The 57,531-nt window shown below is 71.4% G+C and carries 52 protein-coding genes (1 of these 52 only partly in view); 24 read left to right on the top strand and 28 right to left on the bottom strand.

Features of this window, described 5'->3' with window-relative positions; all coding sequences use genetic code 11:
• From GWK15_RS22345 to GWK15_RS22260, 18 genes are all read left to right on the top strand, one after another.
• Positions 1-1,002, top strand: partial view of an ABC transporter ATP-binding protein gene (locus GWK15_RS22345; RefSeq protein ID WP_168043616.1) — the 3' portion only. It extends 39 nt beyond the left edge of the window; 1,002 of the gene's 1,041 nt are visible here — the last part of the coding sequence; the start codon falls outside the window, past its left edge; its stop codon occupies positions 1,000-1,002.
• Positions 1,003-1,255: 253 nt separating this feature from the next.
• Positions 1,256-2,038, top strand: a complete 783-nt coding sequence (locus GWK15_RS22340) for an IclR family transcriptional regulator (protein ID WP_168043615.1) — start codon at positions 1,256-1,258, stop codon at positions 2,036-2,038.
• A 17-nt stretch (positions 2,039-2,055) separates the two neighbouring features.
• Entirely contained in the window at positions 2,056-5,979 is a 3,924-nt protein-coding gene (locus GWK15_RS22335) for a hydantoinase B/oxoprolinase family protein (RefSeq protein WP_168043614.1), read from the top strand.
• Entirely contained in the window at positions 5,976-7,568 is a 1,593-nt protein-coding gene (locus tag GWK15_RS22330; RefSeq protein WP_209442360.1) for an ABC transporter substrate-binding protein, read from the top strand. Before GWK15_RS22335 ends, GWK15_RS22330 begins: the two co-directional genes overlap by 4 nt.
• Entirely contained in the window at positions 7,569-8,576 is a 1,008-nt protein-coding gene (locus GWK15_RS22325; RefSeq protein ID WP_168043613.1) for an ABC transporter permease subunit, read from the top strand.
• A complete protein-coding gene (locus tag GWK15_RS22320) occupies positions 8,576-9,466 on the top strand; it encodes an ABC transporter permease (protein ID WP_168043612.1) in 891 nt (296 codons plus the stop codon). The genes GWK15_RS22325 and GWK15_RS22320 overlap by 1 nt, the downstream gene beginning before the upstream one ends.
• Positions 9,463-10,449 carry an ABC transporter ATP-binding protein gene (locus GWK15_RS22315; protein WP_168043611.1) on the top strand — a complete coding sequence of 329 codons (987 nt, stop codon included), beginning with the start codon at positions 9,463-9,465 and terminating at the stop codon, positions 10,447-10,449. Before GWK15_RS22320 ends, GWK15_RS22315 begins: the two co-directional genes overlap by 4 nt.
• Positions 10,446-11,417: an ABC transporter ATP-binding protein gene (locus GWK15_RS22310; protein ID WP_168043610.1), complete on the top strand. Its 972-nt coding sequence runs from the start codon at positions 10,446-10,448 to the stop codon at positions 11,415-11,417. Before GWK15_RS22315 ends, GWK15_RS22310 begins: the two co-directional genes overlap by 4 nt.
• The gene (locus tag GWK15_RS22305; RefSeq protein ID WP_209442359.1) at positions 11,414-12,073 is read left to right on the top strand and encodes an AroM family protein; all 660 of its coding nucleotides are present in this window, start codon (positions 11,414-11,416) and stop codon (positions 12,071-12,073) included. The genes GWK15_RS22310 and GWK15_RS22305 overlap by 4 nt, the downstream gene beginning before the upstream one ends.
• The gene (locus tag GWK15_RS22300; RefSeq protein ID WP_168043609.1) at positions 12,073-13,158 is read left to right on the top strand and encodes a DUF917 domain-containing protein; all 1,086 of its coding nucleotides are present in this window, start codon (positions 12,073-12,075) and stop codon (positions 13,156-13,158) included. The genes GWK15_RS22305 and GWK15_RS22300 overlap by 1 nt, the downstream gene beginning before the upstream one ends.
• Positions 13,155-14,699: a hydantoinase/oxoprolinase N-terminal domain-containing protein gene (locus GWK15_RS22295; protein ID WP_168043608.1), complete on the top strand. Its 1,545-nt coding sequence runs from the start codon at positions 13,155-13,157 to the stop codon at positions 14,697-14,699. Before GWK15_RS22300 ends, GWK15_RS22295 begins: the two co-directional genes overlap by 4 nt.
• A gap of 84 nt (positions 14,700-14,783) precedes the next feature.
• Entirely contained in the window at positions 14,784-15,485 is a 702-nt protein-coding gene (locus GWK15_RS22290) for a VOC family protein (protein WP_245211826.1), read from the top strand.
• Positions 15,486-15,705: 220 nt separating this feature from the next.
• Positions 15,706-17,322: an ABC transporter substrate-binding protein gene (locus GWK15_RS22285; protein ID WP_168043607.1), complete on the top strand. Its 1,617-nt coding sequence runs from the start codon at positions 15,706-15,708 to the stop codon at positions 17,320-17,322.
• Positions 17,322-18,311: an ABC transporter ATP-binding protein gene (locus tag GWK15_RS22280; protein WP_168043606.1), complete on the top strand. Its 990-nt coding sequence runs from the start codon at positions 17,322-17,324 to the stop codon at positions 18,309-18,311. The genes GWK15_RS22285 and GWK15_RS22280 overlap by 1 nt, the downstream gene beginning before the upstream one ends.
• A complete protein-coding gene (locus GWK15_RS22275; protein WP_338147314.1) occupies positions 18,308-19,282 on the top strand; it encodes an ABC transporter ATP-binding protein in 975 nt (324 codons plus the stop codon). Before GWK15_RS22280 ends, GWK15_RS22275 begins: the two co-directional genes overlap by 4 nt.
• The gene (locus GWK15_RS22270) at positions 19,283-20,218 is read left to right on the top strand and encodes an ABC transporter permease (RefSeq protein ID WP_168043605.1); all 936 of its coding nucleotides are present in this window, start codon (positions 19,283-19,285) and stop codon (positions 20,216-20,218) included.
• A gap of 2 nt (positions 20,219-20,220) precedes the next feature.
• Positions 20,221-21,042: an ABC transporter permease gene (locus tag GWK15_RS22265; protein ID WP_168043604.1), complete on the top strand. Its 822-nt coding sequence runs from the start codon at positions 20,221-20,223 to the stop codon at positions 21,040-21,042.
• Between the two features lie 14 nt (positions 21,043-21,056).
• Entirely contained in the window at positions 21,057-21,797 is a 741-nt protein-coding gene (locus GWK15_RS22260; RefSeq protein WP_168043603.1) for a glycerophosphodiester phosphodiesterase family protein, read from the top strand.
• Between the two features lie 38 nt (positions 21,798-21,835).
• On the opposite strand, the gene GWK15_RS22255 is transcribed toward GWK15_RS22260, so the two are convergent.
• Together GWK15_RS22255 and GWK15_RS22250 are read right to left on the bottom strand one after the other, a co-directional pair.
• Positions 21,836-22,486, bottom strand: coding sequence for a GntR family transcriptional regulator (locus tag GWK15_RS22255; RefSeq protein ID WP_168043602.1), 651 nt, complete (start codon positions 22,484-22,486; stop codon positions 21,836-21,838).
• A complete protein-coding gene (locus tag GWK15_RS22250; protein ID WP_168043601.1) occupies positions 22,483-23,220 on the bottom strand; it encodes a GntR family transcriptional regulator in 738 nt (245 codons plus the stop codon). The genes GWK15_RS22255 and GWK15_RS22250 overlap by 4 nt, the downstream gene beginning before the upstream one ends.
• Before the next feature lie 163 nt (positions 23,221-23,383).
• On the opposite strand from GWK15_RS22250, the gene dctP reads away from it, so the two are divergent.
• Genes dctP through GWK15_RS22230 form a run of 4 tightly spaced genes read left to right on the top strand, consistent with a single transcriptional unit; the run spans position 23,384 to position 26,612 of the window.
• Positions 23,384-24,376: a TRAP transporter substrate-binding protein DctP gene (gene dctP, locus GWK15_RS22245; protein WP_168043600.1), complete on the top strand. Its 993-nt coding sequence runs from the start codon at positions 23,384-23,386 to the stop codon at positions 24,374-24,376.
• Between the two features lie 10 nt (positions 24,377-24,386).
• Positions 24,387-24,860, top strand: a complete 474-nt coding sequence (locus GWK15_RS22240; protein WP_168043599.1) for a TRAP transporter small permease — start codon at positions 24,387-24,389, stop codon at positions 24,858-24,860.
• Positions 24,857-26,158, top strand: coding sequence for a TRAP transporter large permease subunit (locus GWK15_RS22235; protein ID WP_168043598.1), 1,302 nt, complete (start codon positions 24,857-24,859; stop codon positions 26,156-26,158). The genes GWK15_RS22240 and GWK15_RS22235 overlap by 4 nt, the downstream gene beginning before the upstream one ends.
• Before the next feature lie 13 nt (positions 26,159-26,171).
• A complete protein-coding gene (locus GWK15_RS22230) occupies positions 26,172-26,612 on the top strand; it encodes a type II 3-dehydroquinate dehydratase (RefSeq protein WP_168043597.1) in 441 nt (146 codons plus the stop codon).
• 40 nt (positions 26,613-26,652) lie between these two features.
• On the opposite strand, the gene hutU is transcribed toward GWK15_RS22230, so the two are convergent.
• The 18 genes from hutU to GWK15_RS22140 all read right to left on the bottom strand — a co-directional run bounded on the left by hutU (position 26,653) and on the right by GWK15_RS22140 (position 46,924).
• Complete coding sequence (hutU, locus tag GWK15_RS22225; protein ID WP_168043596.1) at positions 26,653-28,338, bottom strand: urocanate hydratase; 1,686 nt, start codon at positions 28,336-28,338, stop codon at positions 26,653-26,655.
• A gap of 44 nt (positions 28,339-28,382) precedes the next feature.
• Positions 28,383-29,921 (bottom strand): histidine ammonia-lyase, encoded by a 1,539-nt coding sequence (hutH, locus tag GWK15_RS22220; protein ID WP_168043595.1) that lies wholly within the window; start codon positions 29,919-29,921, stop codon positions 28,383-28,385.
• The gene (gene hutI / locus GWK15_RS22215) at positions 29,911-31,104 is read right to left on the bottom strand and encodes an imidazolonepropionase (RefSeq protein ID WP_168043594.1); all 1,194 of its coding nucleotides are present in this window, start codon (positions 31,102-31,104) and stop codon (positions 29,911-29,913) included. Before hutI ends, hutH begins: the two co-directional genes overlap by 11 nt.
• 127 nt (positions 31,105-31,231) lie before the next feature.
• A complete protein-coding gene (locus GWK15_RS22210; RefSeq protein ID WP_168043593.1) occupies positions 31,232-31,921 on the bottom strand; it encodes a UTRA domain-containing protein in 690 nt (229 codons plus the stop codon).
• A 219-nt stretch (positions 31,922-32,140) separates the two neighbouring features.
• Entirely contained in the window at positions 32,141-32,752 is a 612-nt protein-coding gene (locus tag GWK15_RS22205; protein ID WP_168043592.1) for a biliverdin-producing heme oxygenase, read from the bottom strand.
• A gap of 3 nt (positions 32,753-32,755) precedes the next feature.
• Positions 32,756-34,948, bottom strand: coding sequence for a GAF domain-containing protein (locus GWK15_RS22200; protein WP_168043591.1), 2,193 nt, complete (start codon positions 34,946-34,948; stop codon positions 32,756-32,758).
• A complete protein-coding gene (gene ppsR, locus GWK15_RS22195; RefSeq protein ID WP_168043590.1) occupies positions 34,945-36,297 on the bottom strand; it encodes a transcriptional regulator PpsR in 1,353 nt (450 codons plus the stop codon). Before ppsR ends, GWK15_RS22200 begins: the two co-directional genes overlap by 4 nt.
• A 121-nt stretch (positions 36,298-36,418) precedes the next feature.
• A complete protein-coding gene (gene pufC / locus GWK15_RS22190) occupies positions 36,419-37,441 on the bottom strand; it encodes a photosynthetic reaction center cytochrome PufC (protein WP_168043589.1) in 1,023 nt (340 codons plus the stop codon).
• Positions 37,438-38,415 carry a photosynthetic reaction center subunit M gene (gene pufM, locus GWK15_RS22185; protein WP_168043588.1) on the bottom strand — a complete coding sequence of 326 codons (978 nt, stop codon included), beginning with the start codon at positions 38,413-38,415 and terminating at the stop codon, positions 37,438-37,440. The genes pufC and pufM overlap by 4 nt, the downstream gene beginning before the upstream one ends.
• Before the next feature lie 14 nt (positions 38,416-38,429).
• Positions 38,430-39,257, bottom strand: coding sequence for a photosynthetic reaction center subunit L (gene pufL / locus GWK15_RS22180; RefSeq protein WP_168043587.1), 828 nt, complete (start codon positions 39,255-39,257; stop codon positions 38,430-38,432).
• Between the two features lie 105 nt (positions 39,258-39,362).
• Positions 39,363-39,527: a light-harvesting antenna LH1, alpha subunit gene (pufA, locus tag GWK15_RS22175; protein ID WP_168043586.1), complete on the bottom strand. Its 165-nt coding sequence runs from the start codon at positions 39,525-39,527 to the stop codon at positions 39,363-39,365.
• A 14-nt stretch (positions 39,528-39,541) separates the two neighbouring features.
• Positions 39,542-39,751: a light-harvesting antenna LH1, beta subunit gene (gene pufB / locus GWK15_RS22170; RefSeq protein ID WP_168043585.1), complete on the bottom strand. Its 210-nt coding sequence runs from the start codon at positions 39,749-39,751 to the stop codon at positions 39,542-39,544.
• 163 nt (positions 39,752-39,914) lie between these two features.
• Positions 39,915-41,363, bottom strand: coding sequence for a chlorophyllide a reductase subunit Z (gene bchZ, locus GWK15_RS22165; RefSeq protein ID WP_168043584.1), 1,449 nt, complete (start codon positions 41,361-41,363; stop codon positions 39,915-39,917).
• Positions 41,364-41,365: 2 nt separating this feature from the next.
• On the bottom strand, positions 41,366-42,859 hold the full coding sequence (gene bchY / locus GWK15_RS22160) for a chlorophyllide a reductase subunit Y (protein WP_456306871.1): 1,494 nt from the start codon (positions 42,857-42,859) through the stop codon (positions 41,366-41,368).
• A 3-nt stretch (positions 42,860-42,862) separates the two neighbouring features.
• Complete coding sequence (locus GWK15_RS22155; protein ID WP_168043583.1) at positions 42,863-43,882, bottom strand: chlorophyllide a reductase iron protein subunit X; 1,020 nt, start codon at positions 43,880-43,882, stop codon at positions 42,863-42,865.
• On the bottom strand, positions 43,879-44,835 hold the full coding sequence (bchC, locus tag GWK15_RS22150) for a chlorophyll synthesis pathway protein BchC (protein WP_168043582.1): 957 nt from the start codon (positions 44,833-44,835) through the stop codon (positions 43,879-43,881). Before bchC ends, GWK15_RS22155 begins: the two co-directional genes overlap by 4 nt.
• A gap of 87 nt (positions 44,836-44,922) precedes the next feature.
• Complete coding sequence (locus tag GWK15_RS22145; protein WP_168043581.1) at positions 44,923-46,053, bottom strand: methyltransferase; 1,131 nt, start codon at positions 46,051-46,053, stop codon at positions 44,923-44,925.
• Position 46,054: 1 nt separating this feature from the next.
• The gene (locus GWK15_RS22140) at positions 46,055-46,924 is read right to left on the bottom strand and encodes a polyprenyl synthetase family protein (protein WP_168043580.1); all 870 of its coding nucleotides are present in this window, start codon (positions 46,922-46,924) and stop codon (positions 46,055-46,057) included.
• Positions 46,925-47,044: 120 nt separating this feature from the next.
• On the opposite strand from GWK15_RS22140, the gene crtD reads away from it, so the two are divergent.
• Positions 47,045-48,592 (top strand): 1-hydroxycarotenoid 3,4-desaturase CrtD, encoded by a 1,548-nt coding sequence (crtD, locus tag GWK15_RS22135; RefSeq protein ID WP_168043579.1) that lies wholly within the window; start codon positions 47,045-47,047, stop codon positions 48,590-48,592.
• 89 nt (positions 48,593-48,681) lie between these two features.
• Positions 48,682-49,431 (top strand): carotenoid 1,2-hydratase, encoded by a 750-nt coding sequence (locus GWK15_RS22130; protein WP_338147313.1) that lies wholly within the window; start codon positions 48,682-48,684, stop codon positions 49,429-49,431.
• Here GWK15_RS22130 and GWK15_RS26415 read toward each other — a convergent pair.
• The 8 genes from GWK15_RS26415 to GWK15_RS22095 form a co-directional block, all read right to left on the bottom strand.
• A complete protein-coding gene (locus tag GWK15_RS26415) occupies positions 49,420-49,545 on the bottom strand; it encodes a hypothetical protein (protein ID WP_272870081.1) in 126 nt (41 codons plus the stop codon). The two genes, GWK15_RS22130 and GWK15_RS26415, sit on opposite strands and share 12 nt — an antisense overlap.
• Positions 49,546-49,552: 7 nt before the next feature.
• The gene (locus tag GWK15_RS22125) at positions 49,553-50,554 is read right to left on the bottom strand and encodes a phytoene/squalene synthase family protein (protein WP_245211825.1); all 1,002 of its coding nucleotides are present in this window, start codon (positions 50,552-50,554) and stop codon (positions 49,553-49,555) included.
• A 1-nt stretch (position 50,555) separates the two neighbouring features.
• Positions 50,556-52,067 (bottom strand): phytoene desaturase, encoded by a 1,512-nt coding sequence (locus GWK15_RS22120; RefSeq protein WP_168043577.1) that lies wholly within the window; start codon positions 52,065-52,067, stop codon positions 50,556-50,558.
• Entirely contained in the window at positions 52,064-53,350 is a 1,287-nt protein-coding gene (locus GWK15_RS22115) for a DUF3422 family protein (protein ID WP_168043576.1), read from the bottom strand. The genes GWK15_RS22120 and GWK15_RS22115 overlap by 4 nt, the downstream gene beginning before the upstream one ends.
• On the bottom strand, positions 53,347-54,285 hold the full coding sequence (bchO, locus tag GWK15_RS22110; protein ID WP_168043575.1) for an alpha/beta fold hydrolase BchO: 939 nt from the start codon (positions 54,283-54,285) through the stop codon (positions 53,347-53,349). The genes GWK15_RS22115 and bchO overlap by 4 nt, the downstream gene beginning before the upstream one ends.
• A gap of 1 nt (position 54,286) precedes the next feature.
• Positions 54,287-56,008, bottom strand: coding sequence for a magnesium chelatase subunit D (locus GWK15_RS22105; protein ID WP_338147312.1), 1,722 nt, complete (start codon positions 56,006-56,008; stop codon positions 54,287-54,289).
• A complete protein-coding gene (gene bchI, locus GWK15_RS22100) occupies positions 56,005-57,078 on the bottom strand; it encodes a magnesium chelatase ATPase subunit I (protein WP_168043574.1) in 1,074 nt (357 codons plus the stop codon). The genes GWK15_RS22105 and bchI overlap by 4 nt, the downstream gene beginning before the upstream one ends.
• A gap of 1 nt (position 57,079) precedes the next feature.
• Positions 57,080-57,531, bottom strand: a 452-nt coding sequence (locus tag GWK15_RS22095; RefSeq protein ID WP_168043573.1) for an aminotransferase class I/II-fold pyridoxal phosphate-dependent enzyme, incomplete at its 5' end; no start/stop codon positions are given.

The raw sequence follows: 57,531 nt of genomic DNA, 5'->3' as shown, positions 1-57,531 counted from the left end.
GGCTATGGCGCCACGCGGGTGCTGGAGGATGTCTCGCTCTCCATCCGCAAGGGCGAGTTCTTCGCCTTCCTCGGCCCGTCGGGCAGCGGCAAGACCACGCTGCTGCGCCTGATCGCCGGCTTCGGGACGCCGGATCGCGGCCGCATCCTGATCGGCGGGCGCGACATGACGCGCACGCCGCCCTGGAGCCGCAATGTCGGCCTGGTGTTCCAGAACTACGCGCTGTGGCCGCACATGACGGTCGCGCAGAACGTCGCCTTCGGGCTCGAGCGTCGCCGCGTGCCGCGCGCCGAACGCGACCGGCGCGTGCGCGCCGCGCTCGACATGGTCGGGCTCGCGCATCTGATCGACCGGCGGCCGGCGCAGCTGTCGGGCGGCCAGCAGCAGCGCGTCGCCATCGCGCGCACGCTCGCCATCGAACCCGAGGTGCTGCTGCTGGATGAGCCGCTCTCGAACCTCGACGCCGCGCTGCGTGCCGGGGTGCGGCAGGAGCTGGTCGAGTTGCAGCGGCGCCTTGGCCTCACGACCATCCTGGTCACACACGACCAGGAGGAAGCGAACGCCGCGGCCGACCGCATGGCGGTGCTGGACGGCGGGCGCGTGCTGCAGATCGGCACGCCCACGGAACTCTACGACCGGCCGGCGAACCGCTTCGTCGCGGCTTTCCTCGGCACCGCCAACCTGATCGACGGCACGGTGGAGGACGGCGTTTTCCGCGCCGGCGGGATCGCCCTGCCGCTCAACGAGCCCGCGGCGCCGGGCCGCGTCACGCTGGCCCTGCGGCCGCAGGGCATCCGGCTTCATCGCGACGCCAGCGGCGGAGCACTTGCGGCGCGGGTGCTGCGGACGGAGTTCCTGGGCGGGCATGTCCGCTACACGCTCGAACTCCAGGAAGGCCAGCAACTGACGACGGAGGAAGCGCATCTGCGCGGCCGCGATCCGCTCGCCCCGGGCGGCACGGTGCGGCTCGAGATCGACCCGCGGCAGGTGTCGATCCTCTAAAGCCGGCTGTCGCCGGGGCGCTTCCCGGGGTGCCGTCGCGGCGGCTTGCCCGGCATTCTCCGCGACCGGCGGCAGGATAGGCGCGGACCGTCCTGCGCGATCTCCGGTCACACCCTGCACGACGGACGTGCAGCCCGCGCCCGGCGTGTCGATTCATCCACCAGGAAGGATCTTGCCAGGCCCGGGGCCCCCGCCTAGCGTTCCATCATCTTGCATTCAAGTTCCATAAAGTGGAACACCTCGGGATGACCGGATGACCACCCTCGCGAGCACCGCCGCGGTGCTTCGCTGCTTCTCGGCGACGCGCAGCAGCATCACCGTCACCGAGGCGGCGTCGCTGCTCGCGCTTCCGAAGAGCAACACCTCGCGCCTGCTGCGCGCCATGCGCGACGCCGGGCTGCTCGAGACGATCGGGGAGTCCAAGCGCTACCGGCCCGGCGCGCTGCTCCTCGGCCTCGGCCAGAGCTTCCGGAGCGCGTCGTCGCTCGTGAATCGCGCCGACGCCGTGGTCGCGCGTCTTGTCGCCGCGATCGGGCACACGGGCTATGTCTCGATCCGCGACGGCAATGCCGTCTCGGGCGTCACCTATCATCCGGGCAGCAACGCGCTGCATGTCGCAACCCCGGTCGGCCGGCCGCTGCCGGCCCATTCCTGCGCGACCGGACGGTCGATGCTCGCGCGCATGACCGACGACCAGGTGCGCGCGCTGTTCGCCGAACCCTGGGCGCCGGTGTCGCGCACCGCGCCGCAGGACATCGCGGAACTGCTCGACCGGCTGCGGAAGGTGCGCGCGGTCGGCTACGCGGAATCGCATGACGAGGCGAACCGCGGCGTCGGCGCCATCGCCTGCGCCGTCGGCGCGCCCGAGACGGGCGAGACCGTCAGCCTCTGCATCGCCTATCCGATCGCGACCGTCACGGCGGCGGAGCGGAAGGACATCATCCGCCGGCTGCTGGCCGGGGCGCGGGACGTCGCCGCGCTGGTGGGCGATGCGGCCTGGGCGAGCCAGGCGACCGCCCTGGCCCCCGCCGCGTGACGAGGAAGGATACGACCGTGCCCGATACCCCGCCCCGACTGGCCGGCCGCTGGCGGCTCGGCTTCGACATCGGCGGCACCTTCACCGACTTCGTCCTGCTCGACGCCGCGACGGGCGGCATCACCCTGCATAAATGCCTGACCACGCCGCAGGACCCGGCCGAGGGCGCGCTGGAGGGCATCCGCGCCATCACCGCCCAGGCCGGCATCGCGGCCGGCGACCTGTCCGAGGTGGTGCACGGCACCACCCTCGTCACCAATGCGCTGATCGAGCGGCGCGGCGCGACGACGGGGCTGCTCACGACGCGGGGTTTCCGCGACGTGCTCGAACTCGGCATCGAGCAGCGCTACGACATCTACGACCTGTTCCTGCGCTTCCCCGACCCGATCGTGCCGCGCCGCCGGCGCATCGAGATCACGGAACGCATCGCCCATGACGGCGACATCGTCGCGCCGCTGGATGCGGAAGCCGTCCGCGCCGCCGGCGCGCGCCTGGTCGCCGAGGGCTGCACCGCCATCGCGATCTGCTTCCTCCACGCCTACGCCAACCCGGCGCATGAGAAGGCCGCCGCCGCCGTGCTGCGCGCCGCCTTCCCGAGCGTCTCGGTCAGCCTCTCGAGCGAGGTCGCGCCCGAGATCCGCGAATACGAGCGCAGCGTCACCACCTGCGCGAATGCCTTCGTGCAGCCGCTGATGGACCGCTACCTGGGGCGGCTGCTGCGCGAACTGGATGCGCTCGGCTTCGCGGGCACGCTGCGGCTGATGCAGTCCGATGGCGGGCTCTGCGCGTCCGAGGTGGCGCGCGCCTTCCCGATCCGTCTGCTGGAATCCGGTCCGGCCGGCGGGGCGCTCGCCACGGTGCTGTTCGCCCGCGCCGCCGGGCTGCCCGATGCCCTAGCCTTCGACATGGGTGGCACCACCGCCAAGGCCTGCCTGATCGAGAATGGTCGCGCCGAAGTCGCGCCGATGATGGAAGCCGCGCGCGTCCATCGCTTCAAGCGTGGCTCCGGCCTGCCCATCCGCTCGCCCGTGGTGGACATGATCGAGATCGGCGCCGGCGGCGGATCGATCGCCGGCGTGGATGAGACCGGGCTGATCAAGGTCGGCCCGCATTCCGCAGGCGCCGATCCGGGCCCCGCCTGCTACGGCCGGGGCGGGGCGGAGGCGACCGTCACCGACGCCAACCTGCTGCTCGGCTACTACGATCCGGGTTTCTTCCTCGGCGGCGCAATGTCGCTCGACCTCGCGGCCAGCGAGGCCGCGATGACGCGGCTCGGCGCGCGCCTCGGCCTGTCGGGAATCGAGGCCGCCTGGGGCGTGCATGCCGTGGTCTGCGAGGCCATGGCGGGTGCCGCGCGCGTGCACCTGGTCGAGAAGGGCCGCGATCCGCGCCGCTACGCCATGGTCGCCTTCGGAGGCGCCGGGCCGGCGCATGCGGCGGACGTGGCACGCATCCTCGGCATCACGCAGGTGCTGGTGCCGCCGGCCTCGGGCGCGGCCTCGGCGCTGGGATTCCTCGCCGCGCCGCTGGCCTTCGAGCAGTCGCGCAGCCTGATCGCGCCGCTCGGCGCCGGTGCTGACTGGGTGGCCGTCAATGCGGCGCTCGCGGGGCTGGAGGCAGAAGCGCGCGACCGCCTGCGCGGCGCTGGCGTCGCCGAGGCGGCGATGCGCGTGGAGCGCTCGGCCGAGATGCGCCTGATTGGACAGTTGCACCAGATCGCGGTGCCGCTGCCCGACGGCGCGCTCGACGCCGCGCGCCTGCCCGACATCCGTGCTGCCTTCGTCGAGACCTACCAGCGGCTCTATACCCGCGTCGTCGAGGGTGCGGAGATCGAGTTGCTCTCGCTGCGCGTCCGCGTGCTGGGGCCGGAGCCGCAGATCACCGTGTCGGGTGCCGTCGCCGGCAGCGCACAGGACGGCGCGGCGCTGAAGGGCAGCCGCCCGGCCTGGTTCGACGGCGCCTTCCGCGACACGCCGGTCTACGACCGCTACCGCCTCAAGCCCGGCGACCGCATTCCCGGCCCGGCCATCATCGAGGAACGCGAGGCCACCACCATCATCGGCCCCGGCGACGCGGTCGAGATCGACGCCGTGCTCAACCTTCGGATCACCGTCGCCGCGGCGGCGAAGGGCGAGGCGCTGGTGACCCCCGGCATGGCGCTGGAAGACGCCAAGGCGCGCATCGAATCCGACCCGATCGGGCTCGAGATCATGTGGTCGCGCCTGATCTCGATCGTCGAGGAGATGTGGCAGACCGTCTGCCGCACGGCCTATTCGCTCATCATCGCCGAGGCGCAGGACTTCGCGAATGAGATCCTCGACCCGCAGGGCAATCCGCTGGCGCATTCGCCGCGCGCCATGCCGCTGTTCAACCTGACGCTGACCCGCTGCGTGAAGGCGCTGCTCGAGCATTTCCCGGCCGAGACGCTGCAGCCGGGCGACGTGCTGGTGACGAACGACCCCTGGCTCTGCGCCGGGCACCTGTTCGACATCGCCCTCGTCACGCCGGTGTTCCACAACGGCCGCGTGGTCGCGCTGATGGGCACGGTCGGCCATGTCAGCGACATCGGCGGCGTGAAGGACCCGCTGGCGGCGCGCGAGATCTACGACGAGGGCCTGCAGATCCCGCCCATGAAGCTGTATGAGGCGGGGCGACCGGATCGCTCGCTCTTCCGTCTCATGGCGCAGAACATCCGCAACAGCGACCAGGTGCTGGGCGACGTCGAATCCATGGTCACGGCCAATGCGCTCGGCGCGCAGCGGCTGGTGGCCTTCATGGAGGAATACGGGCTGCAGGACCTCGCCGCGCTCGCCGCCGTGGTGCAGGGCCGCAGCGAGGCCGCGACCCGCGCCGCCATCCGCGCCGTGCCCGACGGCGTCTATGAGAGCGAGATCGAGAACCGCCCGCTGGGCGAGGTGCTGCGCTACCGCGTCCGCGTCCACAAGAAGGGCGACAGCATCCATGTGGAACACGTGGACGCCCCACCCACCCTGCCGCGCGGCGGGCTGAACTGCACGATGAACGTGACGGCGGCGCATTCCTCCTACCCGCTGAAATGTATGCTGACGCCGAATGTACGCGGCAATGCCGGCTGCTACGCGCCGATCAGCGTCGTGGCGCCCGAGGGCTCGGCCCTGAACTGCAAACCGCCCGCATCAGTCGCCTACCGCACGCGGCTATCCTGGTTCCTCGGGCCGAACCTGTATCGCGCCATGGCGCCGGCGATCCCGGACAAGGTCCAGGCCTTCACCGGCCTGCCGAAATCCTACGGCTTCTATGGCCGCAATCATCAGGGCCGCGTCGCGTCGGATCACTTCTTCATGGGTGGCGGACAGGGCGCATCGTCCAAGGCGGACGGCAAGTCCGGGCTGCTCTTCCCGACCTCGGCGGCCAACACGCCCGTCGAATTGCTGGAAAGCCGCATGCCCGTGCTGGTGCTGGAAAAGGGCCTCGTCGCCGACACCGCCGGGCCTGGCCGCCAGCGCGGCGGGCTCGGGCAGCGCATGCGCGCGCGGCGCCTGGTCGGCGGAACGGAGCCGATCATGGTCGGCCTCTATCCCGAAGGCTGGGGTCTGAAGCCCGAAGGGCTGTTCGGCGGCCGCCCCGGCGCGCCCGGCCTGGGCCTGGTGAAGGGCCCGGACGATGCGACGCCGCGCGACGTCGGAACCGGCGAGATGGTGACGCTGCTCGACGCCCGCACCGAGATCGAAGGCCGCATCGCCGGCGGCTCGGGCTTCGGCGACCCGTGGGATCGGTCGGTCGAAGCCGTGCAGGCCGACCTCGACGATGATTACATCACGCGCGATGGCGCCGTTCGCGACTATGGTGTCGTGCTCGGGCCGGACGGGCGCATCGATCCCGTCGCCACCGCGCGGCGGCGGGCGGAACGCGGAACAGGCGCGGACAGGGACATGGCGGCAACGACCGGGGGTTCAGCATGACACAAGACATTTCCCGCCGCGGGCTGATGGCCGGCGCGGCATTGCTCACCGCCGGCATGCCCGGCATCGGCATGGCCTTCGAGCGCGACGGCAACCGCAAGGTGCTGGTCTTCTCGGGCAACCAGCAGGTGCCGGTGCTCGACCCGCATGTGCGCTACGACTGGTCCACGCGGATGATCCAGCAGTCCGTCTACGACGCGCTGCTGAAGTACGAGGGCGACCCGCCGCGGATCGTCCCCTGGCTCGCCGAGCGCTACGAGGTCTCGCCCGACGGCCTGACCTACACCTTCCACCTGGTGGGCAACGCGAAGTTCCACAACGGCGACCCGGTGGACGCCGAGGCGGTGCGCTTTTCCTTCGAGCGCGGCCTGAAGCTGAACGCGGGCATCGCGTGGATGCTCAAGGACTTCCTGAAGCCCGAGAACATCGCCGCGGTCGATGCGCGCACCGTCCGCTTCACGCTGGACCGGCCCTTCGCGCCGTTCATTTCCTACGTGCCGTGGTGGTACGTGGTGAACCCGCGCCAGGTGAGGGCGAACCAGGACGGCGACGACCTCGGCCGCAAGTGGCTGACCGAGAATGCCGCCGGCTCCGGCCCCTTCCGCCTGCGCCGCTTCGACGCCAACACGCTGATGCACCTCGATGCCGTGCCCGACTACTGGAAGGGCTGGCCAATGGCCGATGCCGACCGGCCGTCCGGCATCATCTACCGCATCATCCGCGAGGCGGCGCCCCGCAAGGCCGCGCTCCAGCGGCGCGAGGCCGACATCATCACCAACCTCACGCCCGACGACATCGAACAGCTGTCGCGCGTGCCGGGCGTGGTGGTGGAGAACCACAAGGGCTCGACCACCTTCGGCATCAAGTTCAATTGCCAGCAGGGTCCGACCGCGGACATCAACCTGCGCAAGGCGATCGCCTACGCCTTCGACTATGATTCCCTGCTCGCCATCCACAACGGCGCCGCCGTGCTGATGACGAGCCCCTTCCCCGCCTCGATGGCCGGGCACATCGACGTGCCTGGCATCCCGCGCAAGGATCTCGACAAGGCGCGCGACTTCCTGCGCCGGTCGCGCTTCCCGAATGGCGGGATCGAGCTGGAATACGTGCACGTCCAGGGGCTCGAGGATGCGCGGCGCATCGGTCTCGCGCTGCTCGACAGCCTGCGCGCGCTCGACATCCGCGTGAACATCGTCGGTCAGCCCTGGCCGACGATGACGAGCCGCGGCTCGAAGCCCGAGACATCGCCGAACATGATGTCGGTCTATGTGACGCCGGTGGGCACCGACCCCGACACGGTGGCGTACCAGTACCATCGCGCCTCCTGGGGCCTGTATTACGGCACCGCGCACTACGAGAACGCCGAGGTGTCGCGCTGGATCGACGAGGCGCGCGGCGAGACCGACAACGCCAAGCGCATGGCGCTCTATGCCCGCATCCAGACGCAGATCGTCGCCGACCAGCCGGAGCTTTTCGGCATGGTGGCGAACCGCATCTGGGCGCGGCGCGACTACGTCCAGGGCTTCACCTTCTCCCCCGTGCGCTTCACCGGGGAGATCGACCTCTACCCGCTCTGGGCCCGCGGATAGGTGCTGGGCTACCTCCTCCGGCGCATCGGCCTAGCGGGGCTGATGCTGTTTGGGCTGGTCTGCCTGACCTTCGTGATCTCCAATGTCGCGCCGTCGGATCCGGCGGCGCTGGCGGCGGGGCCGGATGCCGGTCGGTCGCAGATCGAACAGGCGCGCCGGGACTACGGTCTCGACAAGCCGCTGCCGGAGCAGTTCCTGCGCTACCTCACGGACCTCGCGCATGGGGATTTCGGCCGCTCGATCGCCACGGGGCGTTCGGTCGGCACGGATCTCGCGCGGTACTTCCCGGCGACGCTGGAACTCGTGATACTCGCCATGGCGCTCGGCGTGCTGCTCGGCGTGCCGCTCGGCGTGCTCTCGGCGCTTCGCAAGGACGGGCCGGCGGATCATGCCACGCGCATCTTCGCCGTCTCCGGCATCGCGCTGCCGCCCTTCTGGTTCGGGCTGTTGCTGCAACTGGCCTTCGCGACCTGGCTCGGCCTGCTGCCCACCAGCGGACGCCTGTCGGTCTTCACGGAACCGCCCCCGCCCATCACCGGGTTACTGCTGGTGGACTCCCTGCTGACCGGCAATTTCGGACTGTTCCGGGAGGCACTGTCCCACATCATCCTGCCGGCGATCGTCCTATCGCTGCCCTGCCTCGCCTCCATCCTGCGGGTGAACCGGTCCGAGATGGTGGAGGCGCTGCGCATGGACTACGTCACGGCCGCGCGCGCCCATGGCGTGACACCCTGGCGCATCGTCATGGTGCATGCGCTGAAGAACGCGATGCTGCCGACGCTTGCGATCATCGGCCTCCGCTGGGGCTGGATGATGTCCAGCACCGTGCTGGTCGAGACGGTCTTTGACTGGCCAGGCATCGGCCTCTACGCCGTGTCCTCCGCCATCGCGGGCGACTTCAAGCCGGTGATGGGGGTGACGCTGATCGTCGGGTTGAACTTCATGATCGCGAACCTGATCGTCGATCTCCTCTATGGCGTGCTCGACCCGCGTCTGCGCAGGGCCTGATGTCCGCTACCGCCGAGGAAACCGTCGCCGCCCCGCCGCGCCGCCGTCTGCGGCTGGCACTTTGGCTGCTCTCGCGGTCCTTCTCCTCCATGCTCGGCCTGTTCCTCGTGATCGCCATCGTGGTGCTGGCGCTGATCGGGCCCTGGATCGTGCCTTATCCCGACCATGTTGCCGGTGCGGTGAGCCTCGCGAACAAGCTGCAGCCGCCCTCGGCGGCGCATTGGCTGGGCACGGACGAGGTCGGCAACGACATCCTGACCCGCGTCATCATCGGCGCACGCATTTCGTTGCTGGTCGGCATCGGCATCACCTTCGCCGCCGCTGCGATCGGCGTGCCCCTCGGCATCCTCGCCGGCCTCGCGGGTGGGCGGCTGCGCGAAGCGATCATGCGCTTCACGGACCTGTTCCTCTCCGTGCCGGGCCTGGTGCTCGCCATCGCGTTGGTCGCCGCCCTGGGCCCGGGGATCGTGAACGCCATGATCGCGCTGATCCTGGTCTGGTGGCCCGGCTATGTTCGTCTCGCGGAGTCCAAGGCGCTGTCGATCCGCGAGGAACCCTTCATCGAGGCCGCGCGCGTCGCCGGTGCCTCCCGCGCGCGCATCCTGCGCCGCCACGTCCTACCCAACAGCCTCTCCCCGCTCATCGTGAAGATGTCGATGGACATCGGCCAGGCGATCCTGGCCGTCGCCTCGCTCGGCTTCATCGGCCTCGGCGCCAAGCCGCCGACGCCGGAATGGGGGGCGATGATCTCGATCGCGCGCGGCTATCTGCCCGACTGGTGGTGGTATGCGATGGCGCCGGGGGTCTTCATCTACCTTGCGGTGCTCGGCTTCAACCTGCTCGGCGACGGGCTGCGCGACATCCTCGATCCGCGGAGCAACCGCGGATGACCGCGCTGCTCGAGATCGCGGATTACCGCCTCGCCTTCGACACCTTCGACGGCACCGCGCAGGTGCTGGACGGCATCGACCTGACGCTCGAGGCCGGCGGCACCCTCGGCATCGTGGGCGAGACAGGCTGCGGCAAGTCGGTGCTGGCGCGCAGCCTGATGGCGCTGAACCCGATGCCGCCGGCACGTGTCGTCTCAGGGCAGATCCGCTTCCGCGGCAGCGACATCCTCGGCATGTCCGATCGCGAGATGCGCCGCCTGCGCGGCCGCGCCATCTCCATGGTGTTCCAGGACCCGGCCTCCTACCTCAATCCGCTGCTCGCCATCGGCACGCAGATGGAGGATGCGATCCGCGGCCAGGATGCCGCCGTGGGGGAGCGCCAGCGCCCCCGCGCCGCCGCCCGGGCGCGTGCGGCCGAACTGCTCGCCGCGGTCGGCCTGCCCGAGCCCGCGCGGTTGCTCGACAGCCATCCGCACCAGCTCTCGGGCGGCATGCGGCAGCGCGTGCTGATCGCCATGGCCCTCGCCGGCGACCCAGTGCTGCTGGTGGCGGATGAGCCGACCACCGCGCTCGACGTCACCGTGCAGGCGCAGGTACTCGCGCTGATTGCGCGCCTGGTCGCCGAGCGCGGGCTGGCGCTGATGCTCATCACGCACGATCTTGGGGTCGTCGCCGCCGCCTGCGCGCGCGTCGCGGTGATGTATGCCGGCACGGTGGTCGAGGAAGCGGCGACTGCCGACCTCCTGTCACGCCCGCTGCATCCCTATGCGCGCGGCCTGATCGCGGCGGTGCCCGACCTCGATCATCCGGAACGCCGGCCGCAGGGCATCGCCGGCAGCATTCCAAGCCTCATCACGCCGCCGCGGGGCTGTCGCTTCCATCCGCGCTGCCCGGTCGCGACCGAGCGTTGCCGCAGCGAGAAGCCCCTGCGCCGCGAGATCCTCCCCGGCCGCAGCATTGCCTGCCACCACGCCACGCCATGACGCAGCCGCTGCTCCGCGCCGAGGGCCTGTCCAAGACCTACGAAGGCAAGCGCGGCCTGTTCCGTGCCACGCGCGCCGTACAGGCCGTGGCCGAACTCGACCTCGCGCTCGACCATGGCGCCGCCCTCGGCATCGTGGGGGAAAGCGGCTGCGGCAAGTCCACCCTGGCGCGGCTGCTGCTACGCCTCATCCCGCTCAGCGCCGGGCGCATCACCTTCGACGAGCAGGACATCACGGCGCTGGACGAAGCCGCGATGCGCCCGCTGCGGCGGCGCATGCAGCTCATCCACCAGAATCCCTCCGCCGCCCTCGATCCGCGCCTGACGGCCGAGGATGCGGTGGCCGAGCCGCTCCGCATCCAGGGCCTCGCCACGGGGCGCGCACTGCGCGACCGCGTGGCCGCCCTGCTGACGGAGGTCGGTCTGCCGCCCGCCTTCCTGCATCGTTTCCCGCACGAGCTCTCCGGCGGGCAGAAGCAGCGCGTCTGCATCGCGCGCGCGCTCGCGCTGGAACCTGACCTGCTTGTGCTCGACGAGCCGACCTCCGCCCTCGACGTCTCGGTCCAGGCGCAGATCCTCGACGTGCTGGACGCGCTGCGGGCGCGACGCGGCCTCGCCTACCTTTTCATCAGCCACAACCTCGCCGTGGTGCGGCAGGTCTGCGAGCGCGTCGCCGTCATGTATCTCGGCCGCATCGTCGAGGAAGGCACCGCCGCCGAGGTGCTCGGCGCACCGCGCCACCCCTATACGCGGGCGCTGCTTGGCTCCGTGCCGCGGCTCGCGGCGCACGGCGTCGCGCCCGCCGCGCCGGGCGAACCGCCCAATCCGGCCTCGCCGCCGCCCGGCTGCGCCTTCCAACCGCGTTGCCCGATCGCCGTTCCCGCCTGTCGCGAGTCGATGCCGCCGCTTGCCACGCTCATGGACGGCCATCGCCTTCGCTGCCCCCGTGCCATGGAGGTCTCGCCATGACCGCGCTGCCCGTCTTCGTCATCGGCCAGGCGCCGCGCCCCGACCTCGCCGCGGAGATCGAGGCCGCCGCCCCAGGGCTGAGTATCACCATGCGGGGCGCCTTGGACGGGATGACGCGCGCCGACATCGCCGCCATCAAGCCGCGCGACGGCGCCGACACGCTCTTCACCATGCTGCCTTCGGGCGAGGGCGTCTCGATCTCCAAGGAAGCGGTGACGCAACGCATGCGCACGCTGCTGGAAACCACGCCCGGCCCGGTGCTGCTGGCCTGCACCGGCACCTTCAAGGGCCTGCCGGAGCGGCCCGGCCTGGTCCAGCCCTCCGCCGTGCTGAACGGGCTCGCCGAGGCGCTGCTGCCGCGCGGCCGCCTCGGCCTCTTCGTGCCGCTGCCCGAGCAGGCGGCGACGCTCGGCGCGTCTCGTGCGCGCGACGGCCTGACGCTGTCCGTCGTCGCGCTGCGCCCCCATTCCGACGGCACCACCCGCGCAGCCGCGATGGCGGAGATGGCGAAGCAGGAGCCGGACCTCGTGCTGCTCGACTGCATTTCCTACACGCGGCAGGACAAGGCGGCCGCCGTCGCGGCGCTGGCCTGTCCCGTCCTCCTCTCCGTCGCGGTGGCCGCACGCGCCGCCGCTTCGCTTCTGCCGGAACCCTGATGCGCGAGATCACCCTGGACGAGATCGAAGCCCTGGCCGTCGGCGCCTGGGTGCTGGGCACGGGGGGCGGCGGGTCACCCTATCTCGGCCTGCTGAACATGCGGCGCCTCTACGCCGACGGGAGGCGCGTGTCGCTGATGGACCCCGACGAGTTGGCGGATGACGACATGGTCGCCGTCGTCTCCAACATGGGCGCGCCGCTAGTGGGGCAGGAACGCCTGGTGGACAGTGCCAACATCGCCCGCGCGGTGACGCTGATGGAGGAGTATCTCGGCAAGCCCTTCCGCGCGATCATGTCGGTCGAGATCGGCGGCAACAACGGCGTACAGCCCTTCCTCGCCGCCGCGGAGCTCGACAGGCCGGTCGTCGACGCCGACGCCATGGGCCGCGCCTATCCGGAAGCGCAGATGACCTCCTTCGCGGTCGGCGACCTGAAGCCCTGGCCGCTCTCGCTTGTGGATCCCCGCGGCATCGAGGGCATCGTCGCCAAGGTCCCGACCTGGAAATGGATGGAACGCCTGTCGCGCAAGATGTGCGTCGAGGTCGGTTCCATCGCCGCCACCTGCAAGGCGCCGCGCACCGGGGCCGAGGTGAAGCGCTGGGGCATCCTGCGCACCACCACCCAGGCGATCAAGCTCGGCCAGGCGATCCGCCTGGCGCAGAAGGAACACCGTGACCCGGTGCAGGCGATCCTCGAATCCGAGAAGGGTCTGCTGCTGTTCCGCGGGAAGGTCGCCGACATCGCGCGCCGCACCACGGAAGGCTTCCTGCGTGGCACGGCGAAGCTCGACGGCCTCGATGAGTGGCGCGGCCAGGGCTTCGAGCTCGCCTTCCAGAACGAATGGGCTGTCGGCTGGCAAGATGGGGTGCCACGCGTGATGACGCCCGACCTGATCTGCGTGCTCGATACCGTCAGCGGCGAAGCGATCGGGACCGAGACGCTCCGCTACGGCCAGCGCGTCACCGTCGTTGCATTGCCCGCGCCCTCCGTCTTCCTCTCGCCGCGCGGACTCGACTTCGTGGGGCCACGCGCCTTCGGCTATGACCTCGACTTCCGATCGGTCTTCGCGGGAGCCGCGGCATGAGGCGGCGCATCGGCATCGATGTCGGCGGCACGAACACGGATGCCGTCCTGCTGGAGGACGATCGCGTCCTGCACGCGATCAAGACGCCGACCACGGCGGATGTGCTGACCGGCGTGCGGCTCGCGCTGCAGGACGTGGCGCGCGCCATGGGTCCGCAGGGCGTCCAGGCGGTGATGATCGGCACCACGCATTTCGTGAATGCGGTGGTGCAGCGGCGCGACCTCGCCCCCGTCGGGGCGCTGCGCATCGGCATGCCGGCATCGCAGTCCCTGCCGCCCTTCTGCGACTGGCCGGAGGATCTCGCGGCGCTGGTCCGCGGCCAGGTGCACATGGTCGAGGGCGGCTTCGACTATGACGGCCGGCCGATCATGCCACTGGACGAGGCCGCCGTCGCCGCCGCGGCGCGCGCGATGAAGGCCGCCGGCATCGCCTGCGTCGCGGTCAGCGGCATCTTCTCGCCGCTCGATCCGGCCATGGAGGACCGCGCCGAGGCCATCATCCGCGACGTCATGCCCGACGCCGCGATCACCCTCTCCCACGACCTCGGCCGCATCGGCCTGCTGGAACGGGAGAATGTCGGCCTGCTCAATGCCTGCCTGGCGCCGCTGGCGCGCCATACGGTGCAGGCCTTCGAGGAAGCGCTGCGCCAGGCCGGCATCGCCGCGCCGCTCTACATCACGCAGAACGACGGCACCGTCATCCGCGCGGAGCTCGCGGCGCGCTTCCCCGTGCTCTCCTTCGCCTCGGGGCCGACCAATTCCATGCGCGGCGCCGCTTTCCTGACGGGGCTCAAGGACGCGCTGGTGGTCGATGTCGGCGGCACCACCAGCGACATCGGCGCGCTCAAGGCCGGCTTCCCGCGCGAGGCGAACGCCATCGTGCAGGTGGGTGGCGTCCGCACGCTGTTCCGCATGCCGGACCTGCTGTCCATCGGCCTCGGCGGCGGATCGCATGTGGCGCAGCAGGACGGACGCATCACCATCGGCCCACGCAGCGTCGGATTCCGGTTGCCGGAGCTCGCACGGATCTTCGGCGGGCCGCAGCTCACGACCAGCGACATCGCCGTGCGCGCGGGGCTGCTCGCGCTGGGCGATGCGTCGCGCGTTGGCGATGTCACGCCCCGCTTCGCGCAGGCGGTGCTCGCCGAGGCCGCGCGGATGCTCGAGGAATCGGTCGACCGCATGAAGACCGACGCGGCCGCCGTACCGCTGCTGGCTGTGGGCGGCGGTGCCTTCCTCGTGCCCGACCGCCTGCCCGGCGTGTCCGAGGTGCTGCGGCCCGCCCACGCCGCCGTCGCGAACGCGGTCGGCGCGGCCATCGCGCAGGTGAGCGGCGAGGCTGACCAGGTCTTTCAGGGCATGACCCGCATCGAGGCGATGGCCGAGGCCGAACGCATCGCGCGCGCCCGCGCCGAGGAGGCCGGCGCGGATGGCGCGACGCTCGCGCTGGTGGACATCGAGGACCTGCCCATCGCCTACCTGCCCGGCGGCGCGATCCGGGTGCGGGCGCGCGTGGTGGGGGAGATCGCGGCCTCCGGCTGAGCGCGGATAGAGCCGGACCCGGCGGCAGCTGCGGCTGACCGCAATGTGCCTCGACGGAACACGCCGGGTCGAAGGGCCTGCAGGTTGCTGCGCTTCGACGTGCCGATGACCGCCCGGCCGGCGGTGACATCGCGGCGCGTGAAGGCCCGATGGCGGAAAGGTGATCGCGACGCCGATGCACACACCGACCGCGACCCGCGTTACCCTTCCGACCGCGGCGGGCCATCGATGCATCGGAGCGCCGCGAATCACGCGCGGTCCCGCGATCGCATAGTCCGCGCCAGGCCCGACATCGAGGACGAGGGAACGCGCATGCCAAAGAACACGATCTGTCTCTGGTTCGACCGCGATGCGGAGGAGGCGGCCCGCTTCTATGCCGCGACCTTTCCGGACAGCGCCGTCGGCGCCGTGTTTCGCGCGCCGAGCGACTACCCCTCAGGCAAGGCCGGCGACGTGCTCACGGTCGAGTTCACCGTCGCGGGCATTCCGTGCCTTGGCCTGAACGGCGGGCCGGCCTTCCGGCACAGCGAGGCCTTCTCCTTCCAGATCGCGACGGAGGACCAGGCGGAAACCGACCGTTACTGGAACGCGATCGTCGGCCATGGCGGCCAGGAGAGCGCCTGCGGATGGTGCAAGGACCGCTGGGGCATTTCCTGGCAGATCACGCCGCGCATCTTGACGGAAGCCCTGGCCGTCGGCGGCGACGAGGCGCGGCGCGCCTTCGAGGCGATGATGACCATGCGGAAGATCGACGTCGCTGCGATCGCGGCGGCCCGGCTCGGCTGACGCCGCGGGCGATCGCCCGGGACGCCGCTGTCGATCAGCAGCCCCGAATAGAAACGGGAGCGGTCGGGGAGGTGAGAGGCCCGCCGATGTCATCAAAGCTTCGGTCGACATGCCTCGGGGCGCGCGCCAAGCACCTCCGCGCCAAGGCTCCGCACGCTGCCACCTGACAGCGCGGTAGCGCTTGCATATCATCCGCCTGGGTGGAGGAAAGAACCGGGACATGGACCTGCGATTGACGCGGCGCACGGCGCTGACTGCAGCGGCGATGACCTTGCCGCGCTTCGCGATCGCCCAGGCCGACCAGCGGCCCGCGATCACCGTGGCGGTGCAGAAGCTGGCCAACAGCAACGTGCTGGAACCGCTGCGCGAGCAGTCGAATGTCGGCACCCGCGTCTCCGGCAGCTTCAGCGAAAGCCTGGTCGACATCGACTGGATCGGCGACCTCGCGCTGCGGCCGTCGCTGGCCGAATCCTGGCGGCGCATCGACCACAGCACGGTCGAATTTACCCTGCGGCAGGGCGCGCGCTTCCATGACGGCAGGCCGGTCACGGCCGAGGATGTCGTCTTCTCCTTCGGTCCGGAACGCATGTGGGGCAGCGGCGACCAGAGCCGCAACATGTTCGGCGCCGCGCCCGGCCGCAGCCAGGGCAAGGCGCCACCGCCCGAGGTGCCGGCCATCGCCCGCCGCGCCTATCCGGGCTTCGAGAAGTTCGAGATCGTCGACGCCCGCACCGTCCGCTGGGTGAACAAGACGCCGGACGTGACGCTCGAAGGCCGCCTCGCGCGCAGCATCGGCGTCATCATGTCCCAGGCCGCCTTCGACGCCGCGCCGAGCTGGCTCGACTGGGCACGCAAGCCGGTCGGCACCGGTCCTTATCGCGTCGCCGAGTTCCGCCCGGACCAGTCGCTCACCCTCGTGGCCTTCGACGACCATTGGGGCGGGCGGCCGCCGCTGCGCCAGATCCGATTCGTCGAGGTGCCGGAGGTCGCGAGCCGCATCAACATGCTGCTCTCCGGCGAAGCGGATTTCGCCTGCGACATCCCACCCGACCAGATCACGACCGTGCAGCGCAGCGCGCGGCACGAGGTGGTCGGCGGCGCGGTGATGAACCACCGCATCTCCGTCTTCGACAAGAACCAGCCGGCGCTGCGCAGCCCGCTGCTGCGGCGCGCCATGTCGCACGCCGTGGATCGCCAGTCGATCGTCGACGCGCTGTGGGACCGCCGCACCCAGGTCCCCAAGGGGCTGCAGTTCGAATTCTACGGCAACATGTTCCTCCGCGACTGGGAGGTGCCGAAATACGACCTCGCCGAAGCGCGCCGCCTGGTGCGGGAGAGCGGGTATCGCGGCGAGCCGATCCCCTACCGCCTGCTCAACAACTACTACACGGCGCAGGTCCCGACGGCGCAGATCCTGGTCGAAGGCTGGCGCCAGGTCGGCATCAACGTCGCGATCGAGATGCGCGAGAACTTCCCGCAGGTGCTGTCGAACCAGGGGCAGCGCGGCATCTGGGACTGGTCGAATTCCGCGACCTTCAACGATCCCGTCTCCTCCCTGCCCAACAACCACGGGCCGCAGGGCCAGCAATGGCAGGTCGGCGCCTGGCGCAACGACGAATTCGGCCGGCTGTCGGAGGTGCTCGACAGCTCCGTCGACCACGATGAGCGCCGCCGCGCCTTCCAGCGCATGATGGTGATCGCCGAGCGCGAGGACCCCGCCTACATCGTCCTGCACCAGACCACCAACCTGACGGCGAAGCGCAAGGACATCGCCTGGAAGCCGGCGCAGTCCTTCTTCATGGATTTCACCGCGGCGAACTGGGGTCGTCGCGGCTGATGGACGACCCCCTCGTCCGCATCAGCGGGCTGCGCGTCGCCTTCGACGGGGTCCCGGTGCTGCGGGGCGTGGACCTGGCCGTGGGTGCGGGCGAGGCGGTCGGCGTCGTCGGCGAATCCGGATGTGGGAAGTCCGTCACCTGGCTCGCCGCGCTCGGCCTGCTGCCCGGCAAGGCGCGGGTCACGGGCAGCGTGGTGCTGGACGGGCAGGAACTGCTCGGCGCGCCGATGCCGGTGCTGGACCGGGTGCGCGGCGGGCAGATCGCGATGATCTTCCAGGACCCCGCGAGCAGCCTGAACCCGGTGCACCGCATCGGCCGCCAGGTCGGCGAGGCGCTGCGCCTGCACCGCGGCATGGACGGCGCGGCGGCGCGGGCCGAGACGCGGCGGCTGCTCGACCAGGTCGGCATCCCCGATGCGGGCAACCGCATGGATGCCTATCCGCACGAACTGTCGGGCGGACAGAACCAGCGCGTGATGATCGCCATGGCGCTCGCCGGCCGGCCGCGCCTGCTGGTGGCGGATGAACCGACCACCGCGCTCGACGTGACGATCCAGGCGCAGATCCTCGACCTGCTCGCGACCCTGCGCGCCGAGACGGGCATGGCGCTGGTGCTCATCTCCCACGACCTCGGCGTGGTGGCGGAGACGTGCGACCGCGTCGCCGTGATGTATGCCGGCCTGGTGATCGAGGAAGTCTCCTCCGCGCGGCTGTTTGACGCGCCGGCGCATCCCTACACGCAGGGCCTGCTCTCGGCGCTGCCGCCACTCGATGGCTTGCCGCGCCAGCACCTGGCCGCGATCCCCGGCAGCGTGCCCGAACCGCGCGCGCTGCCGCCGGGCTGCGCCTTCGGCCCGCGCTGCCCGCGCCATGCGTCCCTGTGCGACGAACAGGTGCCGCCGCTGGTCGACGTCGCGCCTGGCCAGCGCGCCGCCTGCCGCATCCTGGGGGCCGACGTGCCGCCCGCCTTCGGATTGGCCGCGGCGTGACGGCGCTGCTCGAAGCCGAAGGCCTGGTGCGTCGCTACACGATGCGGCGCGGCCTGCTCGGCCGCCAGGTGGAGCTGCGCGCCGTCGACGGCGTCTCGCTGCGGCTCGAACGCGGGGAGACGCTCGGGCTGGTGGGCGAATCCGGCTGCGGGAAGTCGACCACCGGGCGGCTGGTGCTGGGGCTGGAGGCGCCCGACGAGGGCACCGTCCGCTTCGATGGCGCGCCCGTGCCCCCGGTCGGCTCCGCCGCCTGGCGCGCGCAGCGGGCACGGATGCAGATGGTCTTCCAGGATCCGCTCGGCGCGCTGGATCGCCGCCTGACCATCGGCACGCAGATCGCCGAGCCCTTCGAGATCCACGGCATGGCCGGCGCGCAGGACCGCGTCGCCGGCCTGCTGCGGGACGTCGGCCTGCGCGAGGATTTCGCCGCGCGCTACCCTCATGAGCTCTCCGGGGGACAGCGGCAGCGAGCGGTGCTGGCGCGTGCGCTCGCGACCGATCCGGCGCTGCTGGTCTGCGACGAGCCGATCAGCGCGCTCGATGTCTCGGTCCAGGCGCAGGTGATGAACCTGCTGATCGACCTGCAGGCGGAACGCCGGCTGACCATGCTGTTCATCAGCCACGATCTGCGCGCGGTGCGGCAGGTCAGCCACCGCGTCGCCGTCATGTATCTCGGCCGCATCGTCGAGGAAGGCGAGCCCGACGCCGTGCTGCGCGATCCCGCGCACCCCTATGCCCAGGCGCTGGTCTCGGCCATCCCGCATCCGGGGCGGACGGCGCGGCGCCAGGTCCTGCAGGGTGACCCGCCGAACCCCGCGGCGCGCCCGCCAGGCTGCGCTTTCCATCCACGCTGCCCGATGGCGGTGGGGCTGTGCCGCAGCGTTGTGCCCGAACTCAAGCCGCGCGCCTCCGACGGGCGCCGCGTCGCCTGCCATGTCGCGCAGGGCGAGGCGATGGGAGAAGCCGCCTAGATGCTGCGCTTCATCGCCGGGCGCCTGCTGCGCGCCGCGCTGACCATCGTCATGGTCGTCACCTTCGCCTTTGTGGTGTTGCGGCTGTCGGGCGACCCGGCGCTGCTGATCCTCAGCGTCGATGCCCCGCCCGAGGCGGTCGCCGCCTTCCGCGAGGCCTGGGGCCTCGATCGCCCGCTCTGGGTCCAGTACTTCAGCTACTTCGGCGCGATCCTGCAGGGCGACCTCGGGCAATCGATGCGCGACGGGCGCGACGCCATCGACCTGGTCGCCGAGCGGATCCCGGCGACACTCGCCCTCACCCTGCCGGCGCTGGCGCTGAAGGTCGGCATCGGCATCCCGGCGGGTGTCTACGCGGCGCTGCATCGCAACTCGGCGACCGACCGCGTGGTGATGGTCATGGCCGTCGCCGGCTTCGCCGTGCCGTCCTTCGTGCTGGGGCTGCTGCTGGTGCTGGTCTTCGCCGTGCAACTGGGCTGGCTCCCTTCGGGCGGGCAGGATTCCTGGCGGCACGCGATCCTGCCGGTGATCACGCTCGGCATCGGCGGCGCGGCCGTGCTGGCGCGCTTCACCCGCTCGGCAATGCTGGAAGTACTCGGCCAGCCCTATATCCGCACGGCGAGTGCCAAGGGCGTGCCCTGGCGCGCCGTGGTGCGCGGCCATGCCCTGCCCAATGCGGCGATCCCGACCGTGACGATCGTGGGCTTCATGGTCGGCAGCCTGATCGCCGGCGCTGTCGTGGTCGAAAGCGTCTTCTCCTGGCCCGGCGTCGGCCGCCTGCTGGTGGTAGCGGTGTCCAACCGCGACCTCGCCGTCGTGCAATGCGTGCTGCTGCTGGTGGCGGCGACGATGGTCACGTCGAACTTCATCGTCGACCTGCTCTACGGCGTGCTCGATCCGCGGCTGCGCACGGCGCGCGGCGGGGGGAAGGGCTGACCATGCGCATCCCGCCGCTGGTCGCGCTGGCGCTGGCATGGGTCGTGCTGATGCTCGGCATCGCCATCCTCGCCGACGCGGCCGCACCCTACTCCTATACCGCGCTCGACCTGCGGGCGCGGTTGTCGCCACCGATCGGCTTCGGCGGGACCTGGGCGCATCCGCTGGGCACGGATGAGCTCGGCCGCGACGTGCTGTCGCGCCTGGTGCATTCGATCCGCATGTCGCTGCTGATCGCCTTCGGCGCCTGCATCATCGCGGCCGTGCTCGGCACGGTGCTGGGCTTCCTCGCCGCGCATTTCCGCGGGGCCGTGGAGCACGTCGTGCTCGCCCTGGTCGACTTCCAGGCGAGCATGCCCTTCCTGGTGCTGGCGCTGTCCGTCCTCGCCTTCTTCGGCAATTCGCTGCCGCTCTTCATCTGCCTGCTCGGCCTGCACGGCTGGGAACGCTATGCGCGCATCTCCCGGGGGTTGGCCATCAGCGCCGGCGCGCAAGGCTACGCGGCCGCGGTGCGGCAGCTCGGCGCCTCGCCGCTCCGTATCTATGGCCGCCACATCCTGCCCAACATCGCGAGCACCCTGATCGTCTCCATGACGCTCGCCTTCCCCGAGATCGTGCTGCTCGAAAGCGGCCTGTCCTTCCTCGGGCTTGGCGTGCAGCCGCCGGCGACCTCGCTGGGGTCAATGGTCGGCTACGGGCGAGAGTATCTCACCCGCGCGCCCTGGGTGCTGCTCGCCCCCTCCATCACCATCGTGGTGACGACCCTCGCGGTCTCCATCCTCGGGGATTGGCTGCGCGACCGGCTCGATCCCACGCTCCGCTGAACGGAAGGACCTCCATGGCCCATCGCACCCTGATCGCCTCGCATCGCGGCGGTTCCTACCTCTGGCCCGAGAACAGCCTGATGGCCTTCCGCGAGACGGCGAAGCTCGCGGTCGACCAGGTCGAATTCGACGTCCAGCTCTCGGCCGACGACGAATGCGTCGTGATCCACGACCCGATGCTGGACCGCACCACGGATGCGCGCGGCCCCGTGCGCGGGCGGACCCTCGCGGAGTTGCGTCGCATCCGCCTGCGCGGCGCCCATGGCGAATGCATCCCGACCCTGGCCGAGGTGGTGCGCATCTATCGCGGCTCGCCGATCCTGCTACGGGTCGAGATCAAGGCCGATGCCGACCGCATCCATTATCCGGGCATCGGTCCGAAGGTGCTCGACGTGCTGGAGGCCGAAGGGATGCTCGGCCAGGCGGCCATCACCTCCTTCCAGGCGCCGATGGTCGCCGCGATCCGCGATACGAAGCGCTTCGGCGGCACGCTGATCTGGCTCTGTGCGCCGCAGGTCTGGCACGACATCGGCATGGACATGGCCTTCGCCACGGCGCGGGGCTGCGGCGCGTCCGGTATCGGCATCCATCATGCCCTGCTGGACCCGGCCGTCCTTGCCGCGGCGCGCGCCGCCGGCCTGTCGCCAGGCGCATGGGGCCTGAAGGAAGCGTCGGACATCCGGCGCGTCCTGGACCTCGGCGTCGACATCTTCACCAGCGACGACCCGGTCGCGGCGCTCGAGATGCGCGGATAGGTCGCACCCGCACGCGATCCACGGCGACGCGGACGACGTCAGACGCCGCCGCTCGCCATGGCATGCGCGACGCCGCCGCGGATATGGGCGGCGAGGACCTCCCGCGCGGCCGCGGCATCCCGCCGGATCGCCGCGTCGCAGAGCTCGCGATGCTCGCGCACCGCGATCTCCCCGCGGAAGCCGAGCGCGAGGTTCTGATAGCGCGAATAGCGATCGAAGACGCTCGCATGCGTCGCCATCAGCGTCCGCGACCCGCAGGCCGAGATCAGCGTCCGGTGGAATTCCGCATCGAAACGGCGCCAGGGTTCCAACGCCTCGGCGTCGCCGGCCGCGAGCCGATCCTGCATCTGGGACAGCTTGTGGTGCGCGGCGACGACGCTTGCCTCCCATTCGACGTCACCGGCGCGGAAGGCGTGCTCCAGCGCATGGCCTTCCAGCAGCAGGCGGAGCTCCGCCACCTCGCGGAGCTCCGTCTCGGAAAAGCCGGCGACCTCGAAGCCGCGCTGGCCTTCGGCGACGACCAGCCGCTCGGCGACCAGGCGGCTGAGGCTCTCGCGCAGGGTGCTGAGCCCGACGCCATAGGTCTCGCGCAGCCGGTCGAGCGTCAGCTTGCGCCCGGGCCCCAGCACGCCGCGCAGGATGTCGGCGCGGATGCGGCCGAAGGCGCGCTCGCTCGTCGCCTCGCTCATCGCGCGACGCCACGGGCCCGCAGGGGCGCGACGTGCTGCACCGCAGGCGCACGCGCGGCGAAGGGCGCGAGGGTACCCGCCTGCACGACATGCTCGACGCAGCCTTCGACGTGCTCGCGCAGGATGCGCTGCGCGCCCGGCGCATCGCGGGCGAGCGCGGCGTCGAGCAATGCCGCATGCTGCTGGGCCGCAATGGCCCCACGGAACACCACGGCCACCATCTGGTAGCGCAGGAAGCGGTCATAGGCGGCGGCATAGGTCTCGAGCAGCGTCTCCGACCCGCAGGCGGCGATCAGCGCCTGGTGGAATTCGCGGTCGTAGCGCTTCCACTGCGCCGCATCGGCCGGGTCGCCGGCAAGCAGCCGGCGTTCCAGCGTCGCCAGCTTGTGGTGCGCGGCGACCACGCCGCCTTCCCAGTCGAGGTCGCCCGCCGCAAAGGACGCCGACACGGCATGGCATTCGAGCAACAGGCGGAGTTCAGCGACCTCGCGGAAATCCTCGGCGGAGACGGGCGCGACGGCGAAGCCGCGCTGGCCTTCCGCCTCGACCAGGCCCTCGGAGGCGAGGCGGAACAGCGCTTCGCGCAGCGTGCCGATGGCGACGCCGTAGATCGCGCGCAGCCCGTCCAACCCAAGCTTGCGGCCCGGCGCCAGGCGGCCGAGCACGACATCGGCCCGGATGCGGCGATATGCCGCCTCCCCCGGGGTTTCCACGCTGCCGTTCGGTGGCGCCATGACGCCACTATCGACGAGGCGGCGCCGGCAACACAATAGCCGTCATTTGACGAAATCTCGGAGGATTTGCCGAATCGCTATTGATCCCCGGGAGCAGCCTCCCCTAGCGTCCGCGCTTAGCCGCGCTGCGGCCCAAGGACAAAGTCCAGGGAAGGAAACACCGATGCGATCGCACACCGGACGCCGCTCCGTCCTGACGGCCGCGGCCGCCGCGCTGGCGGCCCCCGCGCTTCCTGCGCTTGCGCAGCAGGCCCGCCGCCGCATCCGCTTCACCGCGGTCTTCTCGGACCAGGACATCCGCGCCGAGGCGATGCGCGGCTTCCAGCGCGACCTCGCCAGCGACTTCGACGTCGAACTGCACCTGAATGCCACGCTGTTCCGCCAGGGCACGGAGCTGGTCGCGATCCAGCGCGGCAATGTCGAGATGGCGAACCTCGCGCCGCAGGACTTCTCGCGGCAGATCCCGGCCTGGTCAGTGATGGCCTCGGCCTACCTGTTCCGCGACGTCGACCACATGAACAAGGTCTTCGCCAGCCCGGTCGGCGAGGACTTCAAGAAGATGGTGCGCGACCAGCTGAACGTGCAGATCCTCGGGCCGCTCTATTTCGGCACGCGGCACGTGAACCTGAAGCCGCGGCGGCGCATCGCGACGCCGGCGGACATGGCGGGCATCAAGCTGCGCATGCCGCCCGGCGAGACCTGGCAGTTCCTGGGCGAGGCGCTCGGCGCCAACCCGACCCCGGTCGCCTTCGCCGAGCTCTACACCGCGCTGCAGACCGGCACGGTGGACGGGCAGGACAATCCGCTGCCGACCAGCCGCACCATGCGCTTCAACGAGGTGACGACGCAGTTCGTCCTCACCAGCCACCTCGTCGCCTATGACCTGCTGTCGATCTCGTCGCGCACCTGGGACGCGCTGACGCCCGCGCAGCGGAGCGCCGTGCAGGCGGCCGCCGACAAGGCAATCGCGGAGAGCACGCGCCGCCACCTGGCGCAGGAACAGGAATGCGTCGACTTCTTCAAGTCGCAGGGCCTCGAGGTCTATGTGCCGAACCTCGATGCCTTCCGGGCCGAGGCGCAGCGTCGCTACCTCGCCTCCAGCCAGTCGCAAAGCTGGCCGGCGGGCATCCTCGACCGCATCAACGCTATCCGCTGATCCCGGCGCGATGACCGGTTGGCTCGGCCGCCGCGCGGAGGACGTGCTCTCCGCGCTGCTGGTGGCGATGTTCGTCGCCTTCATGCTGCAGATCGTGACGCGCTACGTGCTGAACGCGCCGCTGAGCTGGACGGCCGAGCTGTCGACCCTGTGCTGGGTCTGGGGAATCCTGTGGGGCGCCGGCCTCGTGCTGCGCGACGAGGAGGAGATCCGCTTCGACGTTCTGTACGGCCTGCTGCCGCACCGCCTGCGCCGCATCGCGGACGGCATCGCGAGCGCCGCCGTGGTCACGGTCTTCACCTGGTCGCTGCCGGCGATGGTGGACTACGTCACCTTCATGAAGGTCGAGAAGTCGGCCTATCTCGGCATCCGCTTCGACATCCTCTACTCCGTCTACCTGATCTTCGCGGTGGCGATGATCGTCCGTCACGCCGCGATCGTCTGGCGGTCGGTGACGGGCCGCAGGCTGGGTCGCATCGCGTGAGCCTGCACGACCCCTTCACCCTGGCGATGATCGCCCTGCTGGGGCTTTCCGTGCTCGGCCTGCCGATCGGCCTCGCGATGATCACCGCGACCATCGTCTATCTCGGCACCTCCGGGCAGGACATGTCGGTCGCGGCGGAACAGGTGCTGAACGGGCTGAACGGCAGCTACGTGCTGCTGGCCGTGCCGCTGTTCATCTTCTCGGCCGGGCTGATGAATGCCGGCAGCCTGACGGACCGGCTGCTGCGTTTCTGCAACCTGCTCGTCGGGCGCTTCCGCGGCGGGCTCGGCCACGTGAACGTGGTGCAGAGCGTCATCTTCGCCGGCATGTCGGGATCGGCGATCGCCGACGCCGCGGGCAGCGGCAAGGTGCAGATCGACATGATGACCAAGGGCGGTGCCTATCCCGCGAGCTACGCGGCGGCGCTCACCGCGGTCACCGCCGTCATCGGCCCGATCATCCCGCCATCCATCCCGATGGTGCTCTACGCTCTCGTGGCGGATGCCTCGATCGGCTACCTGTTCCTCGGCGGCGTGATACCCGGCCTGCTGATGGCGGCCGCGCAGATGGGCATCAACAGCTGGATGGCCCATCGCCACGACTTCCCGATCGCCGAGCGCGTGCCGGTGCGCGAGTTCCCCCGCCTGACGCTCGAGGCGCTGCCGGCCCTGATGATGCCGGTGATCCTGCTGGGCGGGATCTATGGCGGCGTGATGACGCCGACCGAGGCCGCGGCCGTCGCCGCCGCCTATGCCTGGCTGATCGCCGCGGTCTTCTACCGCAGCATCACCCTAGCGCAGACCTGGGCGGCGGTGCGCGAGAGCGCGCGGTCCACCGCCGCGATCGGCATGCTGATCGCCGGTGCGCTGGCGCTGAACTACGTCATCACCAGCGAGAACGTGCCCAACACGGTGCGCGGCATCCTCGCCGGATGGGAGATGTCGCCCTGGCAGTTCCTGCTCGTGGTGAACCTGATCTTGCTGGTGCTCGGCTGCCTGATGGAAGGCAGCACCATCCTGCTGGTGGTCGTGCCGGTGCTGGTACCAACGGCCCAGGCGCTGGGCATCGACATGGTGCATTTCGGCGTCGTCGTGGTCGTGAACATCATGATCGGCCTCATCACGCCGCCTTACGGCCTGCTGCTGTTCATCTGCGCGAAGCTGTCCGGCCAGCCGCTGACGGCGGTGGTGCGCGACACCCTGCCCTTCCTCGTCGCGATGGTCGCGGCGCTGATGCTGATCACCTATGTCCCCGAGCTCGTGCTCTGGCTGCCGCGCCAGCTCGGCTACCAGGGTTGAGGAGACCTTCGCGATGCCGCGCTCCATCCATGTGCTGAACGGGCCCAACCTCAACCGGCTCGGCAAGCGGGAGCCGGAGATCTACGGCCGCACGACCCTCGCCGAGATCGAGGCGATGTGCCGCGCGGAGGCCGGCGAGCATCCCCTGGTGTTCCGCCAGACCAACTGGGAAGGGCAGCTCGTCGACTGGATCCACGAGGCGATCGACGACGAGGCCGGCGGCATCGTGATCAACCCCGCCGGGCTGACCTTCCGCTCCATCCCCGTCCTCGACGCGCTGAAGATGTTCAAGGGCATCATCATCGAGCTGCACCTGTCGAACATCCACCGGCGGGAGGCGATCTACCACCATTCGCTGATCTCATCGGTCGCGACGGCGGTCATCGCGGGGCTGGGCGCGCGGGGCTACGTCGTCTCGACACGGTGCGTGCGGGAGATGCTGGCAGACGCCTGAGCGGCCGGCCAGGCGATTGGCGCGGCATGGCGCGCACCGCTCAGTTCCCCAGGATTCCCGGCAACCGCAGCCCGTGGTCCTTCGCGCACTGGATGGCGATGTCGTAGCCCGCATCCGCATGCCGCCAGACACCCGAGGCCGGGTCGTTCCACAGCACGCGTTCCAGCCGCTTCGCCGCTTCGGGCGTGCCGTCGGCGAGGATGACGACGCCGGCATGCTGGCTGAAGCCCATGCCCACGCCGCCGCCATGGTGCAGCGACACCCAGGTCGCACCGGACGCCGTGTTCACCAGCGCGTTCAGCAGTGGCCAGTCGGACACCGCATCGGATCCGTCCCGCATCGCCTCGGTCTCGCGGTTGGGGGAGGCGACGGAACCGGAGTCGAGATGGTCGCGCCCGATCACGATCGGGGCCTTCAGCTCACCGCTCGCCACCATCTCGTTGAACATCAGCCCGGCGCGATGCCGGTCGCCGAGGCCGATCCAGCAGATGCGTGCCGGCAGGCCCTGGAAGGCGATGCGATCCCGCGCCATGTCGAGCCACCGATGCAGATGCGCGTTGTCCGGGAACAGCCGCTTCATCGCCGCGTCGGTCTTGTAGATGTCCTCGGGATCGCCCGACAGCGCGCACCAGCGGAAGGGCCCGATGCCCTTGCAGAACAGCGGGCGGATGTAGGCCGGCACGAAGCCCGGGAAAGCGAAGGCGTTCTCGAACCCCTCCTCCTTCGCGACCTGGCGGATGTTGTTGCCGTAGTCGAGCGTCGGCACGCCGGCATTCCAGAAGCCCACCATCGCCTCGACATGCGCGCGCATCGAGGCGCGCGCGGCGCGCTCCACCTCGGCCGGCGCGCTCTCCTGCTTCGCCCGCCATTGCGCGACCGTCCAGCCCGCGGGGCAATAGCCATTCAGCGGATCATGCGCGCTGGTCTGGTCGGTCACGATGTCCGGGCGCGGCCCACCTGCCTTCATCCGGCGCAGCAGCTCGGGGAAGACCTCGGCGGCGTTGCCGAGCAGGCCCACCGACTTCGCCTCGCCCTTCGCCGTCCAGCCGGCGATCATGCCGAGCGCTTCGTCCAGCGACTGCGCCTTGGCGTCGAGGTAGCGGGTGCGCATGCGGAAATCGATGCGCGTCTCGTCGCATTCCACCGCGAGGCAGCAGGCCCCAGCCATCACCGCGGCCAGCGGCTGCGCGCCGCCCATGCCGCCCAGGCCACCGGTCAGAATCCAGCGCCCCTTGAGGTCGCCGCCATAATGCTGGCGTCCCGCCTCGGCGAAGGTCTCGTAGGTGCCCTGCACGATGCCCTGGGTGCCGATGTAGATCCACGACCCGGCCGTCATCTGGCCGTACATCATCAGGCCCTTGCGATCGAGCTCGTTGAAATGCTCCCAGGTCGCCCAATGCGGCACCAGGTTGGAATTGGCGATGAGCACGCGCGGCGCGTCGGCATGCGTGCGCACGATGGCGATCGGCTTGCCCGACTGCACGATCAGCGTCTCGTCGGGCTCGAGGTCCTTCAGCCCGGCGACGATGCGGTCGAAATCCTGCCAGCCGCGCGCCGCGCGGCCGATGCCGCCATAGACGACGAGCTCATGCGGCTTCTCCGCGACGTCCGGATGCAGGTTGTTCATCAGCATCCGCATCGCGGCCTCGCCGCCCCAGGTCTTGGCGGTCTTCTCGGGGCCGGTCGGGGGGAAGACGTCGCGGATGTTGTGGCGCGGATCGGTCATGGGGGCCTCGGTCCGGATGATCGGTGGGACGGGAGCGATGGCAGTCAGGGCGAAAGCGCGGGCAGCGGCAGGCCTGCGGCCCCGGCGATAGCGCCCTCGGCGACCAGGCGTGCCGCGGCTTCGATGTCGGGCGCGAGGTAGCGATCCTCGCCCAGCGTCGCGACGTCGCGCCGCAGGCGGGCGACCACCTTGCTCAGCGGGGCCGATGTGACGAGCGGCGCGCGGAACTCGACGCCCTGGGCGGCGCAGAGAAGCTCGACGCCAAGGATGCGCTCGAGGTTGCGCACCATCGGCCCCAGCCGCCGCGCGCCATGGGCGGCCATGCTGACATGGTCCTCCTGATTGGCGGAGGTCGGCGTCGAATCCGTCACGCAGGGCGTGGCGAGATGCTTGTTCTCGCTCATCAGCGCCGCCGTGGTGACCTCGGCGATCATCAGGCCGGAGTTCAAGCCGGGATTGGGCGTGAGGAAGGGCGGCAGGTCGAAGCTGAGCGTCGGGTCGACCATCAGCGCGACGCGGCGCTGCGCGATGGCGCCGATCTCGGAGACCGCCAGCGCGATCATGTCGGCGGCGAAGCCCACGGGCTCGGCATGGAAGTTGCCGCCCGAGACGATCATGCCGGCCTCGGTCAGCACCAGCGGATTGTCGGTCGCCGCGTTGGCCTCGATCTCGAGCGTGCGGGCCGCCTGGCGCAGCACGTCCATCGCTGCGCCGGTCACCTGCGGCTGGCAGCGGATGCAGTAGGGATCCTGCACGCGCGTATCGCCCTCGCGATGGCTTTCGCGGATGACGGAGCCATCGAGCAGCGCCCGCAGCACGGCGGCGGCCTCGATCTGGCCGGCATGGCCGCGCAGCGCGTGGATCTCGGGCTGCAGCGGCGCCGTCGAGCCCATGATCGCATCGGTCGACAGCGCGGAGATCACGAGCGCCGACCGCGCCGCGGACCAGGCATCGAACAGGCCGGCGAGCGCGAAGGCGGTCGAGAACTGCGTGCCGTTGATGAAGGCGAGCCCTTCCTTTGGACCCAGCGGGATCGGCGCCAGGCCCGCGGCCGCCAGCGCCTCCGCGCCCGGCAGGACGCGGCCCTCGAACTCGGCCTGCCCCGCGCCGATCAGCACGGCGGTCATGTGCGCGAGCGGCGCCAGATCGCCCGAGGCGCCGACCGAGCCCTGCGCCGGCACCACCGGCGTCACGCCACGCGCCAGCATGGCCTGCAGCAACTCGATCAACGCCCAGCGCACGCCCGATGCGCCGCGCCCGAGCGAGATCAGCTTCAGCACCATCATCAGCCGCGTGTGGCGGCGCGAGATCGCCTCCCCCACGCCGCAGCAATGCGACAGGATCAGGTTGCGCTGCAGCGTCGCGGTGTCGCCCGGCGCGATCTTCAGGCTCGCGAGCTTCCCGAAGCCGGTGTTCACGCCATAGACGGCCGTCTCCCCGGCCGCGGCCTCGGCGACGCGCGCCGCGGCGGCCTCGACGGCGGGACGCGCGGCGGGGGACAGCGTCGCAGGCGCCTCGGTGCGATAGATGTGCTCGAGCTGCGCGAGGGTGACGGCGCCGGGCTGCAGGATTTCAGGCGTCACGACGGCCTCCGAAGATGCGGGCATGCAGCGGCGTCGCGCCGAGGCGGTAGGCGAGCTCGGCCGGGTGCGCCGCCTCCCAGACAGCCAGGTCGGCGCGGCAGCCTGGCGCGATGCGCCCGCAATCCGTCAGCCCGAGCGCCCGCGCGGCGTGGATGGTGGCGCCGGCCAGCGCCTCCTCGGGCGTCAGGCGGAACAGCGTGCAGGCCATGTTCATCGCCAGCGGCAGCGAGGTCATGGGCGAGGAGCCGGGATTGCAGTCCGTCGCGACCGCCATCGGCACGCCATGCCGGCGCAGCAGGTCGATCGGCGGCATCTGCGTCTCTCGCAGGGTGTAGAAGGCGCCGGGCAGGATCACCGCCACGGTCCCGGCCGCCGCCATGGCGCGCACGCCATCCTCGTCCAGGTATTCGAGGTGATCGGCCGACAGCGCCCCGTGCCGCGCGGCCAGCGCCGCGCCATGCAGGTTCGACAGCTGCTCGGCATGCAGCTTGACCGGCAGGCCAAGCTCGCGAGCCGCGGCGAAGACGCGGGCGATCTGCGCGGGACTGAAGGCGATGCCCTCGCAGAACCCGTCCACCGCGTCGACGAGGCCTTCGGCATGCGCCGCCGCGAGGGCGGGCAGCACGCATTCGGCAATGTAGTCGTCGTGGCGACCCGCGTATTCGGGCGGCAGCGCGTGCGCGCCGAGGAAGGTGGTGAGCACCCGCACCGGGCGGTGCTGCGCGATGCGCCGCGCCGCGCGCAGCATCCGCAGCTCGGTCTCGATATCGAGGCCGTAGCCCGACTTGACCTCGATGCAGGTCACGCCCTGCGCCAGCATCTGGTCGATCCGCGGCAGCGCGCCGGCGAGCAGATCGTCTTCGCTGGCCGCCCGCGTCGCGCGGACGGTCGAGAGGATGCCGCCCCCGGCACGGGCCACTTCCTCGTAAGTCGCACCTTCGAGGCGCATCTCGAATTCCCGCGCGCGGTCGCCGGCAAAGACGAGATGCGTGTGGCAATCGACTAGACCTGGCGTGACGAGGCGGCCGCCGAGGTCGATCCGCTCGCCCGCGGCCGGCGGTGCCTCGGCTTCGGGGCCGGCCCAGACGATCCGATCGCCCTCGATCACGACGGCGCCGCCTTCGACGAGGCCATAGCCCGCCGTCATGGTCGCGAGCGTCGCGTTGCGGAGGATCATCGTCATGACGCCTTCGTTTGTCTGACGTTCGAATTATTATGTCTGCACATATTAACCTGTCAAGGCGAAACCGCGGTGGGTGGCGCGGGCCTCCCGTTCGACGGGTTCTCAGTTTACGGCGCCGCCGGTGCGGTCAGTACCGCGCGGTCATCCGGTGGCCACGATGGTGCACGAGGCGCACGTAGGTCACCGCCCGGCCATGCCAGCGCGTCGACCGCTCGATCTGCAGCAGCGGATCCCCCGCCGCGCAGGCCAGGTGCGCGGCGAGCGTCGCATCGGCCACGGTCGCGGAGATGCTGATCTCGGCTTCGGAGAAGGGGATATGCGCGACGAGCCATTCGTTCGGCCCCTCCGAGCGGAAGTCCGCGTCGCGCGCCTGCGGCAGCACCGCGAGGTTGATCCAGCGATCCTCGTGCTGATACGGCGTGCCGTCCGCGAAATGCAGGCAGACGAGGTGGCGAACCGTCTCGCCCGGCGACAGCCCCATGCGCGCCCGCACCCAGTCGGGTGCGCGGACCACCTCGGATTCGACGAGCGCGTAGCGATAGGCCGCGCCTCTCTCCTCGATTTCGCGCCGGACGATGGGAATGTCGAAGCGCGCCTGGCGCAGCGGGGACAGCCGCACGCGGGAGCCCGATTTCCGCTTGCGCTCGATGATGCCGTCCTCGGCCAGTTCGCGCATCGCGCGGTTCACCGTCGCGCGGGCGGAGCCATAGGTCTCGGCGAGTTCGAGCTCGCCGGGGATCAGGCTGCCGGGCTTCCACTCCCCGCGGGTGATCTTGCCCAGGATGTCCGCCTTGATGTCCCGATAGGTGACCGCCACCGTCCGCCCCTGCTTGCCGCCGCCCCATGCCTGCCCGTCGCGCGGGCCCGGTCTTTACTGGACATAACGGCCTTCAAGTCCGGACAAAAGACCGGGTTACCGCGGCCGCCCCGGTGTCACGCGCGCGCGGCGGATCGATGGTCGCGCCGGGACGCTCTCATCCCGCCCGCCGCCGGGGCGACGGCCACCCCGCCAGGTGCGACAGCGCCGCAGGCCGCGTCACGCCCGGCCGAGGCAGGCTTCGAACGCGATGAAGGCCGAGACCGCCGCCCCGGCCATCTCGGCGCGGGCGTCCTGGCTGACGCCCACATCCTCGACCGCGGCGCAGAACTCGCCCCAGCCCTGGCCCTGCCGTCCCCCCTCGCCCAGGAGGAAGTGGCGTCCTTCCGCGGATCCCGGCGTGAGCGTCGTCTCGAGCGCCCGCGCGAGGACACGGCCGCCGAGGCGCGAGCCCTCGGTCACGTAGAGATACCCGAGTGCCGCCGGTACCGACTCCGGCACGGCCAGGTCGCAAGGCGGCATTGCCGGAACGCTCACGCCAAGCGCCGAGAGGTCGTCGAGCAGCTCAGGCGACCGCCGCCGCGCCACCACATCGATGCCGAACGGACCGAGATCCGGCCCGCGTGACAGCCGATCCTCGACGGCGCGGTGGAAGCGGAGGAAGCCGACCAGCAGGGCCGCGTAGGCATCGCGCCCGATGCAGCCGCGGGAGAGAAGCAGCAAGGCCGGATGGCCGTGCATCCGCTCGTGCAGGTCCTGCGTCGCCTCGCGCAGCGCCCGGCGGGCGGGTCCTGGCCGGCGCGATGGGAGGGCCGCCGCACCGCCCGCCATGGCTCAGTCCTGTTCCGTCGAGGGCTTCGAGGCGACGTGATGGGCGTGCCAGATCAGCACCTCGAGCATCTCCGCGGTCCGCGCGACGGAGGCGCGCACGCTCTCCAGCAGGTCGGGCATGCGTTCCGCCTCGACCCCGTCGGTGATCTCGAGCGCGGCGAGCTGCGCGTTCTCCACCACCGAGGCGAGCAGCGTGCGGAACACCAGGTCCTCGCGGGAATCGAGCCGGCCGGAGCGCGGACGGTGGCTCGCCACGACGCCTTCCTGGAAGCGGCGCCGCGCGGCGTCGGCCTCCTTGCGGCGGGTCAGGTCGTTGAACAGGAAGATGAAGCCCAGCACGCGGTCGGGGGCCGAGAAGACCGGGTCGGCGCGTACCAGCAGCGCGCGGCCCTCGTCGCCGCGCAGCCGCGCCTCGCCGCGCCAGCTGCGCAGGTTGCCCAGCACGTCGCGCAGGCGCCGGCGGATCAGCGCGGCATCCTCGAAGTGCTGGAAGAGCTCCTCGATGTGATTCGGTCCCTGGGTCAGGCTGCCGGGCAGCAGGTGGTCGAAGGCCTGGTTGGTGAGCTGCACCGCACCGCCGGAATCGCAGATCACGACCGGCAGGTCGGATTCGAGCACCTGCCGGCGGACCATGTTCAGCTGGTCCTGCGCGATCAGCATCCGCACCGAGCGGAACTGCAGCACGACGTCGGTCACCGTCTCGCCGATGATGCGCGCGGCGGCCAGGTCGCGCGCGGACCACGGCGCGGCAGTGCCCTCCACCACCTGGTGCCATTGCGCGAAGGACCGCCGCGGCGAGAGGTCCGCCGGGTCGTTGCCGACGATCACCGGCTTGTTGGGATCGCCGCCCCAGGTGACGGTGTGCTTGCGCTCAGGGCGGAACCACAACAGGTACTCGCCCGGCGCCGTCGAAACCGGGGCCGCGAGCAGGCCGCTCGCCACCCGTGCCAGCCGCCCCATCGCGGGCAACTTCGCCGCGAGCGCATTGGTGGCGAAGAAGGGCGACCGCGGCTGGGCATCGAGCCATTGCCCGATCTCGCGCAGTTCCGCCGTGCCCGGCACCTCGCCGGCCGACTGCACCTGGCCTTCGAAGAGCAGCGCCGCACCGGTCGCGCCGACCGGCTGCAGCAGCGTGTCCGATGCTTCGAACAGCGCCGCCTGCCAGTCACCCTTGCGCGTGATCGCCTCGATCATGCGCTGTTCCAGGCGGCGGACGGAGATCTCCGCCTGGCCCTGGAAGAAGCTCTCGAGCGCGGCGATGCGGGTGCCGAGCGCCTCGGCCAGCAGTTCGCACACCGCGCGCACGGCGAAGGAGGCGATGCGTGGCACGTAGTGGTGGCAGGAGACGAGACCCCAGAGCCGGCCGCCCACCATGATGGAGCCGACCATCGTCGCCGCCACGCCCATGTTGCGCAGGTATTGGACGTGGATCGGCGAGGAGCTGCGCAGCACGCAGAGCGACATGTCGAGCTCGAGGCCCGTCCCCGGCGCCACGCGCGGCTCGATCGGCACTGGCGTGTAACCGATGTCGACCAGGACGCGGACGCGGTTCCGCTCATAGAGGCGCCGCGCGATCTGCGGAATGTCGGAAGCCGGGTAGCGGTTGCCGAGGAAGGCCTCGAGGTCCTGGCGCCGCTGCTCCGAGAAGACCTCGCCGTGCCCGTCCTCGTCGAAGCGGTAGATCATCACGCGGTCGTAGCCGCTGATGTCGCGGAAGATCCGCGCCGCCTCGTCGCACAGTGATTTCAGGTTGTAGGTCGAGAGCAGCTTCTGCAGCGCGCGCTCGACCTGCTCGGCGAAGTCGAGCGGCTCGCCGGCGGGCTCGAACTCCACCACGAGGCCGCCGGTCGAGGGCCGGTGCACCAGCACGTCGCAGGCGAGTTCCCGCCGGCCCACGCGGCACTGGAGCGCCGCGGGGACGGCATCGAGCGGATCGGCGCCGACGGTGCGCAGCCGCAGCGCGAGCTCGGCGTCGAGGTCGCCCAGGCCGAGGCCGAGGAGGTCGTCGACCTCGCCGAAGAACTCCGGCGCGTTCGCGCTGGCCTGGACGATGACGAGGTCGTCGTCGACGACCAGCAGCGCGCCATGCGGCTGGATCGACCCTGCCAGGTGGATCTGCTCGCGCTCGCAGTTCGAGAGGTCGGCCTCGCCGAAGGCCGGGACCAGCTGCGACGCGGGGGGGCCGTCGCCGGTCACCCCGGTTCTCCCGGTCCTTCCTCGGCGTCGGCCTGCAGGCCGTAGCGGCCGAGCTTGGCATAGAGACTTTGTCGGCTCAGCCCGAGCAGTTCGGCCGCCGCCGTGCGGTTGCCATCCGCGAGGCCAAGCGCGCGCTCGATGCAATGGCGCTCCAGGATCTCCGCGATGCGCCGGACGAGCAGCGGCAGCGGCGTGTGGCCGATGCCGGACTCGACGCCGCCGATCGCGTCGCGCAGCGCGGAACTGTCCGGCCGCGTCCAGATCCGGCGCCCGACGTCGCGCAGGACGATGCCGATGGCGCGGGACGCGCCGATGCCGCTCACCACGGCCGAGAGCTCGACCTGCACCTCGAGGCCGAGGTCGCCCGTCAGCAAGGACGGAAAGACCCGCACCTCGCCATGTTGATGGAGCGCCGCGAGCAGCACCGCGAGCCCGTCCCCCGGCCCCGCGAGCCAGCGTCCGAGCGATTCCCCCAGCACCCCGCCTTCCGCCGGCACCTGTGCCATGTCGAGGAAGGCGCGGTTGGCCCGACGCACGATGCCGTCCTGGTCGGTGACGATGAAGGCGTCCGGGAGCCTTTCGAGCACGTCGTCGAGGCGCAGCGCCGTACCTCGCGCCGCGACCTGTGGCTCCATGCCCGTCGAGGCGAGCTGCAGCAGGAAGACCGGACCGGGATCGCGCGCCATCAGCGTCGCGCGCACCAGCCAGGCGGCGCGCTCGGCGCCAAGGTGCACAGCGATGCCGGGCGCGCGGCCATGTTCCCGCGCCCGCTGCAGCATGCCGCGGAAGGCCTCGACGTCGCGGGGGGCGACCTCGCGCAGGAACTCCCAGCCCGGTGCGAGGCCGAGGGCCCGGATGGCGGCGGGATTGGCCTCGATCACGCGCAGCGTCTGCGCCTCGACGACCAGCACCGCCTCGCTCGAGGCGTCGAACAGCAGGCGGGACCGCGTCTCGATTTCGCGCAGCTTCCAGTAGTCCTGCTCGCGCGCCTGCTGGGTCGCGATAAGGCGGGACTGGAGCTCGGCAACCGCCTGGAGGTTCTTGCCGACGGCGATGAGGCCGGCCTCGCCACCGAGCCGGACGGTCGTGTACTCGATCGGGAGCTCGAGGCCGCTCGGGAAGCGCTGGCGCACCTGGCGGAAGGCGGAGACGCCGTTGCTGCGCGCATCGTCCAGCATGCGGCGGATCCAGTCGCCGCCGGAATCCCCAACCGTATCGGTCCACGGATGGCCGACCCAGTCCTGGACGGCCTCCGCGGGGATCGCAGTCGACAGCGAAGCCTTCCGGATCACGCCCTCGAGGTCGAGCATGAGCGTGATGTCGGGCTGCGCAAAGGTCACTCGGTTCATGGTCTGTTCCAGACTGCCGGGGCGAGTCGGGCACCGGTCAACCGTGTTCCTAGACCAAAACACGGGCCCTTTGCAGGCCCGTGTTCATTGGCGGCCGGAAACGTCCGGCCGTTCTGGTGGGTCAGCGCGCTGCCGCCGGACGGAGTTCCGGATAATCCCGCAGCATCGGCGCACCGAGCAGCGGCCGGTTCACCCCTTGGTGGCAGGTGGCGCAGTTGGCCTGGAGCGCATCGCCCATCGGACCGCGGCGGTTCGCTGGCAGGATGTCCCGCAGCGGCTCGATGTAGTTGACGTTGACGTCGCGCACCATGCGGATGCCGTGCCAGGCGGTCAGGCGCGGCGGGTGGCTCTCGGCCCAGGAGGAGAAGGCGCGGGAGTTGTGGCAGAAGGTGCAGTTCACCCCGAGCGCCTCGGAGATGTGGACCATCAGCCCGTAGACCGATTCCGCATCCTGGATCGGACGCACGCCACCGGGCGCAAGGGCCGCCGCCGACTGCACCCGGATGTTCCCGTCCTGCGCCAGGTAGCGCGAGAAGGGATCATAGGGCAGCGAGGTGAGCCCCACGGCCGGCGCGGCAAGGTTCTGCCGGTCGGCCGAGGCCGCCATGCCGCGCGCGCCGTGCTCCGGCGCCGTCGCCCACACCTGCTGCGGCACCAGGTTTCCGCGGTGGCAGGTGTAGCAGGTGACGCCGGTCTGCTGCACGTGGTTCGCCCAGTCCGCGTTGATGTGGCGGACCATCTGGACCATGCGCCGCGCGACGCGCTTGCGGTAATTGTCGTCGGAGGCGAAGTCGCCTTCGACATGGCAGCCGTTGCAGCCTTCCGCCGGCGAGACCCACTCGGTCATCGCCTGCATGATGCGGCCGAACTGCTCGACGCTGAGGTCACCGAAGACCTGCAGGTTATCGTAGATCGAGGAGGCACGGTCGCCATCCGTCCCGGCAGCCTCGGGGGCGGCCGGCACCTGGTTGCGGGCGACCAGTTCAGCGTCGCGCCGCGGGTTGGTCACGCCGACCATGCCCGTGCCGCGAAAGCCCTGCTGCACGCTCACGGGCGGCGGCCGCTCGAAGGCCTGCAGCACGAAGACGGTGCCGAGGAAGGCGAGGAAGACCGCCGCCAGGGCCAGGGGAAACCTGATCTTCATCGCGTGCCTCCCGTTGCGAGGGCCGGATCGGTGATGGCAGGCGCGACGGCGGGGTAGCCGGGCGCGTAGCCATGGTCCATGGCCCAGGCGTACCAGTTGTCGACGACGGTGCCGGTCAGCAGGATGCCGATCCCACCGGTGATGGGGCAGAGCGCGGCGAACCACCACGCCCAGCGGTGAAGCGATTCGAAGGTGGCGTTGAAGCCCATCGTCCAGCGCCAGAAGATCGCCGCGCGCTCGGCCGCCGTGCCGCGGTCCACCGCCTGCTCGACCTCACGCTCGCCGCCGAAGCGGCTGACCGCGAGGATGGTCGCGCCGTGCATCGCGAACAGCAGCGTCGATCCGTAGAGGAAGGCGATCGAGAGCGCGTGGAACGGATTGTAGAAGAGGTTGCCGTAGCGGATGGAGAAGGCGGCGGTCCAGTCGAGGTGCGGGAAGATGCCGAAGGGCACCGCCTCGGACCAGGAGCCCATCAGCAGCGGGCGGATGAAGCCCAGCACCAGGTAGAGCCAGATCGCCGCGGCGAAGGCCCAGGACAGGTGCTGGCCGAGGCCGAGCTGATGCGCGCGGCGATAGAGCCTCGCCCACCACAGCAGGATCGACATTGTCAGGAAGAAGCCCGCCATCAGCCACCATCCGCCATGCGCAAGCGGTGGGAAGCGCAGCCCGTAGGCCGGTGACGGAGGCTCGAGCCCGAGCCAGGGCAGCTGCCGCACGAACTGGATCGGGCTCCAGTTCACCGAGGCGAGCATGTTCAGCCCGATGATCTCGAAGGCGACCAGGCCGAAGACGAGCGACAGGACGCCGAGGTGACCGAGGTAGATCGGCCCGATCTGCGCGTCGCCGATCTTGCCCATCAGGTAGCTGAAGCCACGCTGGGGCGATCGATGCTGCTCGTCCCGGCCGATCGGCACGCCGGCATAGACCGGCCCGCGAACCTGCACCCGGGTGAAGAGGTTGAGGTATTCGGCCATGTTCCGCTCCTCCCTCAATGCGCCCAGATGGGCAGGTTGAGCCACCAGCCCCACCATTCGGGCCAGCCGCGCGTCCAGAACGGTCCGCTGATGACGATGCAGACCGCGCTCCAGAAGCCCGCGGACAGCGCGATGAAGAGACCGAGGCGATGGATGCCGAGCGTGCCGATCGAGTAGCCGATGGCATCGCGGAAGAAGGTGTTCTCATGCTCGGTGGTCTTCACCGGCTCACCCCGCGCAGGGTTGATGGCGGCGAGCACGACCGAGGCGTGCATCGACAGCGCGAGCGTCGTGGTGAAGAAGAAGCTCACCGCGATCATGTGCGCCGGGTTGTAATGGAAGTGCAGGTACTGGTAGCCGACGTTGGACACCCAATCGAGGTGCGTCCAGATCCCGTAGGGGAAGCCGTGGCCCCAGGCGCCCATCAGCACCGGGCGGATCACCACCAGGGTGAAGTAGGCGAAGACGGCCATGCCGAAGGCGAAGGGGATGTGCAGCCCCATGCCCAGCTTGCGCGCGATCTCCGCCTGGCGCAGCGCCCAGGAAACGAAGGCACCCAGCGCGCAGACCGTGATCGCCTGCCAGAAGCCGCCCTGCTTCAGCGGCGCCAGGCCAAGGCCATAGGCCAGGTCCGGCGGCGCCACGCTGATCTTCCACGGGTTCCACACGCCGTCGATCGCGGTGGAGTAGAGGATCAACGCCGTGCCGAGCACGCCGAAGAAGACCGTCAGAACACCAAAGAAGCCGACATAGAACGGCCCCACCCAGAAATCGAAGAGATCACCGCCGAGCAGCGTTCCGCCACGGACGCGGTACTTCCTCTCGAACGACAGCATCGCCATGAGCCTGTCCTCCCGCCTGCCGCGGCGACGACGCGTCGCCATCGGGGACCCGGCGGCGGGCGGCGTGGCAAAACGCCGCGCCGTCCCGTCGCCGGGCAGTCTCCGCTACCGGGGCGCCGAAGCGGCCGGAGCGGGTCGCGGACCCTCGATCCAGTTGAACCTGTCGGTGCTGAGCAGAATGAAATGGATCAGCAACGCCAGGGTCATCAGGAACACAGAGAGCGCCACGAGAACGCGACGCGGGTCGAAAAGCAGCCAGATTCGCCACATGTCCTGCGCCTCCTTCAGACGAAGAACGACGCCACGGTCGTGGCGCCATCCATCAGCTCGGTGTATCCGCGCGGCCCTGGAAGCCAGGGACGCCACATCCACACCAGGATGTGCGCAACGATCGCGACCACGGTGAATCCAACGAAGCTCGAGACGAAGAGTCCGTGGAACTCCCGCGCCTCGGACTCGGTGAGCCCGCTGATCGATCCTTCCTTGTCAGCCATTATGAGGCCTTTCGGATGGCGGCCTTGCGGCCGGTTACCGCACATCTCCCGCGCGGCAGGGACACATCCGGCCCACCGGGCCGGCTGCGGCGTTCGATCCGGCGGAACCGGACCGGCGCTTGGTCGGGGCGGCAATGCCGCCCGATCTGGATGGTTCTCGTGCTCATGCCGGCACTGGCTCCGGCAGGGGGCCGAGCGCCGCGAGGACGCGGGCGCGCGTCACCCGCGCCTCGCCCGCGGCAAGGGCAGCGTCCTCGACCTGCTCGCGCAGGCGCTTCGCCGCCGAGATGCGCAACAGGAAGGGCGCGGCCTCGACATGCGCGTCGAGCAGGTCGCGCGCCGATTCCTCCCAAGTCTCGCCGGCGCGGGCCGGCGTCGCGACCGCGGCGCGGTCGAGCTGCGTACCGAGTGGCAGGATGTGGAACAGCGCATCGAACAGCGCGTTGCAGTATTCCTGCACGACGTAGGTCGCCCCGGCATAACCCATGAAGGGCGTGCCGGTGGCGCGACGGATGATCGCGCCGGGGAAGCTCGCCGGGATGTACTGCGCGCGGCCACCGGCCTCGGCCGCGTACATGCGTTCGTTGTAGGACCCGAAGAGCACCAGCGGCGGCGTGCGGTGGATCGCCTCGCGCACCGCGGCATTGTCCGGCTTCTCGCCCGCCTTGCGACCGAAGGCGAAGGCGCAGGGGATGCCGAGGTCCTCGGCCAGCAGCCGCTGCAGCCCGCGCGCATAGGTCTCGGTCGCCGAGACCCCGAAGGAGGCGGTGGCGAAGAAGTCCTGCGTCACGCTGCGCCACAGGTCCCACAGCGGCTTCAGCGTGGTGTGCTTCTCGCGCTCGATGAAGGGCTCGGGGTCGACGCCCGTCAGCTCGCCGAGCTGGCGCAGGAAGTTCGTCGTCGCGTGCAGGCCCATCGGCGCGCGCAGCCAGGGGCGCTCGAGCGTCTCGCACAGCCGCGCGCCGAATTCGCGGTAGAGGCAGACATTCACCTCGGCATCGGCGAGGCGCGGGATGTCCTCGACATGGCTGCCGAGCGGAAAGACCAGGTTCACCTCGCAGCCGATGCCCTCGACCAGGCGGCGGATCTCCGCGAGGTCGGACGGCATGTTGAAGGTGCCGTAGATCGGGCCGATCAGGTTGACGCGGGGGCGCTCGCCCTCCTTGCGCGGCTTCGGTGCCTTGACGCGCTTGGTGCCGAATTCGGTCCAGAGCCAGTTGATGGCGCGATCGGCCGACTGCCACTGGTCCTCGTCGATGGTGCGCGGGATGAAGCGGCGGAGGTTCGATCCCTCCGGCGTCACGCCGCCGCCGATCATCTCGGCGATCGAGCCTGTCACCACCACCGCGGGTAGGTCCGGATCCTGCGTGGCGGAAGCGCGCTTCAGCAGCGACTCGGTGCCGTTCTGGGAGAGCGCGTCCTCGTCGATCCCGGTGACGACGATGGGCAGTTCGTGCGGCGGCAGGCCATCGGTGTAGTGCAGCACGGCGGTGACCGGCAGGTTCTCGCAGCCCACCGGGCCGTCGATCACCACCCGCAGCCCGCGCACCGCGCTGAAGGCGTAGACCGCCCCCCAATAGCCGCCGGCGCGATCATGGTCGAGGACGAGCATCGTCAGGTCCCCACCGCTTCTTCCGCCTTGGCCTTCGCCGCGCGCAGCTTGCGCTGCCGCTCGCGGAAGCCGGGCGGATCGACCGGGCGTTCGCGGAAGCCGTAGCCCGCGCCGTCCGGCGTACCGACGCCGTCGAAGAAGGACACCATGCGACCGAAGCGTTCCCGCCCACGCGTCTGCGCGGCGACGATGCCGGCGAGCGACGCCGCGCCCGCGGGTCCGAAGAGCGGCCGCGCCGAGACCATGTTGGTGAAGTAGAGCGCGGGGATGCCGAGCTCCTTCGCCTTCTGCACCAGCGGCGTGGTGCCGAGCGCGAGGTCAGGCCGCACATCCTTCATCGCGGCCATGTCCTGCTCGAGGCTCGCGCGGTACTGGACATGCGTCCCCCGCGCGGCGAGCCAGTCGCGGTCGGCCGCGCTCCACTCCGTGCGCGGGCAGGCGGTGCCGACATAGGGCACCTCCGCACCGGCCTCGATCAGCAGCCGCGCGACGAGCAGTTCCGATCCCTCGTAGCCCGAGACCGTGACGCGTGCCTGGATCGGGTTCGCCGCCAGCGCCGCGCGGATCGCCGGCAGGGCGCGGGCCTTCGCGTCGTCGAGCCGCGCCGCCTCCACCCCCGCCGCGCCGGCGATCGCCTCGAGCCAGGCCGCCGTGCCCTCGACGCCGACCGGCGCCGAACCGACCACTGGCCGCCCGGCCGCGCGGAACTCGCGCACAGTCGCGACATAGAAGGGATGCACCGCGGCGGCGACGACGCTGTCGAGCGCGCCGTAGAGGTCGCGCCATTCCCGCGCCGGCAGCTGCGGCGCCAGGCCGAGGCCCAGCGGCGCGAGCAGCGCCGCGATGCCAGGCGGATCGGCCGGGAAGAGTTCCCCGATCAGCGAGACGCCGCGCAGCCCCTCCTGCATCTCGCGCGGCCGCGCCACGGGGCCGGCCTCGGCCTCCAGACGCGCGGTGCGCAGCATGGCGCCGGCAAGCACGTCCTTCGCCTCGGCATGGGTCGGCACGCCGAAGCCCGGCACGTCGATGCCGATCACCCGCACGCCGCCGATCGTCTTCGGCAGCAGTTCCAGCGGCACGCCGGACGCCGTCGGGACACAGAGGTTGATGACGACGACCGCGTCATGCTCGTCGGGATTCGCCGTCTGGTGGACGGCGTCCCGGATGTCCTCGAACAGCTTGCCGGTGACCAGAGTCTCGGAATTGAAGGGCACGTAGCCCACGGAACGCCGCGCGCCGTAGAAGTGGCTGGTGAAGGTCAGGCCGTAGACGCAGCAGGCCGAGCCCGAGAGGATCGTCGCCACCCGCCGCATCCGCAGCCCGACGCGCAGCGACCCGAAGGCCGGGCACATGGATTGCGGCTGGTCGTGCGGGCCGCGGGGGTAGTCCTCGGCCAGGCGGGCCATCGCCTCACCCTTGCCCGCGGCGCGTGCCGCCTCGAGCATGGTTTCCCGCCCGCCATGGCAGCCCGCAGTGGTGGGAGGGAGCGTGTCCAAGGCTCAGCTCCCCTCGTAGACCACTTCGAGGGACGGCTTCTGCAGCACCTCGGCCGCGCACATGTCCTCCATGGTCGCGGGATCGAGCACCACATGCCGGCCGACCGTCTCGCCCTTGAACAGGCCGAGCAGCGATTCCTGCGTCAGCGGCGTCGGGCGCAGCGGCGGCGCCTCGGCCACCTGCACGCCGAGCGCGGCGAACAACGACCCCCATTCACTGTCGGGCTTGCCGATGATTTCGTAGTTGGCGGATTTGCGCCGGATGTCCTCATTGGCCGGGATGGCGGCGAGGACCGGGATGCCGGCGGCCTCGGCGAAGGCCTGCGCCTCGCCGGTGTTGTCGTCCTTGTTCACCACCATGCCGGCGACGCCGACATTGCCGCCGAGCTTGCGGAAGTATTCCACCGCCGAGCAGACGTTGTTGGCGACGTAGAGCGACTGAAGATCGTTCGAGCCGACGACGATGACCTTCTGGCACATGTCGCGCGCGATCGGCAGGCCGAAGCCGCCGCAGACCACGTCGCCCAGGAAGTCGAGCAGCACGAAGTCGAAGTCCCACTGGTGGAAGCCGAGCTTCTCCAGCAGTTCGAAGCCGTGGATGATGCCGCGCCCGCCGCAGCCGCGCCCGACCTCGGGCCCGCCGAGCTCCATGGCGAAGACGCCGTCGCGCTTGAAGCAGACATCGCCGATCGCCACCGGCTCGCCGGCCGCCTTCTTGCGGCTGCTCGTCTCGATGATGGTCGGGCAGGACTTGCCGCCGAACAGCAGGCTGGTCGTGTCGCTCTTCGGGTCGCAGCCGATCAGCAGCACGCGCTTGCCCTGCTGCGCCATCATGTAGGACAGGTTCGCGAGCGTGAACGACTTGCCGATGCCGCCTTTGCCGTAGATCGCGATGACCTGCGTCTTCTTGGCCGCAGGCGTGGTCGGCACGGGGTCGGGGCCGATGGAGGCCTCGGCGCGGAGTCGGTCGGCCATCGAGAGCGTCGGCGACGCGCCCTGCGGGTTCGGCACGGGGGCGTTCATGCGGCGTCTCTCCAATCGAGGACAAGCTTGAGGCAGGCGGCGTCGTCGAAGGCGGTGCGGTAGGCGCTTTCCGCCTCCCCGGCCGCGGCGCGATGGGTGATGAGGCCACGCAGGTCGAGCTGCCCCTCGGCGATCATCTCGGCGACCGCGTGCAGGTCGGCGGGCTTCCATTCGGCGGCCACGCGCAACCGCGCCTCCTTCATGAAGGCGGGCGGGAAGGCGAAGGAGATGCGCTCGGCGTAGAAGCCGGCGAGCACGATCTCCCCGCCCGGCGCCAGCCGCCCGATGAGGGAATCGAGCGCCTGCGCATCGCCACTCGCATCGTAGATGGCGCCGTAGTCGCGCCGCGGATCGTCCTCCGGCGCGATGACGTCGTAGCCGCGCGCGCCGCCGCGCCGGGCCTCAGATGTCTCCCACACCACCGGCGGCCGGCCGCCGGACAGCACGGCGAGCCGCGCCATGAGCCGCCCGAGCACGCCATGCCCGACGATCAGTTCCGGCCGCGCCGCGCCCGGCGCCGCGATGGCGTGCCAGGCGGTCGCGGCGAGCGCGAGCAGCACGCCATCCTCGCCGAGCGCCGGATCGATGCGCGTGGTGCGGGCGCCGGCGACGACAAGGCGCGAAGCCGCGCCACCGAACAGTCCGCGCAGCTCCGCGCCGTCCAGCGCGCCGAAACAGCGCGCGCCGGGGACGAAGACCGTGTCGCCCGCGCGGCGACCCGATGTCGGACCGGCCGCGACGACATGGCCCACCGCCTCGTAGCCCGGCACCAGCGGATAGCCCATGCCGGGGAAGGGCGGCATGCGGCCCGACCAGAGCAGCCGTTCGGTGCCTGTGCTGATGCCGCTCCAGTCCACATCCACGACGACGTCGGACTCACCAGGGATCGCGAGAGGAACGCGCCGAAGCGCCAGTTCCTGCGGGGCCGTCATCACGATAGCGACGGTGTCCATCGACGGACTCCCAGGTTCGCGGTGGTGTCACTCTAGAAGGACAGTAAAGACTGTCAAGGCAAATGGACTGCCCTGCCGCTTTCAGCGTCAATCGCCCATGACATCGGCGATCATGACGCTGGCAATCATCGGCATCCGCACGCGCAGCAGCCGCGGCTGCGCGAAGCCGGCCTCGCGCAGCATCGCGGCGATTTCCGCCGCGCTGCGCAGACGCCCCTGCCCCATGGCGAGGAGGTAGATCGCGAAATAGGCGCCGACGCGCTCGGCTCCCGGCGTGCCGGCCATCGGCTCGGCGACGAGGATCCGCCCCCCCGCCGGCAACGCGGCGCGGATTCGTCGCAGCAGCGCCTGCACCACGGCGTCGTCATGGTCGTGCAGCACGCGCACCAGCGTCGCCAGGTCGGCACCGCTGGGCAGCGGGTCGGCGCGGAAGTCCCCGCCCTCGGCCGTCGCGCGGTCGGCGAGTCCCGCCGCCGCGAAGCGCGACCGCGCGCGATCCGCGACCGGCGGCAGGTCGAACAGCGTGAAGGCGGTCGCGGGCGCGCGCGGCGCGACCTCGACGATGAAGCGCCCCTCCCCGCCGCCGATATCGAGCGCGCGGCGGTGCTGCCCGATCGCATAGGCATCCGCGACCTGCGCCGCGACCATGGGCTGGGATGCGGCCATCAGCGCGCTGTAGGGGTCGGCGCCGGTCGCCTGCGCGCCGGCCTCGGTGCCGGCATAGGCCCAGAAGCCGGACAGCGCCTCGCCGCGCCCGGCGCGCAGCAGCGCGATCGGGTCGCGCAGATCCTCGTAGAGCAGCGCGTGATGGCCCACCATCGCCGCGACGCCCGGATTGTCGATCATCGCCGCGCCCAGCGCGCCGAGGCCATAGGCGCCGTTCGCCCGCTGCGCGAGGAGCCGCAACGCCACGCAGGCCTCGAGCAGCCGCGTCGTGCTCGCGAGAGGCAGGCCGAGTCGCAGGGATACGGCGATCGCCGGCATCGGACGTTCGCGCAGCATCTCGAACAGGCCGAGCCGCAGCGCCGCCGCGAGTGCCTGCGCGTAGACGAAGCCCGCGCAGAGGTCGAACAGCGCCGCGGCGCGCCGTCGCGCGATGGGGCGCGTCAGCGGAAAGCGTTCGGCCCAGCGGCGGAAGCGGTCGCTCGCCGACAGCCGCGCCTGCAGCGCGCCGATGCGGTCGCGCAGCGTGGCCGGCGCCGCCGCTGCACCGGCCATGTCACGCAGCCTTCTGCGCGAGCTTCCGCGGCAGCAGGCGCTGCATCTCGCCCAGGATCAGCGCGCCGAGCGCCTCCTGCCCCGGGCAGCAGGGAATCGCGGCGACCGCGCCAGCGGTGAGATCGCGCAGCCGCGCCACCGCGCCTTCGACGCCGAAGCTCCGCACCGCGCTGGGCCGGCCGAGCGCCGCGTCGCGGCCGACCGGCTTGCCGATCTCGGCCTCGTCGGACACCGCGTCGCGCAGGTCGTCGGCGACCTGATAGGCCTCGCCGAGCTGTTCACCCAGCGCGCGCCAGGGCTCCGCCTCGCGCCCCGCGGCGGCCGCACCCGCCATCGCTGCGGCGGCGAACAGCGCGCCGGTCTTCTGCCGCTGGTATTCGGACAGGTCGGCGCGCGGCTCGCATTCCCAGGCCTGGCCGGCGACGATGCCGAAGGGCACGCCGACGCCGTCGCCTACCGCCATCATCACCGCCGGCAGGCGCTCCGGCGCCGTCGTCGCGGCGCGCGCCAGGGCCTGGAAGGCCAGCACGATCAGCGCATCGCCGGCGAGCAGCGCCAGCGGTTCCCCGAAGGCGCGATGCACGCTGGGCCGTCCGCGCCGCGTCTCGGCGTCGTCGAAACAGGGCATGTCGTCATGCACGAGGGAGGCGCAGTGGAGCAGCTCCACAGCCGCCGCCGCCGCCCCCGACAGCGCCGGCCGGTCGTCGCCGCAACTGGCCGCCACGGCCAGCACCAGGCGCGGCCGCACCCGCGCGCCGCGCGGGAAGACCGCGTGGCGCATGGCGGCCGCAAGGCGCGGCGGTGCCCCGACGGCGTCGGCCAGCAGCACCGCATCCGCCAGTGCGCTTTCGATCCGGGTTACCCCATCCATGGCGCACCTCCTGGCCGCGACGTGGCTGTCAGTCCGCCTTGTCGCTTGGAATTGTCGAACAAGACTGTCAATCTGACCTGACAGGCGTGTCAATCACTTTCCGCCGGGACGGGAGGCTGGATGCCGGACGCGCGGGTCGCGGTCATCGGTGCCGGGGTCGGCGGGCTCAGCGCGGCGCTGCTGCTGGCCGCACGCGGACTCGACGTGACGGTCTACGAACGCGCCCCCGCCGTCGGCGGCAAGATGCGGGAGGTGGTCGCCGGCGGCCGCGCCATCGATGCCGGCCCGACCGTCTTCACCATGCGCTGGGTGCTGGACGAGATCCTCGCCGAGGCCGGCGCGCGGCTCGACGACCACCTGGTGCTGCGCCCGGCCGGCATCCTCGCGCGCCATGCCTGGAGCGCGGCGGAACGGCTCGACCTGCATGCCTCGGTCGAGGCCTCGGCCGAGGCGATCGGCGATTTCGCCGGCGCCGCTGCGGCGCGCGGCTATCGCGACTTCTGCGCGCGCGCAGGCCGCATCTACGCCGCGCTCGAAGCGCCCTTCCTGCGCCATCCGCGACCGACGCCGGTGTCGCTGGCCTTCTCGGCGGGATGGCGCGCCTTCCGCGAGGTCTCGCCCTTCGCGACGATGTGGCGCGCGTTGGGCGCGCATTTCGAGGATCAGCGCCTGCGCCAGCTCTTCGGCCGCTACGCGACCTATTGCGGCTGTTCCCCCTTCCTCGCCCCGGCGACGCTGATGCTGATCGCCCATGTCGAGCAATCCGGCGTCTGGCTGGTGGATGGCGGGATGCATCGCATCGCGCGGATGCTGCGCGACCTGGCCGAGGCCCGCGGCGCGCGCTTCCGCCTCGGCGTCGAGGTAAGCGACATCCTCGCCGTCGGGGGACGCGTGCGCGGCCTGCGCCTGGCCGATGGCGAGGTGGTCGAGGCCGGGACCGTGATCGCCAATGCCGATGCCACCGCGCTGGCGGGCGGGCTGTTCGGCGACGCCGCGCGCGCATCGGTGCCGCGGCCCGGCGCGCGGTCCCTGTCCGCCGTCACCTGGACGATGCTGGCCGAGGCGGAGGGATTCCCCCTGCACCGCCACAACGTCTTCTTCGGCGGCGACTCCGAAACCGAGTTCGGCGACCTCTTTGCCCGCCAGCGGCTGCCGGCCGATCCCACCGTCTATGTCTGCGCGCAGGACCGCGGCGACGACGCCGCGCGGGCCGATGGCCCCGAACGCCTGCTCTGCCTCGTCAACGCCCCGCCGACCGGCGACCGCCACCCTCACGACGCTTCGGAGATCGACGCATGCGCGACCAGGTCCTTCGCCCTTCTGGCGCGCTGCGGGCTGCGCCTGACGACCTCTCCGGAGGCGGTGGTCACGACGACGCCGCAGGACTTCGAACGGCTGTTCCCCGCGACGGGCGGGGCGCTGTACGGCCGGGCGGTGCATGGCTGGCAGGCGAGCTTCCAGCGACCGACGGCGGCGACGCGCCTGCCGGGCCTCTACCTGGCGGGGGGCAGCGCGCATCCGGGGGCGGGCGTGCCGATGGCGGCGATGTCGGGGCGCTTCGCAGCCGAGCGTGCGATGGCGGACCTCGCTTCGACGCGCCGGTTCCACCGGACGGCTATGCCTGGTGGTATGTCGATGGACTCAGCGAGGACGGGCGGCACGGCCTGACCGTCATCGCCTTCCTCGGCAGCGTCTTCTCGCCCTGGTATGCCTGGGCGCGGCGTCGCGGCCCCGCGGATCCCCTGCAGCACTGCGCGGTGAACGTCTCGCTCTACGGCGCAGGCGGGCGGCGCTGGACGATGACGGAACGCGACGGGTCCAGCGTGCGGCGCTCCGCGCGGGCGCTGACCATCGGGCGCAGCGCGATGCACTGGGACGGCAGCACGCTGGTGATCGACATCGACGAGGTGACGGCGCCGATCCCTCGCCGCGTGCGCGGAACGCTGCGGGTGCATCCGATGGCGCTCGGCGATCGCGGCTTCCTGCTGGATGCGGCCGGCCGGCACCGCTGGCGCCCGATCGCCGCCTGCGCACGGATCGAGGCGGAGTTCGAATCGCCCGCCCTGCGCTGGTCCGGCCCGGCCTATTTCGACACCAATGACGGCGATGCGCCGCTCGAATCCGATTTCCGCGACTGGGACTGGTGCCGCGCGCCGCTGCGCGACGGCACGGCGATCCTCTACAACGCGCGCCGCGCGGACGGCACCGACCAGTCCCTCGCGCTGCGTTTCGGCCGTGACGGGAAGATCGAGACCTTCGACCCGCCGCCGCCGGTCGCCATGCGCCGCACCCTGTGGCGCATGCCGCGGCCGACGCGCGCCGAGGGTGGCGCCGCCTGCGTGACCGAGACGCTGCAGGACGCGCCCTTCTACTCCCGGTCCGTCATCGCGACGCGGCTTCTGGGACAGGAAGCGACCGCGGTGCACGAAAGCCTCGACCTGCGCCGCTTCGCCGCCCTGCCGGTGCAGATGATGCTGCCCTTCCGGGTGCCGCGCTCAATCTTCTGAGGGCGGCGCGCGCCGCTTGTCGCGACGGAGCTTCAGCAGTTCCCAGATGCCCCAGGCGAGCGGCACGCCGAAGCCGAATGCCAGGTCGAGGATGCCGAAGGTGTAGTCGGACATCGTCGCCTCACGCGCGGCGGCGTTCGCGCGCGTCCAGGCTCGCGAGGAGTTCCGCCGTCCGCACGATGCGCTGGCCGAGCGCCCACCAGGGCAGGCCGGGCGCGACCTGCGGCCCGGCGCGCACGGCGTCGACGAGGAATCGGTTCGCCGCCAGCACCGGCGCTTCGCGCGGGAGCGCGCGATAGCCGAGCACCGCGGAGGCGACCAGCAGCCGCGCCTTGCGACGGCCCGGAACCACCGCACGGCGGGTGACGGAATCGCAGCCCTGGCGTTCCAGCGCGCGCCCGATCTCCGCATAGATCAGCCGCGCCGCCGCAATCCCCGGCCGGCAGTCGGCCGGCAGCAGTGCGATGCCAGCCTCGGCGCGAAGGTAATGGTCATCCGCCGCGCGCAGCAGCCGCGCGACGACGCCGCCCAGCGCCGGGGAGAAGCGTGTCAGGCCTGCGGGTTCGAGGCCCGCCTCCTGCAGCCAGTCCATCGGCAGGTAGACGCGCCCGGCGCGTGCGTCCTCGCCCACGTCGCGGGCGATGTTGGTCAGTTGCATCGCGACGCCGAGGTCGGTCGCGCGGGCCACCGCCTCCGGCGCGCGCGCGCCCATGATCAGCGCCATCATCGCACCGACGCTGCCGGCGACGCGGGCGCCGTAATCCTCCAGCTCGGCCAGCGTCGCATAGCGCCGGCCGCCGGCATCCCAGGCCAGGCCCTCGATCAGCGCCGCCGGCAGCGCCCGCGGGATGGCGTGGCGCGCGACGACGACGGCGAAGGCGCGGTCCGCCGCGCAGGGCCCGGGACGCCCGGCGCAGATCGCGTCGAGCCGTGCCTCGAGCGCGCGCACCGCCGCAACGCCGCCGCCTTCCCGGTCGATCAGGTCGTCCGCGACGCGACAGAAGGCGTAGAGCGCCGTCGCCGGCACCGCGACGCGCCGTGGCAGCAGCAGCGACGCCACGCGGAAGCTGCGCGACCCGCCCGCCAGCATGGCGCGGCATTCGGCGAGGTCGGCGGGATTCATCTCAGGCGAGCGCATGGGCATGGGGCACCAGCCGGTCGAGCACGCGGGCGGAGGAAAGCACGCCGGGCAGGCCCGCACCCGGATGCGTGCCCGCGCCAACGAGATACAGGCCTTCGAGTTCCTCGCTGCGGTTGTGAGGGCGGAACCAGGCGCTCTGCGTCAGCACCGGCTCCAGCCCGAAACCCGAGCCGCGCCAGGCGAGCAGGTCGTCGCGGAAATCGACTGGCGTCAGCATGCGGGAGGTGACGATCTCGGCTTCGAAGCCGGGCAGCACCGTCTCGTGCAGGCGCTGCGCGATGCGCCGGCGCAGCGGTTCGGCGGCCACGCGCCAGTCGATCTCGCCCTGCAGGTTCGGCACGGGCGCGAGGACGTAGAAGGCGTCGCAGCCAGACGGTGCCATCGCCGGATCCGATGCCGTCGGCCGGTGCAGGTAGAGGCTGACATCCGGCGCCAGCACCTTGCGGCGGAAGATGTCGCGCAGCAGCCCCCGGTAGCGCGGCCCGAGCAGGATGGTGTGGTGGCCGACATCCTCGAAGCGCTTCTTCGTCCCGAAATACCAGACGAAGAGCCCCATGGAGGAGGAGGAACGGTCGAGCTTCCGGTCGGTCCAGCGCCGCCGCGGCTCGGCGCCGAGCAGCGCGCGGTAGGTCCAGGCAGAATCCGCGTTGGAGACGACGATCTCGGCCGGAATGGTCTCGCCGGAGGCGAGGCGGACGCCGCGCGCGCGCCCGCCTTCGGCCAGGATCGCGGCGACATCCGCGTGCAACCTGATCGACCCGGCCTGGCTGCCGATCAGCCCGGCCAGCCCGTCGACCAGCCGCCCGGTGCCGCCCATCGCCCAATGCACGCCCCAGCGGCGTTCGAGATGCGGGATCAGCGCGTAGATCGCGCTCGCCCGGAACGGATCGCCGCCGATCAGCAGCGGGTGGAAGCTGAAGGCGGTGCGCAGGCGCTCATCCTTCATGTGCCGCGCCACGGCGGCGTAGACGCTGCGCCAGGCGCCGAAGCGGACCAGCCCGGGCACCACCCGCGCCATGTCCGCCAGCGAGGCGAAGGACGCGTCGCCCAGTTCCTCGAAGCCGAGGCGGCACAGCTCCGCCGACAGGCACATGAAGCGCTCATAGCCCTCGACATCGCCGGGGGACAGGCGCGCCACCTCCGTCCGCATCGCCGCCTCGTCGCCCGAGACGTCGAAGGTCGTGCCGTCGTCGAAGCGCAGCCGGTAGAAGGGCGTCATGGCGCGCAGCGTCACGTCGTCGGCCATGCGGCGGCCGCAGAGCGTCCAGAGCTCCTCGAACAATTGCGGCGCGGTGACGATGGTCGGGCCGGCGTCGAAGGTGAAGCCGTCCTGGCGGAAGACCCGCGCGCGGCCGCCCAGTTGCCCGAGCCGTTCCAGCACCGTCACCCGGTAGCCGCGCGCCCCGAGCCGGACGGCGGCGGCCAGCCCACCGAATCCACTGCCGATGACGACGGCATGTGGGCGACGATCCGGCCTGGGCGCGATGATGTTCAAGGCGCGCGCTCCCGTATCGCCGCGTGGCGCAATCGCCGCGTCCCGACATAGACCAGCAGCGCCACCAGCGGCACGGCGATCGCCACCAGCACGTCATAGGCGACGGGCAGCCCCGCCGCGCCGGCGCCACGCAGCACATAGGCCAGCATGCCGACCACGTAGTAGCTGATCGCCGCGACCGACAGGCCCTCGACCGTTTCCTGCAGGCGCAGCTGCATCCGCGCGCTGCGATCGAGCGAATGGAGAAGCACCTGGTTCTGCTGCTGCCGAGTCAGATCGACGCGCGTGGACAGCAGCTGCGTCGCCCGGGCGATGCGCAGCGCAAGCTGCTCCTGCCGCTGCGCGACCGCGCGACAGGTGTTCATCGCAGGCGCGAGGCGGCGCTCGGTGAATTCGCGGAAGGTCTGCAGGCCCTCGATGCGGCCTTCGCGCAGCTCGGCGATGCGGGTCTGGACCAGGTCGTAATAGGCGGCCGCGGCGCCGAACCGGTAGCGGTTGGTGGCCTCGCGGCTCTCGGTGCCGGCGGCCAGGCGCGTCAGGCGTGCAAGAAGCGCCGGTTCCTCCGCCTCCCGCCCGGCGAGAAGGGAAGCGGTGATCTCCGCCAGCTCCTCCTCCTGCGCCGTCAGCATCGGCACCAGCCCGCGCGCCACCGGCAGGGCCAGCAGCGCCATGATGCGATAGGTCTCGATCTCGAGCAGGCGCTGCACGATCCGCCCAGCCTGCCAGGGCGTCATGCCGTCATCGAGCACGAGGAACGGCACGAAGCCGTCGGCATGGATGCGGAAATCGCCGAAGGCCATGCCCCGGCCGTCGACCAGACGGGACCCGATGATCTGGCCGCCCCCGAAGAAGCGGCCGGCGATGGTCGCGGGATCGCGCGGCGCGCCGGCGCCCGGCAGCATCGCGACATGCGCGGCGTCGACGAGCTCGCCCGGCAGGTCCGCGACCCAATCGGCGGGCAGGGCCGCGATGGCCGGGGTGCCCGCATCCTCGCCGGGGCAGAAGACGGTGTAGCGGCTGAATTCCGTATGCCGTTCCCACTTCAGCCGGAACGGCCCGAAATCGGCGCTGAAATGCGTCGCATCCTTCGGCGGCGGCGCGATGCCGTAGGTCTCGGTCAGGCGGCGGACCGCCTGCCAGGCGGCGTCGCCACCGGATTCCAGCAGGGAGAGTTGCGACACGCGCACCGGCGCAGTGAGCGGCTCCGGCGGCCGCGCATGGACCTCGTCGTTCAGGACCGCGCGCAGCGCATGCCCGGCGGGAAGCGCGACCGCGCCCGTCATGCGATCGCCCCGCAGGCCGCGGCCTCATCGAGGATCAGGCGCGCGACGCGGGCCGGATCCTCCTCATGCGCCAGGTGCCCCAGGCCTGGCAGGCGCAGGATCCGCGCCGCCGGCAGGCGATCCTGGACCTGCTTCGCCTGGTGCGGCGGCACGGCACGATCCGCCATCCCGACGACGAGCAGCAACGGTGCGCCCAGGCGCGGCAGGTCGCGCAGCAGGGGCTGCAGGTCCCAGTTCGCCATCATCCTCAGCGCGCTGCCGATATGCGACGCATGGCGGAACAGCCGCGCATAGAGGTCGACGCCGCGCCGATCGACCTGCGACCCGGTGTCGGCGAGAAGCTTCTCCGCCACGGCGCGGCGCGAGGCCTGCCAGGCAAAGAGCCGCGGCACGAAGGGCAGCCCCGCCAGCACCCGCGCCATGCGGGAGAACAACGCGGCATGCGCCTCCCCCAGCGGCAGCAATGCGGCGTTCAGGCCGATGACGGCCCGCGGCGCGATGGCGCCGTCGAGCGTCATGCGCAGGAGGATCGCCGCGCCGGCCGAATGACCGACCGCGAGTGCCGGCGCGATGTCGAGCGCCGCGACGAGGTCCCCGAGCGCGCGCGCCATGCCGGGCAAGGTCAGCCGGTGCGGCGGCGGGACGGTCGTGAACCCGTGCCCGGGCAGGTCGGGCGCGATGACGGTGAAATGCTGCGCGAGGATCGGCATCAGGTCGCGCCAGGAATGCGTCGATGCGGCCGTCCCATGGACCAGCAGCAGCACCGGCCCGCGCCCCATGACCTGGACATGCCAGCGCAGCCCGCCGGCCTCGACGAAGCGGCTCGCGGTGCGGTTCGGCCAGTCTGCCCCGTCCCGCGACCAATCCGGCCTGGCCGGATCGGCCGCCGCGCGGGGCGCCGGCGCCAGGATGCGCGGCTGCGCGCGCGCCGTCATGTCACGCACTCCGCGCCGCGGCGACGACGGTCGACAATGCAGCGGCATCCGCCTGCGGCAGGGGAACATATCGCGCGCCGAGCGCGCCCGCGAGCGCCCGCCCATAGGCATGCGGGCGCGGCGCCGTATCGACCATCAGGGTCGAGACCCCCGCTGCGCGCAGCAGCGCGGCGGCAGACAGCGCGTCTGCCTCCCCGGCCTCGCGCCCCGTCCGGCCATCGCGAGCCACGTTGGGCCGTGCGTCGGTCACCAGCACGAGCAGCGGCTGCCGCCCCTGGCGGCGTTCCGCATCCGCCAGGGCGCGGGCCATGTCGATCGCCGAGGCCAGCGGCGTCGCCCCGCCCCCGGGCATCGCCGCGAGGCATCGGCGCGCACGCGCAGGCGCCTGGGTCGGCGGCAGGAGCGTGCTGGCCTCGGTACCGCGAAAGGCGACAAGGGCGACGCGGTCGCGGCGCGCATAGCAATCGCCGAGCAGGAGCTCGATCGCTCCCTTCGCCTCGGCCAGGCGATGCAGCGCCGAGGAGCCGGAGGCGTCGACCGCGAACAGCGTCGTCGTCCCGCTGCGCGCCTCGTGGCGGCGCAGCCGGATGTCCTCGGCGCGGATGAGGACCGGGCGCGCATGGTCGCCGCTGGCCCGGCGGCGGATGGTCTGCCAGGGCGCGGCGGAGCGCAGCGTCTCGATCAGCGCGATGCGGCTGCCGGCGCGCAGGGGCCCCGGGCGCGCGCCGAGCACGCGGCCGCGCTGGCCATCCTTCACCGGGGCGCCGCTGCGTCCATCAGCGGCCGATGCCCGCCCGCGGAGCGCGGAGGCGAGCGTGGCGAGCAGGCCCGCCGGCAAGGCCGCACGCATCGCGGCGACGACAATTTCCGAAAGGTCGCTGCCGTCCTTCGGCGGCCCGCCGTCGGCGTCGCCGGGTTCCTCCGCCGGTGGCGGCGGCGCTTCCTCCGGCGCGGCCGGCAGGGATGTCGCCCGCGGGGCGAGGACGAGACGAGCGGCGAGGACGACATCCGCCTCGACCACGTCGCGCCGGCCGTCCAGCGCCGCCGCGGCACGGGCGGTGCGGAGCGCCAGGGTCGGCGCGCGCGGCGAGCCGATCCCGAAGGCGAGCGAAGCCTCGCAGAGCGCGAGAAGCACTTCGTCGGAGGCGCGGACCTCGCCCAGCGCCGCGCGTGCGGCCGCGACGCCGGACTCGTCCGGCCCCGGACCCATGGCGCTGCCAGGGTCGAGCGGCAGATGGAGCGCAAGCCGGTCAGTCAGCGATGGCGGGACGCGCTCATCCTCGCCGGCGCTCTCGTCGAGCGCGACCACCGCGAGGCTCGCCGGCCAGCGCGCCGTGGCGCCATCCCGTTCCAGCGTAACCTCGGCCGTGTCGAGCACGGCCGCGTAGCGCCCCGCGGCGGCCTGCGTCAGGCGCTCCGCCATCGGGATGACGACGACGCCGCCATCGGCATCCGGCAGCGCCCCGCGTTCGAGGCGCAGCCTGCCCGTGGCAAGCGTCGCGGCAAGGTCGATCCCGCCGATCAGCCGGTCGTCCGGCGCATTGGGCGGCAGGCGGCGCCATGGCGCCCCAGCCGGCAGCAGGCCGCGCAGCCGCGCAAGCCAGGCATCGCGGGCCGCGCCGTGCGGCGCGCGCAGCACGGCGCCGCCCAGGCCGGTGGGGTCGACGGCCAGCAATGCCGCGGCCATCGCGGCGTCGCCGCCGGATGGCGCGGCCTCGGTCACGGGCCCAGGATCTCGGCGACCGCGCGATCGACGCGGGCACGGCTGCCCGCCTCGTCGAGCGGATTGCGGCGCAGCCGGTGACCCAGCGCGGCGCTGGCCACAGGGCGCAGCGCCTCCACCGTCACGCTCTCCCGGCCCTCGAAGGCAGCGAGCGCACGGGCGGCGCGGATCAGGGTGAGCTCGCCGCGCAGCCCATCCGTGCCGAGCGCCATGCAGAGCCGGGCCGCGGCCTCGAGCGCCGCGTCCGGCGTGGCGACCTCGGCGAGCTTCGCCCGCGCGCGGACGATGCGACGGCGCAGGCGCGCTTCCGCCGTGCGCCAGGATTCGCAGAAGGCCGCCGGCGCGCGGTCATAGGCATCCCGGCGGCGCACGACCTCGACGCGGGTGGCGAGATCCGTCGGCGTGCGGACCTCGACCGCCAGGCCGAAGCGGTCGAGCAGCTGCGGCCGCAATTCGCCTTCTTCCGGATTGCCGCTGCCCACCAGGACGAAGCGGGCCGGATGCCGAAGGCTGATGCCCTCGCGCTCGACCACATTCTCGCCCGACGCCGCGACGTCGAGCAGCAGGTCGACGAGGTGATCCTCGAGCAGGTTGACCTCGTCGATGTAGAGGAAGCCGCGGTTGGCGCGCGCCAGCAGCCCTGGCTGGAAGACCTTCGCGCCGTCGACCAGGGCTCGCTCGATGTCGAGGGCGCCCGCGACCCGGTCCTCCGTCGCGCCGAGCGGCAGGTCCACCACCGGCACCGGCACCTTCGCAACCGGACGATGGCGCAGCTCGCGGCAGGATTCGCAGAACTGCGCGGGCGCGCCGGGATCGCAGCCGAAACGGCATCCGGCGACGACGGACATCTCGGGCAACAGGGCGGCCAGCGCGCGGACCGCGGTGGATTTCCCGGTTCCGCGGTCGCCCAGGATCAGCACACCGCCGATGCCGGGATCCACGGCCGCAAGCACCAGGGCACGCGTCATCTCCTCCTGGCCGACGATGGCCGTGAAGGGATAGGGCTGTCGTGTCGGCGCCGCTGGCGCCGTTCGCGCCTCGGACGCGAGGGAACCGACGATCCCGTCCATGTCAGGCCGCCCGCTTGAGGCTGAAGCGGGCCCAGACATCGGTCAGCGCGGCGACCAGCCGGTCCATGTCCGCATCGGTATGGACCGGCGAGGGCGTGATCCGTAGCCGCTCCGTCCCCCGCGGCACCGTCGGGTAGTTGATCGGCTGCACGTAGATGCCGTGCTCGTCCAGCAGGATGTCGCTGATCGTCCGGCACAGCACCGGGTCGTAGACCATCACCGGCACGATGTGGCTCGGGTTCGGCAGATGCGGAACGCCGATCGCATCCAGCCGCCGCCGCAGCGTCGCCGCGCGCTCGTGCAGGCCCTCGCGTTCCACCGTGCTGCCCCGCAGGTGACCGATCGCCGCCCGCGCCCCCGCCGCCACCGCCGGCGGCAGCGCCGTCGAGAAGATGAAGCCCGAGGCGAAGGACCGCACGAAGTCCACCATCGCCGACGAGCCCGCGATGTAGC

The organism is Neoroseomonas oryzicola (assembly GCF_012163135.1).
GTDB lineage: Bacteria > Pseudomonadota > Alphaproteobacteria > Acetobacterales > Acetobacteraceae > Neoroseomonas > Neoroseomonas oryzicola.
The sequence above is the reverse complement of the archived record's forward strand: the minus strand, read 5'-3'. Positions and strand labels throughout refer to the sequence as shown.

Coding starts and splice junctions, on each gene's coding strand:
- GWK15_RS22340 (WP_168043615.1), top strand. CDS start 1,256: ATGACCACCCTCGCGAGCACCGCCGCGGTGCTTCGCTGCTTCTCGGCG.
- GWK15_RS22330 (WP_209442360.1), top strand. CDS start 5,976: ATGACACAAGACATTTCCCGCCGCGGGCTGATGGCCGGCGCGGCATTG.
- GWK15_RS22320 (WP_168043612.1), top strand. CDS start 8,576: ATGTCCGCTACCGCCGAGGAAACCGTCGCCGCCCCGCCGCGCCGCCGT.
- GWK15_RS22315 (WP_168043611.1), top strand. CDS start 9,463: ATGACCGCGCTGCTCGAGATCGCGGATTACCGCCTCGCCTTCGACACC.
- GWK15_RS22310 (WP_168043610.1), top strand. CDS start 10,446: ATGACGCAGCCGCTGCTCCGCGCCGAGGGCCTGTCCAAGACCTACGAA.
- GWK15_RS22305 (WP_209442359.1), top strand. CDS start 11,414: ATGACCGCGCTGCCCGTCTTCGTCATCGGCCAGGCGCCGCGCCCCGAC.
- GWK15_RS22300 (WP_168043609.1), top strand. CDS start 12,073: ATGCGCGAGATCACCCTGGACGAGATCGAAGCCCTGGCCGTCGGCGCC.
- GWK15_RS22295 (WP_168043608.1), top strand. CDS start 13,155: ATGAGGCGGCGCATCGGCATCGATGTCGGCGGCACGAACACGGATGCC.
- GWK15_RS22285 (WP_168043607.1), top strand. CDS start 15,706: ATGGACCTGCGATTGACGCGGCGCACGGCGCTGACTGCAGCGGCGATG.
- GWK15_RS22280 (WP_168043606.1), top strand. CDS start 17,322: ATGGACGACCCCCTCGTCCGCATCAGCGGGCTGCGCGTCGCCTTCGAC.
- GWK15_RS22270 (WP_168043605.1), top strand. CDS start 19,283: ATGCTGCGCTTCATCGCCGGGCGCCTGCTGCGCGCCGCGCTGACCATC.
- GWK15_RS22265 (WP_168043604.1), top strand. CDS start 20,221: ATGCGCATCCCGCCGCTGGTCGCGCTGGCGCTGGCATGGGTCGTGCTG.
- GWK15_RS22260 (WP_168043603.1), top strand. CDS start 21,057: ATGGCCCATCGCACCCTGATCGCCTCGCATCGCGGCGGTTCCTACCTC.
- GWK15_RS22255 (WP_168043602.1), bottom strand. CDS start 22,486: ATGAGCGAGGCGACGAGCGAGCGCGCCTTCGGCCGCATCCGCGCCGAC.
- GWK15_RS22250 (WP_168043601.1), bottom strand. CDS start 23,220: ATGGCGCCACCGAACGGCAGCGTGGAAACCCCGGGGGAGGCGGCATAT.
- dctP (WP_168043600.1), top strand. CDS start 23,384: ATGCGATCGCACACCGGACGCCGCTCCGTCCTGACGGCCGCGGCCGCC.
- GWK15_RS22240 (WP_168043599.1), top strand. CDS start 24,387: ATGACCGGTTGGCTCGGCCGCCGCGCGGAGGACGTGCTCTCCGCGCTG.
- GWK15_RS22230 (WP_168043597.1), top strand. CDS start 26,172: ATGCCGCGCTCCATCCATGTGCTGAACGGGCCCAACCTCAACCGGCTC.
- hutU (WP_168043596.1), bottom strand. CDS start 28,338: ATGACCGATCCGCGCCACAACATCCGCGACGTCTTCCCCCCGACCGGC.
- hutI (WP_168043594.1), bottom strand. CDS start 31,104: ATGACGATGATCCTCCGCAACGCGACGCTCGCGACCATGACGGCGGGC.
- GWK15_RS22205 (WP_168043592.1), bottom strand. CDS start 32,752: ATGGCGGGCGGTGCGGCGGCCCTCCCATCGCGCCGGCCAGGACCCGCC.
- ppsR (WP_168043590.1), bottom strand. CDS start 36,297: ATGAACCGAGTGACCTTTGCGCAGCCCGACATCACGCTCATGCTCGAC.
- pufC (WP_168043589.1), bottom strand. CDS start 37,441: ATGAAGATCAGGTTTCCCCTGGCCCTGGCGGCGGTCTTCCTCGCCTTC.
- pufM (WP_168043588.1), bottom strand. CDS start 38,415: ATGGCCGAATACCTCAACCTCTTCACCCGGGTGCAGGTTCGCGGGCCG.
- pufL (WP_168043587.1), bottom strand. CDS start 39,257: ATGGCGATGCTGTCGTTCGAGAGGAAGTACCGCGTCCGTGGCGGAACG.
- pufA (WP_168043586.1), bottom strand. CDS start 39,527: ATGTGGCGAATCTGGCTGCTTTTCGACCCGCGTCGCGTTCTCGTGGCG.
- pufB (WP_168043585.1), bottom strand. CDS start 39,751: ATGGCTGACAAGGAAGGATCGATCAGCGGGCTCACCGAGTCCGAGGCG.
- bchZ (WP_168043584.1), bottom strand. CDS start 41,363: ATGCTCGTCCTCGACCATGATCGCGCCGGCGGCTATTGGGGGGCGGTC.
- GWK15_RS22155 (WP_168043583.1), bottom strand. CDS start 43,882: ATGAACGCCCCCGTGCCGAACCCGCAGGGCGCGTCGCCGACGCTCTCG.
- bchC (WP_168043582.1), bottom strand. CDS start 44,835: ATGGACACCGTCGCTATCGTGATGACGGCCCCGCAGGAACTGGCGCTT.
- GWK15_RS22145 (WP_168043581.1), bottom strand. CDS start 46,053: ATGGCCGGTGCAGCGGCGGCGCCGGCCACGCTGCGCGACCGCATCGGC.
- GWK15_RS22140 (WP_168043580.1), bottom strand. CDS start 46,924: ATGGATGGGGTAACCCGGATCGAAAGCGCACTGGCGGATGCGGTGCTG.
- crtD (WP_168043579.1), top strand. CDS start 47,045: ATGCCGGACGCGCGGGTCGCGGTCATCGGTGCCGGGGTCGGCGGGCTC.
- GWK15_RS26415 (WP_272870081.1), bottom strand. CDS start 49,545: ATGTCCGACTACACCTTCGGCATCCTCGACCTGGCATTCGGCTTCGGC.
- GWK15_RS22125 (WP_245211825.1), bottom strand. CDS start 50,554: ATGAATCCCGCCGACCTCGCCGAATGCCGCGCCATGCTGGCGGGCGGG.
- GWK15_RS22115 (WP_168043576.1), bottom strand. CDS start 53,350: ATGACGGGCGCGGTCGCGCTTCCCGCCGGGCATGCGCTGCGCGCGGTC.
- bchO (WP_168043575.1), bottom strand. CDS start 54,285: ATGACGGCGCGCGCGCAGCCGCGCATCCTGGCGCCGGCGCCCCGCGCG.
- bchI (WP_168043574.1), bottom strand. CDS start 57,078: ATGGACGGGATCGTCGGTTCCCTCGCGTCCGAGGCGCGAACGGCGCCA.